General features: G+C 65.3%; 46 protein-coding genes and 1 pseudogene (1 of these 47 running past the window's edge). 29 read left to right on the plus strand and 18 right to left on the minus strand.

Features of this window, described 5'->3' with window-relative positions; translation table 11 throughout:
• Positions 1-63: 63 nt before the first annotated feature.
• The 9 genes and pseudogenes from P9A17_RS32490 to P9A17_RS32535 all read left to right on the plus strand — a co-directional run bounded on the left by P9A17_RS32490 (position 64) and on the right by P9A17_RS32535 (position 13,266).
• On the plus strand, positions 64-666 hold the full coding sequence (locus tag P9A17_RS32490) for a TetR/AcrR family transcriptional regulator (protein ID WP_278042929.1): 603 nt from the start codon (positions 64-66) through the stop codon (positions 664-666).
• Between the two features lie 585 nt (positions 667-1,251).
• Positions 1,252-2,181, plus strand: a pseudogene (locus tag P9A17_RS33275) (NAD(P)-dependent oxidoreductase); the annotation flags it as partial.
• A 41-nt stretch (positions 2,182-2,222) separates the two neighbouring features.
• Entirely contained in the window at positions 2,223-3,743 is a 1,521-nt protein-coding gene (locus P9A17_RS32505) for an aldehyde dehydrogenase family protein (protein ID WP_278042930.1), read from the plus strand.
• A 56-nt stretch (positions 3,744-3,799) separates the two neighbouring features.
• A complete protein-coding gene (locus P9A17_RS32510; protein WP_278042931.1) occupies positions 3,800-5,125 on the plus strand; it encodes an MFS transporter in 1,326 nt (441 codons plus the stop codon).
• Entirely contained in the window at positions 5,118-6,125 is a 1,008-nt protein-coding gene (locus P9A17_RS32515; protein ID WP_278042932.1) for a glutamate cyclase domain-containing protein, read from the plus strand. Before P9A17_RS32510 ends, P9A17_RS32515 begins: the two co-directional genes overlap by 8 nt.
• Positions 6,126-6,177: 52 nt before the next feature.
• The gene (locus tag P9A17_RS32520; RefSeq protein ID WP_278042933.1) at positions 6,178-7,464 is read left to right on the plus strand and encodes a hypothetical protein; all 1,287 of its coding nucleotides are present in this window, start codon (positions 6,178-6,180) and stop codon (positions 7,462-7,464) included.
• Positions 7,461-8,444 (plus strand): glutamate cyclase domain-containing protein, encoded by a 984-nt coding sequence (locus P9A17_RS32525; RefSeq protein WP_278042934.1) that lies wholly within the window; start codon positions 7,461-7,463, stop codon positions 8,442-8,444. The genes P9A17_RS32520 and P9A17_RS32525 overlap by 4 nt, the downstream gene beginning before the upstream one ends.
• Before the next feature lie 19 nt (positions 8,445-8,463).
• Positions 8,464-12,030, plus strand: a complete 3,567-nt coding sequence (locus P9A17_RS32530; protein WP_278042935.1) for an NAD-glutamate dehydrogenase domain-containing protein — start codon at positions 8,464-8,466, stop codon at positions 12,028-12,030.
• A 324-nt stretch (positions 12,031-12,354) separates the two neighbouring features.
• A complete protein-coding gene (locus P9A17_RS32535; protein ID WP_278042936.1) occupies positions 12,355-13,266 on the plus strand; it encodes a LysR family transcriptional regulator in 912 nt (303 codons plus the stop codon).
• 369 nt (positions 13,267-13,635) lie between these two features.
• On the opposite strand, the gene P9A17_RS32540 is transcribed toward P9A17_RS32535, so the two are convergent.
• A complete protein-coding gene (locus P9A17_RS32540; RefSeq protein ID WP_278042937.1) occupies positions 13,636-15,117 on the minus strand; it encodes a diguanylate cyclase in 1,482 nt (493 codons plus the stop codon).
• Between the two features lie 448 nt (positions 15,118-15,565).
• Here P9A17_RS32540 and P9A17_RS32545 point away from each other — a divergent pair, with 448 nt between their 5' ends.
• Positions 15,566-16,609 carry a hypothetical protein gene (locus P9A17_RS32545; RefSeq protein WP_278042938.1) on the plus strand — a complete coding sequence of 348 codons (1,044 nt, stop codon included), beginning with the start codon at positions 15,566-15,568 and terminating at the stop codon, positions 16,607-16,609.
• Between the two features lie 15 nt (positions 16,610-16,624).
• Here P9A17_RS32545 and P9A17_RS32550 read toward each other — a convergent pair whose 3' ends face one another.
• Positions 16,625-16,762, minus strand: a complete 138-nt coding sequence (locus P9A17_RS32550; protein WP_278042939.1) for a hypothetical protein — start codon at positions 16,760-16,762, stop codon at positions 16,625-16,627.
• A gap of 362 nt (positions 16,763-17,124) precedes the next feature.
• Positions 17,125-18,561: an MFS transporter gene (locus tag P9A17_RS32555; RefSeq protein WP_278042940.1), complete on the minus strand. Its 1,437-nt coding sequence runs from the start codon at positions 18,559-18,561 to the stop codon at positions 17,125-17,127.
• A 753-nt stretch (positions 18,562-19,314) separates the two neighbouring features.
• Between P9A17_RS32555 and P9A17_RS32560 the strand changes: the two genes are divergently transcribed.
• Entirely contained in the window at positions 19,315-19,881 is a 567-nt protein-coding gene (locus tag P9A17_RS32560) for a helix-turn-helix domain-containing protein (protein ID WP_278042941.1), read from the plus strand.
• A gap of 354 nt (positions 19,882-20,235) precedes the next feature.
• Here the strand turns inward: P9A17_RS32560 and P9A17_RS32565 are convergent, their stop codons facing one another.
• The gene (locus P9A17_RS32565) at positions 20,236-20,877 is read right to left on the minus strand and encodes an MBL fold metallo-hydrolase (protein ID WP_278042942.1); all 642 of its coding nucleotides are present in this window, start codon (positions 20,875-20,877) and stop codon (positions 20,236-20,238) included.
• A 307-nt stretch (positions 20,878-21,184) separates the two neighbouring features.
• Between P9A17_RS32565 and P9A17_RS32570 the strand changes: the two genes are divergently transcribed.
• A complete protein-coding gene (locus P9A17_RS32570) occupies positions 21,185-22,384 on the plus strand; it encodes an FAD-dependent monooxygenase (protein WP_278042943.1) in 1,200 nt (399 codons plus the stop codon).
• 2 nt (positions 22,385-22,386) lie between these two features.
• Positions 22,387-23,097, plus strand: a complete 711-nt coding sequence (locus P9A17_RS32575; protein WP_278042944.1) for a dienelactone hydrolase family protein — start codon at positions 22,387-22,389, stop codon at positions 23,095-23,097.
• Positions 23,098-23,319: 222 nt separating this feature from the next.
• Here the strand turns inward: P9A17_RS32575 and P9A17_RS32580 are convergent, their stop codons facing one another.
• On the minus strand, positions 23,320-23,655 hold the full coding sequence (locus P9A17_RS32580) for a hypothetical protein (protein WP_278042945.1): 336 nt from the start codon (positions 23,653-23,655) through the stop codon (positions 23,320-23,322).
• Between the two features lie 152 nt (positions 23,656-23,807).
• On the opposite strand from P9A17_RS32580, the gene P9A17_RS32585 reads away from it, so the two are divergent.
• Positions 23,808-26,096, plus strand: coding sequence for a hypothetical protein (locus tag P9A17_RS32585; protein WP_278042946.1), 2,289 nt, complete (start codon positions 23,808-23,810; stop codon positions 26,094-26,096).
• 132 nt (positions 26,097-26,228) lie between these two features.
• On the opposite strand, the gene P9A17_RS32590 is transcribed toward P9A17_RS32585, so the two are convergent.
• The gene (locus P9A17_RS32590) at positions 26,229-27,299 is read right to left on the minus strand and encodes an IS110 family transposase (RefSeq protein WP_278042947.1); all 1,071 of its coding nucleotides are present in this window, start codon (positions 27,297-27,299) and stop codon (positions 26,229-26,231) included.
• Between the two features lie 311 nt (positions 27,300-27,610).
• Here P9A17_RS32590 and P9A17_RS32595 point away from each other — a divergent pair, with 311 nt between their 5' ends.
• Both P9A17_RS32595 and P9A17_RS32600 read left to right on the plus strand, forming a co-directional pair.
• Positions 27,611-27,997 (plus strand): hypothetical protein, encoded by a 387-nt coding sequence (locus P9A17_RS32595; RefSeq protein ID WP_278042949.1) that lies wholly within the window; start codon positions 27,611-27,613, stop codon positions 27,995-27,997.
• Positions 27,998-28,034: 37 nt separating this feature from the next.
• A complete protein-coding gene (locus P9A17_RS32600) occupies positions 28,035-28,625 on the plus strand; it encodes a zeta toxin family protein (RefSeq protein ID WP_278042950.1) in 591 nt (196 codons plus the stop codon).
• A 10-nt stretch (positions 28,626-28,635) separates the two neighbouring features.
• On the opposite strand, the gene P9A17_RS32605 is transcribed toward P9A17_RS32600, so the two are convergent.
• Positions 28,636-29,568: a DUF4226 domain-containing protein gene (locus P9A17_RS32605; protein WP_278042951.1), complete on the minus strand. Its 933-nt coding sequence runs from the start codon at positions 29,566-29,568 to the stop codon at positions 28,636-28,638.
• A 211-nt stretch (positions 29,569-29,779) separates the two neighbouring features.
• Complete coding sequence (locus P9A17_RS32610) at positions 29,780-30,172, minus strand: hypothetical protein (protein ID WP_278042952.1); 393 nt, start codon at positions 30,170-30,172, stop codon at positions 29,780-29,782.
• A 597-nt stretch (positions 30,173-30,769) separates the two neighbouring features.
• On the opposite strand from P9A17_RS32610, the gene P9A17_RS32615 reads away from it, so the two are divergent.
• The 10 genes from P9A17_RS32615 to P9A17_RS32660 all read left to right on the plus strand — a co-directional run bounded on the left by P9A17_RS32615 (position 30,770) and on the right by P9A17_RS32660 (position 41,946).
• Entirely contained in the window at positions 30,770-31,750 is a 981-nt protein-coding gene (locus P9A17_RS32615; protein WP_278042953.1) for a hypothetical protein, read from the plus strand.
• A gap of 4 nt (positions 31,751-31,754) precedes the next feature.
• Positions 31,755-32,900 carry a hypothetical protein gene (locus P9A17_RS32620; protein ID WP_278042954.1) on the plus strand — a complete coding sequence of 382 codons (1,146 nt, stop codon included), beginning with the start codon at positions 31,755-31,757 and terminating at the stop codon, positions 32,898-32,900.
• A 7-nt stretch (positions 32,901-32,907) separates the two neighbouring features.
• Positions 32,908-34,161, plus strand: a complete 1,254-nt coding sequence (locus P9A17_RS32625; protein WP_278042955.1) for a hypothetical protein — start codon at positions 32,908-32,910, stop codon at positions 34,159-34,161.
• A 43-nt stretch (positions 34,162-34,204) separates the two neighbouring features.
• Complete coding sequence (locus P9A17_RS32630; protein WP_278042956.1) at positions 34,205-35,209, plus strand: AAA family ATPase; 1,005 nt, start codon at positions 34,205-34,207, stop codon at positions 35,207-35,209.
• A 10-nt stretch (positions 35,210-35,219) separates the two neighbouring features.
• The gene (locus P9A17_RS32635) at positions 35,220-36,095 is read left to right on the plus strand and encodes a DUF58 domain-containing protein (RefSeq protein ID WP_278042957.1); all 876 of its coding nucleotides are present in this window, start codon (positions 35,220-35,222) and stop codon (positions 36,093-36,095) included.
• The gene (locus P9A17_RS32640) at positions 36,082-36,558 is read left to right on the plus strand and encodes a hypothetical protein (RefSeq protein WP_278042958.1); all 477 of its coding nucleotides are present in this window, start codon (positions 36,082-36,084) and stop codon (positions 36,556-36,558) included. The genes P9A17_RS32635 and P9A17_RS32640 overlap by 14 nt, the downstream gene beginning before the upstream one ends.
• Entirely contained in the window at positions 36,549-37,631 is a 1,083-nt protein-coding gene (locus P9A17_RS32645; protein WP_278042959.1) for a hypothetical protein, read from the plus strand. The genes P9A17_RS32640 and P9A17_RS32645 overlap by 10 nt, the downstream gene beginning before the upstream one ends.
• Positions 37,628-38,692 (plus strand): VWA domain-containing protein, encoded by a 1,065-nt coding sequence (locus P9A17_RS32650; protein WP_278042960.1) that lies wholly within the window; start codon positions 37,628-37,630, stop codon positions 38,690-38,692. Before P9A17_RS32645 ends, P9A17_RS32650 begins: the two co-directional genes overlap by 4 nt.
• On the plus strand, positions 38,689-39,747 hold the full coding sequence (locus P9A17_RS32655) for a hypothetical protein (protein ID WP_278042961.1): 1,059 nt from the start codon (positions 38,689-38,691) through the stop codon (positions 39,745-39,747). The genes P9A17_RS32650 and P9A17_RS32655 overlap by 4 nt, the downstream gene beginning before the upstream one ends.
• 465 nt (positions 39,748-40,212) lie before the next feature.
• Positions 40,213-41,946 carry an SIR2 family protein gene (locus P9A17_RS32660; protein WP_278042962.1) on the plus strand — a complete coding sequence of 578 codons (1,734 nt, stop codon included), beginning with the start codon at positions 40,213-40,215 and terminating at the stop codon, positions 41,944-41,946.
• Between the two features lies 1 nt (position 41,947).
• Here the strand turns inward: P9A17_RS32660 and P9A17_RS32665 are convergent, their stop codons facing one another.
• The 4 genes from P9A17_RS32665 to P9A17_RS32680 form a co-directional block, all read right to left on the minus strand.
• Positions 41,948-42,103, minus strand: a complete 156-nt coding sequence (locus tag P9A17_RS32665) for a hypothetical protein (RefSeq protein ID WP_278042963.1) — start codon at positions 42,101-42,103, stop codon at positions 41,948-41,950.
• A 307-nt stretch (positions 42,104-42,410) separates the two neighbouring features.
• The gene (locus P9A17_RS32670) at positions 42,411-42,992 is read right to left on the minus strand and encodes a hypothetical protein (protein WP_278042964.1); all 582 of its coding nucleotides are present in this window, start codon (positions 42,990-42,992) and stop codon (positions 42,411-42,413) included.
• 333 nt (positions 42,993-43,325) lie between these two features.
• Positions 43,326-44,423 (minus strand): pyridoxal phosphate-dependent aminotransferase, encoded by a 1,098-nt coding sequence (locus P9A17_RS32675; protein ID WP_278042965.1) that lies wholly within the window; start codon positions 44,421-44,423, stop codon positions 43,326-43,328.
• 270 nt (positions 44,424-44,693) lie between these two features.
• A complete protein-coding gene (locus P9A17_RS32680) occupies positions 44,694-45,542 on the minus strand; it encodes a class I SAM-dependent methyltransferase (protein ID WP_347403872.1) in 849 nt (282 codons plus the stop codon).
• 216 nt (positions 45,543-45,758) lie between these two features.
• Between P9A17_RS32680 and P9A17_RS32685 the strand changes: the two genes are divergently transcribed.
• Positions 45,759-46,796, plus strand: coding sequence for a GntG family PLP-dependent aldolase (locus P9A17_RS32685; RefSeq protein ID WP_278042967.1), 1,038 nt, complete (start codon positions 45,759-45,761; stop codon positions 46,794-46,796).
• Between the two features lie 242 nt (positions 46,797-47,038).
• On the opposite strand, the gene P9A17_RS32690 is transcribed toward P9A17_RS32685, so the two are convergent.
• Genes P9A17_RS32690 through P9A17_RS32700 form a run of 3 tightly spaced genes read right to left on the minus strand, consistent with a single transcriptional unit; the run spans position 47,039 to position 51,941 of the window.
• Positions 47,039-47,815, minus strand: a complete 777-nt coding sequence (locus P9A17_RS32690) for a fumarylacetoacetate hydrolase family protein (RefSeq protein WP_278042968.1) — start codon at positions 47,813-47,815, stop codon at positions 47,039-47,041.
• Complete coding sequence (locus tag P9A17_RS32695) at positions 47,793-50,765, minus strand: FAD-binding and (Fe-S)-binding domain-containing protein (protein ID WP_278042969.1); 2,973 nt, start codon at positions 50,763-50,765, stop codon at positions 47,793-47,795. Before P9A17_RS32695 ends, P9A17_RS32690 begins: the two co-directional genes overlap by 23 nt.
• 24 nt (positions 50,766-50,789) lie before the next feature.
• Complete coding sequence (locus P9A17_RS32700) at positions 50,790-51,941, minus strand: aminotransferase class V-fold PLP-dependent enzyme (RefSeq protein ID WP_278042970.1); 1,152 nt, start codon at positions 51,939-51,941, stop codon at positions 50,790-50,792.
• Positions 51,942-52,207: 266 nt separating this feature from the next.
• On the opposite strand from P9A17_RS32700, the gene P9A17_RS32705 reads away from it, so the two are divergent.
• A complete protein-coding gene (locus tag P9A17_RS32705) occupies positions 52,208-53,626 on the plus strand; it encodes an SLC13 family permease (protein ID WP_278042971.1) in 1,419 nt (472 codons plus the stop codon).
• A 160-nt stretch (positions 53,627-53,786) separates the two neighbouring features.
• Positions 53,787-54,551: an IclR family transcriptional regulator gene (locus P9A17_RS32710; protein ID WP_278042972.1), complete on the plus strand. Its 765-nt coding sequence runs from the start codon at positions 53,787-53,789 to the stop codon at positions 54,549-54,551.
• 68 nt (positions 54,552-54,619) lie between these two features.
• On the opposite strand, the gene gcl is transcribed toward P9A17_RS32710, so the two are convergent.
• The 3 genes in view from gcl to P9A17_RS32725 are tightly spaced (at most 33 nt apart) and all read right to left on the minus strand, a layout consistent with a single transcriptional unit that may run on beyond the window.
• Positions 54,620-56,419: a glyoxylate carboligase gene (gene gcl / locus P9A17_RS32715; protein WP_278042974.1), complete on the minus strand. Its 1,800-nt coding sequence runs from the start codon at positions 56,417-56,419 to the stop codon at positions 54,620-54,622.
• 31 nt (positions 56,420-56,450) lie between these two features.
• On the minus strand, positions 56,451-57,335 hold the full coding sequence (locus P9A17_RS32720; RefSeq protein ID WP_278042975.1) for a 2-hydroxy-3-oxopropionate reductase: 885 nt from the start codon (positions 57,333-57,335) through the stop codon (positions 56,451-56,453).
• A gap of 33 nt (positions 57,336-57,368) precedes the next feature.
• Positions 57,369-57,671, minus strand: partial view of a TIM barrel protein gene (locus P9A17_RS32725; protein ID WP_278042976.1) — the 3' portion only. Its footprint extends 531 nt past the window's final position; only the last 303 of its 834 coding nucleotides appear in the window; its start codon lies beyond the right edge, outside the window; its stop codon occupies positions 57,369-57,371.

Consider the following 57,671-nt stretch of genomic DNA (forward strand, 5'->3'; position numbering starts at 1 on the left):
ACGTCGGGAACAGGCGTGCCCACCAGTGGACTCATCCTGGCGCCTCTCAGCTAGCCTCTCCGCATGACGCAAGCGACCGCCGCCGACACCCGAGAGGCGATCATCTCGGCGGCATTCGCCTGCATCCGCACACGCGGCCTCGCCAAGACCACCATCGTCGACATCGCCCGGACAGCTGACGTCTCCCGGAGCACGTTCTACGAATACTTCCGGGACAAGGAGACGATTGTCGAGGCATGCGCCGAAGCCGCTTCCCAGCGCTTCTACCGCAATATGGCGACTGCCATCGACAGGTATGGCGGCAGCACGCTGGAGGACCGGCTGGTGCGGGCTGCGGTATTCGTCGCCCAGGCCCGTCGCGTCGTCGAGCCCGAGGTGTACTTCGATCCCGAAGAAGTGAACCTGATGCTCACCAAGAACGCGGCCACACTTCTGCGGGAATGCGCCGAGTTCCTCGCCCCCTATGTGGCCGCGGCACGCGTCACGGGTGAGGTCCGCAATGACCTCGATGTTCCCACTGCGACAGAGTGGTTCGCCCGAATGTTGTTCTCGCTCTTCACCACTCCGTCGCCCTACTTCGATTCACAGGACGACGACTCGGTCGCCGAGTTCGTCAAGCGATACGTCGTAGCCGGCTACGGTGACCGCCGTTCGAAGCGTCGCTGACCGCTCGCGTATTACGACTAGGACTCGCACCCGGGCATCAGCGACATTGACTTTAGTCTCGGTGACGGTCGCGCGCGGTGTATAAAAATTGGCGGCACCGCGGCGGGCCGTCAAACCGGCGAGACTCTTCGGACCTGAAAGCGCCGTTCTTTAGGCGCGATCTCGCGGCCGACAGCGGTTCACCCGGGGAACAGAACAACGCGCCTCAGGCGCGCGAGTTCCTCAATCGCCAGCATGACCAGCATCGTAACGGTCTTCGGACCCCCGGGCGATACCCGCGGGGAAGATGAACCGAAATGCATTGTGCGGCAATGTAAGAGCAAAGTTGTCGACGCACCGTCTTTCTACCGGTGACGGTGGCGCCTGAATCCCGCACATCGCATGACAGCGGTCCACGCCGCCGATTGTTAAGCAGAACTATCGCCCGGGGATAGAGTTTGACGCATTTACGTACCAGTTGACCGCTGGAATCATTGCGTTCACGGAGGAAAGAGAAGCGCACCGCTTCACTTCAATGTAACACGCGAAACATGCCTGCAACCTGCTCGGTGACAGAGCTAACAGCCCTGTCGTCGCTTTGTCGCGTACCACGCGTGGGGACGTCGCAGGCACAACTTGAGGAGCGTAATGAATTCGCACACCATCGGTTTCATCGGCGTCGGCAATATGGGCTCGCGGATGGCATCGCGCCTGATCGGCGCCGGTCACCGCGTCACGGTGTATGACCCGAATGCTGACGCGGTCGCATCCCTGGTGGCGCAGGGGGCCTCCGCGGCAACAGATCCCGCCGGCGCGGCTCGTGGCGCCAACTATGTGCTTCTGAGCCTGCCCACTCCAATGATTCTGCGTGCCGCCATCTTTGGCCCGGGTGGCGTCGTCGCTGCGGCACCGTCGGGTGCCGTCGTCATCGACTTCAGCACCGTCGATCCCTCCACCGCCCGCGAGGTGGCTCAGCGACTCGCAGACAGCGCGATCAAGTTCATCGACGCGCCAGTCAGCGGAGGAGTTGGCGGCGCGGAAACGGGCAATCTCGTGGTGATGGCCGGCGGCGATGCGTCGGTCCTCGAGGAGGCCCGGCCGGTGCTGGAGGTCCTGGCTGCCCGGATCGTAGCGTGCGGCGCTGTGGGCACCGGCCAGCTCACCAAGCTCAGCCACAATCTCCTGACGGCGATCAACACCGTCGCCCTGGGTGAAGTGCTCACTGCCTCGGTGAAGGCCGGAGCCGACTTGGGGATCCTCACCGAAGTGTTGACCGCGGGTCTGGCCGGCAGCAAGATGCTCGACTACCTACCCAAGACCCTGTTCACCGACGAGCGGCCGGCCAACTTCGCAATTGACTTGATGAACAAGGACATCGGGCTTGCACTCGATGAATTCGCCTCTGCACCAATGCTTCTGGGGCAACTGACCCGCCAGGTGTACAACACCGCCGCCGCAGAGGGTCTCGGCCGCAAAGACTCCACCAGCGTGTCCGAAGTGTACGAACGCCTCCACTGCCTGCGCTTGACGCTCTGACCCGTCCACCACTTAGCCCCCTTCGACCATTGGACATCGCCATGACCTCCACCCTCACCACCTTGGACTACGAACTTCCCACCGACGGGTTGACCGGCCTCTTCATCGACGGCGCCTGGGCGCAGCCCGCCACGGGAGCCACCCTCGTCGTGGAAAATCCCTGCCGGCGTTCACCTGTGGCCACTATTGGCGCCAGCGGCAGCGCAGATGTCGACGCCGCCGTAGCGGCGGCGCGTCGCGCTTTCTCCACGTGGCGGCTCCTCCCCGCACGCACCCGCGGTAGTGCACTCACCGAGCTGGGCAACCGGGTAAGCGCCCACGCCGAGTCCATCGCGCGGCTGTTGGCCGCCGAGACTGGCAACGCCGTGCGCACCCAAAGCCGCGGTGAAGTCGCCGGCGCCGCTGAAGTGCTGCGCTACTACGGCGGCGTGGTCTCGGAGATCAAAGGTGAGACCTTGCCGCTGGGCCCCGCCATGTTCAGCTACACGACGCGCGAACCGCTCGGAGTGGTCGGAGCCATCATCCCGTGGAATTCGCCGCTGGTACTGGCGGCCGTCAAGATCGGCATGGCGTTGGGAACCGGAAACACCCTCGTGCTCAAGCCCGCTGAGGACGCGCCGTTGGCGGTGCTGCGGGTCGCCGAACTGGCCGCCGACGTCTTCCCGCCCGGAGTGCTCAACATCGTCACCGGTACTGGCACCGCCGCTGGTGCGCCGCTGGCCCAGCACTCCGATGTCGCCAAGGTGTCGTTTACCGGCAGCAGCGAGGTCGGACGCTCGATCGGCCACGCGGTCGCCGACCGTATCGGTCACGCCACACTGGAGCTGGGTGGCAAGAGCCCCTCCATCGTTTTCCCGGATGCTGTGACCGACGAAGCGATCGACGAACTGGTCACCAATCTCGTGGCTGCACTGCGCTTCGCGCGGCAGGGGCAGTCCTGCACGGCGGGGTCGCGGTTGTTCCTGCACACCGCGGTGTGGAAGACAGTGCTGCCCAGGCTCGTTGCCGCCGTGCAGGACTTGACTGTCGGTGACGCCCTCGACGAAGCCTCTGACGTCGGAGCGGTAATCAACGCGGAGCGCTACCAGGAGATTCGAGCCTTCTTGGTGGAAGCGCACCTCAACGGCGCCACGTTCGAAACCGGCACCGTCCCCTCTGAGGTCGCAACAGACGAAGGCCTGTACCCACAGCCCGTGGTGATCACCGGTGTCGACAACACGTGGCGAATCAGCCGGGAAGAAGTGTTCGGCCCAGTGCTGGTCGTCATCCCTTGGACCGACGAAGACGAGGTCATCGAGATGGCCAACGACACCCCTTACGGACTGGCTGCGTTCGTATTCACCCGCGACCTCGGCACTGCGCTGCGGGTCACGAGTCGACTCGATGCGGGCTGGATCCAGGTTAACCAGGCCGGCGGTCAGATCCCCGGAATGTCCTACGGCGGCATGAAGCAAAGCGGCATCGGCAGCGAGTATTCCATCGAAGGCGCCCTGGAGTCCTACACCACCCGAAAGTCGGTCACCGTCAACATACCGGCGGCCAGCCCCCCAAGCGAGCACTGAACCATGCGCCACCACAACGACTCTCGGCACTCTTCCCACACTCAACAGGATCAGACATGACAATGCCAACCATAGACTCCTCCGCCACCCCACCCGCGACACCGACGACGGACACGACAACCTCCGTCCGGGCAGCAGCGAGCAGCTTTCTCGGCACGACCGTGGAGTGGTACGACTACTTCATCTACGGCACCGCCGCGGCACTGGTGTTCCCGAAGGTGTTCTTCAACAACCTGCCCGACCACATGGCCACGCTCGTCTCACTGGCCACCTTCGCGGTCGCCTTCGTGCTACGCCCCATCGGCGGCGCGGTGTTCGGGCACTTCGGCGACAAACTGGGCCGCAAGAAGATGCTTGTCATCACCCTGCTGGGAATGGGCATCTTCACCGGGCTGATCGGCCTGCTGCCGACCAACGCTCAAATCGGCAGCTGGGCCGCAGTTCTGCTGATCCTCTGTCGCGTCGTGCAAGGCTTCGCGCTCGGCGGTGAATGGGGCGGTGCGGCCTTGATGAGCGTCGAACACGCCCCCGAAGGCAAACGCGGCTTCTACGGCAGCACGATGCAGGCCGGCGTGCCCGCTGGCCTCCTTGCCTCGGCTGGCGTGTTTGGACTGGTCTCGATGCTGCCCGACGAGGACTTCTATGCCTGGGGCTGGCGCATCCCGTTCCTCATCGCCTTTGTGCTGATGGCGATCGGGCTCTACATTCGGCTCGCCGTCGAAGAACCACCCGCGTTCCAGAAGGTCGAGCAGACCGGAACCAAAGTCGAAAAGCCCATCGTTGAGCTTTTCCGGCACGACACCAAAAAGGTTGTCCTGCTGTCCCTTCTGCAGAGCGCGGCCAACGTGGGTTACTTCCTGATCACCGTCTACAGCCTCACCTACGTCACCCAGACACTCGACATGCCGCGAACAGTGGCCACCACAGGTCTCATGATTGGTGCCGCCGTGGACCTGGTGATGCAGCTGGTCTTCGGCAAGCTCTCGGACAAGTTCGGCCGATTCAAGGTCTACGGCTTCGGCATCCTGTTCCTGGGTCTCTACGCCTTCCCCTTCTATCTGCTGCTCGATTCCCGCAACGAATGGCTGGTCATCCTGGCCTTCACCCTGGGCCTGGGCATCGGCCACGCGTCCACCGGATCCCTGCACGGCGTCATCTATGCCGAGCAGTTCCCCACCCGGTACCGCTACACGGGTTCCTCCATCGCCTACCAGACCGCCGGCATCATCTCCAGTGCACCGACCCCGATCGTCGCCGCCGCACTGGTATCGACATTCAACAATTCAGACCTGGTCGCCTGGTATGTCATCGGCGCAGCGGTCATCTCGATGATCGCCGTTCTGATGCTCAAGGAGACCTACAAGGACCCCATCGATGTCTAGCTGCGCTGCCGCGGCCACCACCGGGGCGACCACACTTGCCGCGGTGGTGGGAGAGCGCCTCGATCGGGCCATGACCCTCGAGCTCCGGCCCATGACCGGCGGCCTCCCCGCAGGCATCGTGGTCCCGATCTATGACATCTGCCGAACCCTCCAGCCGCTCCCGCTGTCCACGGCGGCAGCCACGCTGCTCATCGAACGGCTCACGCCGACCGACACGGTGTGGATCGTCACCGGCGCCGGCATCGGACCCGCCCTGCCCCACGGCGAAACCGACGGCCCTCCAGGGGCGGCCGCGCTCGGACGCGCGATCCGCCTCGCCCTGGGCGCCCGTGCGGTCCTGGTCACCGAACCGGCCCACGCGCCAGCGGTGCTGGCCTGCGCCGAGATCGCCGGCCACGACCTCGACCATCTGATCATCCCCAGCGGCGCGGACACCCCCGAGTCGCTCGACCAACTGTTGAGCGACGGCGCACCGGCGGTGCTGATCTTCGTCGAACGCGACGGCGCCAACCGGGAAGGCCGCTATCACGGAGTCCGCGGCAACACCCGCCCCGACGGCAGCGTGGTGGCACTGGATCGGCTGGCAGGCCTGGCCCAGGCTCGCGGTATCGCCACCATCGGCATCGGTGACGGCGGCAACGAGGTCGGCTTCGGCGCCGTGCGGGACCAGATCGCCGCGCTGCTCCCCCGCCTCGGCGCCTCCGATGGCGGGTGGCCCTCCGGACGAGTGACCGCGCACAGCACCGACGTCGTGGTCAGCGCCTCCGTGTCCAACTGGGGCGCCTACGCGGTGTGCGCCGCGCTGGCCGCCCTCACCGGATGCCGGGATGCCTGCTGGGCGCCGGACTTGGAGCGCCGCGCCGTCGAAGCCGCGGTCCACGCGGGTGCCTACGACGGAGCCACCGGCGCGGCCGCACCTGTCGTCGACGGGATCACCCTCGACACCCACGCCGCCGTGGTCGTACTTTTCGCCGCGATTGCCGACACCGCACTCGGCTAACGCGCCGCAACATACCAGCTTGCCTCACCCCACCATCGTCACGGAGATCCCCATGAGCAGCGACACTTTCGGCAACCCCATCGATCCAGTCGCCGGGTTCGCCCGCGGATCCATCATCACCTCCAGCACCGAGGAAGCGCTGCGGCTGCGCAACGCCCAGCACATCGCTGCCCACCGGGTACGCAGCCTGGGGGCCGAATCCATCGGCGTATTCACCGGCAACCAGCGCGACTATCCGATCGAGGCCACCGACATCGCCACCCTCTGCGAGGAATGGGTCGGCCCCGGCCTGTTCGCCGACGATCTGCGCACCGTGGTACTCGAGCACCTCGGCGGTGCCACCGATCATCAGGTCGCGATCTTCAACCGCACCAGTGCGGGCATCATCGCCGCGATCGTCGCGCTGGCCCCCGCCGGCACCGTCCTGTCGGTCGTCCCCCAGGGCGGCCGGTCCCACGCCTCGGTGGTCCACGGCAGCCGCCTGGCCGCGGCAACCCTGATCGAAGCGGCGATCGACACTGACTGGACCTCCCACATCGCCCGCACCACACCGCAACTGGTGGTGATCACCACCGTCACCAGCAGCCTGGAACGCATGGATGACGACGACATCGCCGATGTCGTTGACGCCGCCCGCACGGCCGGATCGATCACCCTCCTCGACGAAGCCTATGGCGCGCGCCTGCGGACCGCGCTACACGGCGGGGCGCTGTCATTGCACCTCGGCGCCCACCTGAGCATCACCAACTGCGACAAAGCCGGCCTGGCCGGACCCCGCGCCGGCGCACTCGCCGGCAGCGCCCACCTGGTCGCCAAAGTTGCCGCCACTGGTGCCAGTTTCGGAATGGAAGCTCGCGCCCCCATCGCCGCTGGCGCGTTGCGCTCCTTCCAGCGCTACACCCCCGAACTGCTGCGCGACGAGGCGCGCAGCGGCCACCAGCTCAGCGCCGCACTCACCGGCGCATATCCCGCCGGAGTCGTCAGGGAAAGCGACCTCGGACCGATGATCCACGAAGACGATGTGCTCCGAGAACTGTTGCGGATGAGCGGATCTGACGACGCGCCCGGCTGCACCCGCGCACCGGTCGTCGTACCGTGCGAAGCCACCTCAGCACTAGGGGCGCTGCTGCTGCGCGATCACGGCATCCTCACGACCAACACCCACGGCCAGCCCGGAGCCCGGGTGTCACTGCGGCTGAAACCGACCGTCGACGCCATCGACCGCATCGGCGGAATCGGCGCCGTCGTCGCCGCCGTCGCCGCCGCGACCAAAGAACTGGCCACCCTCATCGACGACCGCGACGCGATCGCCGCCCTGATTCTGGGAGACGCAGCATGACCGACACACTCACCACCCTCGACGACCGTCTGGACAACCTCGTCACCCTCGACCTCGGAGGCCGCGGAGTTGAACACCTTTTCACCGCCGCCCGCGCACGGCAAGGCACCTCGCTGGTGGGTGCCGCCGCGGATGCCCTGGCCGCGGTGCCCGACGGCGCCACCGTGGTGATCACCACCGGATCGGTGTCGCGGGCCTGGATCTCGCCCACCGTCGGCGAAAACGACGGCCCTGCAGGGGCTGCCGTCATCGCCCGCGCCCTCGCTCTCGCCAAGAACGTCACCCCCGTCATCGTCGCTGAAGAGACTCTGCTGGCCGGTCTGGCCGCCATGGCGACCAGTGCGGGTCTGTCGGTGCTGCCCTACGAGCAGGCGCGCATCGCCGCGGGCGACGGCTCCCTGGCGGCCGCCTCGGTCATGGGCTTCCCCACCACCGACGCAGAGGCCGACACCGCAGCAGCGGATCTGCTCGACTCGTTGGCTCCCGCGTTGCTGTTCTCCACCGAGCGGGTGGGGCGCGCCGTCGACGGCGTTTACTACAGCATGCGCGCCGTCGACTACGGCATGGGCCGCGCCCGAATCGACCGACTCTTCGACGAAGCTCGCCGCCGCGGCTTCCCAACCGTCGCCGTCGGCGACGGCGGAAACGAGATCGGGATGGGCGCCATCAGCGACGCCGTGCACGCCCACGTCACACACGGAGCCACCATTGCCGCAGTCACCAGTGCCGATGTCCTCGTCACCGCGGCCTGCTCCAACTGGGGATGCTACGGAATTGCCGCGGCGCTGGCCGCCCGCCTCGGGGACCCACGCCTGGTCCACACCGCCGCCGCCGAAGCCGCGCTGCTGCAACGTGGCACCGACCTCGGCATGATCAATTCGGTTGCCGGCGTAATCGATTCCCACGTCGACGGTATCCCCGCCCCCACTCACCTCGCGCTGGCCGAACTCGTTCACGCCGTCGTACGCAACCACCTCTGACCACCACCAACCACTATCGATGACACAGCACCTCAACACGCCCGCCCCCGACGCCGCTGAGCACCTCGTCTCGGTGATCGTCACCCTCCCCCGCGCTGACTACACCGTCGATACCCGCGAAGCTTTGGAGCTGGCGCTGGGCGAAACCACCGCCGCTATCGAAGAACTCCATCACACCCGGCACGATCCGGGCCCCGACGCGGCGGTCACCGGCTGGGACGACGCTGCTGCCGCGCTGTCTGCCGCCGCCGCCCTTCCCCGCGCCGCGGCCACCAGTTATCTCGCCGCGCTTCCGGCCGGCTACAAGGCCCAGACGACACCTGAGCGCGCCGTCGACGACATCGCCCACCTGCTGGCCCTCGCCCCCGGCGTGATCGACACGAGCCTGCGCCGCGACACAGGGACCGGCCTGCGATGCGCGCTTTACACCCGTGACCAACAGATCGAGCTGAGCGCGCTGATCCCGGTCCTGCAAAGCCTGGGCATGACCGTGATCGACGAATACCCCTACCTCGTGCAGCCCCCCGCTGCGCCGCCGGGCCGGATCTATGTCCTGAACGTGCAACTCCCCCGCGACGTGAACGTCGATGCCGAGGCGTTGCACCGGATGCAGGACGCCTTCGCCGCGATCTGGCGCGGCGACGCCGACACCGACGGCTTCAACGAACTGGTCTCCCGCGCCGGACTGCACTGGCGGCAAGCGGCGCTACTGCGCGCCTACACCGCCTACCTACGGCAGCTAGGGTTCACCTCCAGCGCCCACTACCTGCAGCGGGTGCTGCTGGCCCACCCGGTCCTGGTCTGCGACATCATCGAACTGTTCTGCGCACGTTTTGATCCCGTCCGCGACTCGGACACCCGCACGGCCCGCGCCGACGCGGCACGCGACCGCATCCACGCCGGCCTGGAGACCGTCAGCAGCCTCGACGCCGATCGGATCCTGCGAGCCCTGCTCGGCGCGGTCCAGGCCACCGTGCGCACCAACTACTTTCGACGCGACTCGGCGGGGCGGGTCCGCCCTTACCTGTCACTCAAACTTCGCCCCCGCGACATCACCGGCTTCACGGTGCCCGCACCGCACCCTCTGTTCGAAATTTTCGTGCACTCCCCCGATGTGGAAGGTGTGCATTTGCGATTCGGCCCGGTTTCACGAGGCGGACTGCGCTGGTCTGATCGCCTCGAGGACTACCGAACCGAGATTCTCGGCCTGGTCAAGGCCCAGACGGTGAAGAACGCCGTCATCGTGCCGGTAGGAGCCAAGGGCGGCTTCGTCGTCCGCCGACCCGCCCCGGCCACCGGCGGCCGCGCCCACCAGTGGGCCAAAGGCCAAGACTGCTACCGCGCCTTCATCGGCGGACTGCTGGATGTCACCGACAACATCGACAGCGCCACCGGCGCGGCAATGACTCCCGCGCAGGTGGTGCGCTACGACGAACCCGACCCGTACCTGGTCGTCGCAGCAGACAAGGGCACCGCCACCTTCTCCGACATCGCCAACGCCGTCGCCGCTGACCACAACTTCTGGCTGCAGGACGCGTTCGCCTCCGGCGGATCGATCGGCTACGACCACAAAGCCCTCGGAATCACCGCCAAAGGCGCCTGGGAAAGCGTCAAACGACACTTCCGGGAACTCGGCCGCGACATCCAGCGCGCCGACTTCACCGTCGCGGGCGTCGGCGACATGAGTGGCGACGTATTCGGCAACGCGATGCTGCTCAGCCCCCACATCCGTCTCATCGCCGCCTTCGACCACCGGCACATCTTCCTCGACCCCACCCCGGATGCGGCGAGCTCGTACGTGGAGCGGACGCGCGTGTTCAGCCTGGAGCGCTCTACCTGGCTTGACTACAACACCGCGGCGATCAGCCCCGGCGGCGGCGTCTTTGCCCGCACAGCCAAAGCGATTCCGCTCAACGACGATATCCGCGGCGCCCTCGACATCGACTCCGCCGTCTCAACCTGCACCCCGGCCGAACTGATCCGCGCCATCCTTACCGCACCGGTGGACCTGCTCTTCAACGGCGGCATCGGCACCTACGTCAAAGCCAACCACGAGTCCCACCTCGACGTGGGCGACAAAACCAACGACGATTTGCGCGTCGACGCTGACCAGCTCCGCGCGCGGGTCATCGGCGAAGGCGGCAACCTCGGACTGACCCAGCAGGCACGCATCCAGTTCGCCCACCACGGCGGACGCATCAACACCGACGCCTTCGACAACTCCGCGGGCGTTAACTGCTCCGATCATGAAGTCAACATCAAAATCGTCCTGCAGACCCTAGCCCGAGACAGCCAACTGGGCGAAGACGAGCGCCGCCAGCTGCTGTCGGAGATGGCCGGTGAGGTCAGTGCCCTGGTCCTGAAGGACAACATCAACCACAATGAGGTGCTGGGTATTTCGCGTGTCGACCCAGCGGGCATCCTCGCGGTGCACGCGCGCCTGATCGATCACCTCGAGCACAAATACGGACTCGACCGGACGTTAGAAACCCTGCCCGACCGTGATGAGATCCTGCAGCGCGAAAAGGCCGGCCTCGGGCTAGCTTCCCCTGAGCTCGCTACATTGCTCGCCCACGTCAAACTGGCGCTCAAGACAGACATGCTCAACTCGACACTGCCCGACGCGGACCTCTTCGCCGCGGAGCTACCGAAGTACTTCCCCGCACAGCTGGCCCAGCGGTACCCCGACGCCATCGCCACCCACGCGCTGCGGCGCGAAATCGTCACCACGATGGTGGTCAACGACATCGTGGAAACCGGCGGGATCTCCTATGCCTTCCGACTCCAAGAGGAAACCGGCGTCGCCGCCACCGACGCCATCCGCGCTCACGCCGCCGTCTCTCGCATCTACGGCCTCGTCAGCCTGCGCCGAAAGATCTTTGACCTCGAACCCCACGTCGACGTCGAAGTCACTGACACGTTGTCTTTAGCCATCCGCAGGCTGCTCGACCGGACCTCGCGCTGGATGCTGCTCTACCGCCCCCAGCCCCTGGCGACGGGCGCCGAGGTCACCCGCTTCCGCGACCCGGTGAGGACACTGATCCCCGACATCGCGACTTGGCTGCAGGGACAGGAAGGCCGCGACTTCGCTTCTGCCGTAGACGACCTCGTCACCCGCGGCGTGGCCCCCGAGGCGGCACACTGGTTCATCAGCCACCTGCACGGCCCCGGCCTCCTCGATGTCGCCGACATCGCGGACCTCACCGAACAGCAGCCCCGGCGCGTGGCCGCGCTGTACTACGCACTGTCTGACGAACTGGGCATCGGGCGACTCGCAGAGACCATCGCCGCGATGGCCACCCATGACAAATGGGACCACCTCGCCCGCCTCACGCTGCACGACGAAGCGTTAGCGGTCCTGCGCACCGTGACCACCGACATCCTGCTCACCGCCGAGACCGGCGAGCCCGTCGAGGCGATGATTGATGAGTGGCGCACGACCAACAGAGCCCGAATCGACCGTGCTGCAATATTGTTGGCGGAAGTCGGCGTCCTCGAACAACCGGGACTCGCCGCGCTGTCAGTGGCGGTGGGTCACGTGCGCGCGATGGTGCAAAGAACGCATCGGCACCCCGGGCCGCGATAGGCCGCCTCCGATTCGGTGGCGCCGCGCGCCGCACACCACCGGGGACAGGACTGGACGGGGGTGGTCCGGTCGCTATCACCGTGGCGCGGTCGTCGCGACCGCGCCTCCGGGTGGCCGGCGGCACGCGAACCCGAAGCGCTCCCGCACTGCAGCACCTCTGCCCCCTCCCGGGTTCTACCGGACCGTGTCCGCTCCCACGCGGGCTGGCACATTCGACGTCAGGGCCGGCCCAGACGCCCGCCGCCCACGCCCGCGTGCGCGGTCTGCGCCACGCGTCGACGACAGGTGAGACGATGGACACCCCGCTGGACGAGGACGGTCTTGATGCTCAACCTGTGGCGACTACGCCTGCTCCAAGAACTGGCAGCCCTGGGCACCATGACCGCGGTCGCCGATGCCATGTTGATCACCCGCGCGGCGGTTTCTCAACACCTGTCTCAATTGGAGACCGAGATCGGAGCCGTGCTCGTCGAACGCGACGGCCGACGAGTCAGGCTCACTGAAGCTGGACTGCGTTTGGTCGCCCACTCCAACGAACTGTTCCAGATGATCGAAGAGATCGAAGCCGACGTGGCCGCGGCGAAAAAGTCAGTGTCAGGCGACATCCGGCTGGCCGCGTTCGGCACCTTCAGCGCGTCGATCGCCCCTGTCGTGGTGTCGGCACTGCTGGCAGAACACCCCCAGCTCAGCCTCAGTTTCACCGAACTCGAACCCACCGAAGCATTGCGGGCAGTTCACGCCAAGCAGGTGGACATCGCCGTGGTCGACAACCTCGTGCCGTCGCAAGCGCAAACCTCAGCGCTCGAGTTCTTCCCTTTGGGAACCGACTATTTCTACGCTGCCGTCGCCGACACTCACCCCCACGCCGGCAAGGCGGCCATTCACCTCAACGACCTCGCCGAGAACCAGTGGGCTATCAACGAATCTGCGGTCGCGTACCACGGATACGTCCTGAACGCCTGCTGGGAGGCCGGTTTCAGCCCAAAGATCGTCGCAAGTTGCAAGAACACCCTCGCGACCCTCGAATTTGTGCGGCGCGGATGGGCCGTGGCCGTACTTCCGGGCCTGGCGACCACTCAGTGCCCGCCGGGGGTCGCCATGAGGAAAGTCGAACCGCCACTGCAGCGCTCGTTGTTTGCCGCCATCGTCGCCGGCTCTTCGCGCAGACCAGCTACCGCGGCCGCACTCACCGCCCTCACCGACCACACCGCGGCGTGGATCACGGCGCAGCGATGAGTTCGCGCACGGATCAACGCCGCCAGCGGCCTTTCGGTCAGCAGGGTGGCCTAAAACCGTAACGACGCGAGGCTTCGTACGTGTAGCGACTGACCCCACCGCCCGCTGTAACAGGCCCCCTGGAAGCATGTGGGGCGCCAACCCTTCTGCTGCTGATCCCCTTCAGAGGCAGCATATTTCGTTGCCTCTTTAGCTCCAGGCTAGCTGGTGGACAGGCCGCGCAAGGGACGCCGGAGGCGCGGGCCACTGCGCGGCGCTGGGCCCGCTATCGCATCGAAATAATGACTGACACACTACTTTTAGAGTTCCAATAACGTAGATTGTGTCAGGAAGACTGGGCAAAGAGCTCCTAAGCAGGGACGCCCGGTGTCATTGCATGACGACATGCACTCGGCATTCCGGATCGGATTTCGCGCGGTAGAGCGCGGCGTCGGCGGCTTCGAGGATGGCTGAAAAATCGGTTGGTGGCATGAATTCGGCAATGCCGACCGACATATCGAGCTGTGCCAATGCGGTACCGGCGGGAGCGGTGCCCGCTAACGCCTGCACTGCGCCGACGAATCGATGCCCGAGGCCGATGATCTCTGCCATGGTCGGTCGCTCAACGATAGCCACGAATTCGTCACCCCCCCAGCGACATACGACGTCTGACTCGGCAGCCGCGTTGAGTAGATGCCTTGCGACGGCGGCGAGCACCTCATCGCCGGCGCGGTGCCCGTCGGTGTCGTTGATGTGCTTGAAGTTGTCGAGGTCGCAGTACATCACAGCCCGTACCGCCTGCCCAGTGCGCTCATCCGCCACGGCAGGCGCCGAGGTCCGCAGTTTTAGCTCGCGGATACCGGCTGCTCGGACATGCAAGCTGGTCAGGTCGTCATAATCGGCGCGCTGTTGTAACGCCTGCATCGATCGGCGGAGCGCGGTTCTGTCCGTCAGGATGCAGACATAGCTCAAGCCGCTAACCGCACCATCGACACGGCGCATCTGCACATGGACCCACCGCTCCCAGATAATGCCCCGGGGGTGCAGCAACTCGCATTCCCCGGTCATCTCCATTGCTTCCGTGGATCCGAGAGCGCCCATTGTTGACGCGAGGCCCGTAGCGTCGGACAGCATCACGAGATCGGTGATCTTGCGACCCAACACTTCGTCGACGATGGCGTCGGCCATGTCGAGAAAGGCGTCGTTAACGTCCGTCACGGTGAGGTCGACGTCGAGGACGAGCGTCGGGGCCGGCGACGCGGCGAAGGCGGCGCGGTAGAGCCCGGCTCTGTCGGTGGCGCGATCGAACGCTTGGACGCGCGACACCGCGGCAGCAGCCTGGCCGGCAAAGAGTTCCAGAAGGGCACGTTGCTGGCGTCCTGGCGTGTAACCCGACCGGGGCAGGTCGACACTGATGACGCCGAGCAAATCGCGTTGAGCCCGCCACATCGGAGCCAGCAAGGCGAACTCAGGCTGCCACGGCTCGATCTCAGGGCTCGCTGTGTCGGGTTGCATGTGAATTCGTTCCGGCCACGGATCAACGTGCGGGATCGATACGTCCAAGTCGGGGGTGCGCAAGAAGCGCAGCTCTCCCCAGTGCTCGCAGCTGTCGAGCAACTCCAGCCAGTCGCTGTGTGTCAATGTGCCGCCGCGCAACTCGTCAAGTTCGGGGGGGCCGACGACCGTACGCACTTCCAGGTCGCCGGTGCTCATCACTACATTGACTGCCACCGCGTCGAAGCCGATGACGTCCACCACTGCGCGGGCTATCTGTTCGAGGATGTCGTCCAGGTCGGCACCTGCACCGAGTGCCTGAACAATCACCATCAACTGTGCCAGCACCGCGCGGTCGAGTGTCACCTCAGAGCCCATGCGTCAATAGTCGCAGCGGCGTGCCCGATGTCGCAGATAAAGGCGCTGGTGAATCTGCGAGAACGAAAGACTGCAGGCTCCAAACCCTTAACTGGGAGAGCAGTGGGACTCGGCCAGAGTTAACTAGCCGCAAGCACGTCGAAACTAGTTACGCGAGGATCTGCCGATTCCTGTCTGCGTGCAGACGCGTGCTTCGAATGTCGCATTAGGCCCTTACCCTCGGGCGCCCGGGCGTGGCGACGACATCTTCGAACCGGCCCAGACAGCGGGTGTGTCCCACCTCCCGCAGCGAAATGGCAGCGAGACGGTCGCGACGAGGCGGCAACCAAACTCGATCCACAGTGACGACCGACAGTGGCGTGCGATTGCCGTTTCGTCCTGGCTACGTTGGCGTCATCCTGAGCGGTCCTGTGAACGCGCACGCCACCCCTAGGTACCGTCTATATCAATGACTTCGCCATCTTTCGGGCCTCGGCTGCCGCCCAGCGACCGAAACGACAGGATCGTCGGCGGAAGTCTGCTGGCTCTCGTCATTCTGATCACGCTGACGTCCGTGTGGTTCAGTCGCGGTGACCAGGAACAGGCCCAATCCGCCCCGGCGCCCCCACCGTCACCGACTACTCAGGGCTTCGACACCTCCGAGGTGGCCAGCGTCCACGACGAGGACCCCGTCACCATCGTCACCGACGAGCCCACGTGCCCCGACTGGGAGCCGATCAACACCGCCCTCAACAATCAGTTGGGCAACGGCTGGAATCAGCGGGACCCGTTGCTCCCCTCCAGCGAATGGACCGACGAGCAGACCAGCCAACACCGCGCCGTGGCCGACGCGATGCGCGCCGCCGCCGACAAGACCATCCCACTGGCCAAGGCCACTCCGCATCGGGTCATGCGCGAGCTGTACTGGCAGGCCATCGCCTACTGGCGGGCCTATGCCGACAGGATCGACGCCTACCGCCCAGCCGCCGACCACCAAGCGCGCGCAGCCATCAACGCCGCCGAAGCTATCAATGCCATTTGTGCCGCAATCGATTTCGGTGCCGCCGGATCGCGAAGCCCGCTGGTCCTTCCGGGGCCGCCACCAGTCCCCGACGTCCCGCTCGGCGACCCGAGCAATCCCGCGAAATACATCGCTGGGCCGTCAGCCTTCTGTGACGAATGGGTGGCGATGGTCGCCGAATACGCCACCGCGACCGGGGAATGGCGACAGAGAAACGACCCGCACATTCCCGCTTCCTACTGGTCGCCCGAACAGCGTGCGCTGGGCGACACCGTCGCGGCGACCATGCAGCAGAACGCCGATCGCACGCAGCTGCTCGGACTCATGAGCGGAAACCTCGTTGCGGCCGACTTCGCCGCTCTCGCTTCGCATTATCGGCGGGCCTACGCACTGTCGATGCCCGACCTTGCCCTGCCCGACGCCCACCTCGACAACGCAGCATTACGGCTGCAGGCGCTGACCAACCAAGCCTGCCGAGCGGTTCAGGAATAGAGCGCCCGAAACCCCTCACCACGCCCGCAGCGTCTCCATGTCGCGAAACACGGGCATGGCCTCGGCGCGGTCGGCGTCGTCTTGAGCGAGTTGTTCTGCCTCGGTATGCAACGCCGCGCCGGCCTTCTGACGTGCCGCCTCGGAAGACACCACGCGGCAGATCATGCGTTTGAGGCAGCGGCGCGCCCTCGGCTCGGTCCAGACGATTCTGGCTGAGGGGCGACGCCGCCCTTACCGCATGACCCGCTTCACAATGGAAGCGGGTCACGTTCGTGAAGGCTTACCGGTCAACGCGGTCCCCGCGGTAGTGAGACGCAGCACCATTTGCGCTTAAAGATCACTGCCGTGAACGCGAGATGTGCTCGCGCAGCGGCCGTCTGAGTCCGCGTGCCCTTCGCGTTGGGCTTCGAGGTTGCATACTGCCAAGTGACGGTCGGTAGGTGAGGCGGAGAACACGCAGGGAGCCGTGTAGTGCATCTTCTCTTCTTTAGCGCGCAAGGTATGCCGCCGGTTTGCTACTGCGGCGCCTCGAAATGCGTCTCGGCGGGCTCGTGCTGCTCGGTTCGGCGGACGAAAAAAGCGAGCGCTACCAGCACGAGGCTGCAGGCGGCGGCTGCGGCAAAGGCGGGTCGGTAGTCGTCGGCATTAAGGCCCTCGAGGTCCCCCGAACCAGATGTGGCTACTGCCAGCAGGATTGATGTGGCGACGGCTTGGCCGACCTGTTGCAGTGCTGGTAGTGCCGTGGCCCCGTAGGAGGTTTGACGAGTGGAAATCGCGTTGAGGGCGTTGATAATCAAGGGAGTGGAAGACAGAGTAGTACCGGTAGCGAAGATGACATCGAAAGCAACCACCAGTACCGGCGGGGAGTCGGCGTCCAGGGTCGCGTAAAGGGCGATGGCCAGCGTGATGAGCGACGTGCCAGTGACTACGAGCCATCGAGGTCCGAACCGGTCGTAAAGATCACCGGCGGGGCGGGCCAACAGGGCTGCCACGACGGCTCCCGGGATCAGTGCGATGCCAGCGAACGACTCAGATTGCTGGAGGACATTTTGAATGTAGAACTGCAGAAGCGTGGCTGAGACGGCAATGTTGAGTGATACCTGAACGGTGAGAATGATTGCAGCTAAGCGGTATTGGGGCACGGCGAAAATTGACAGATCGAAAAGAGCAGCGTCGCGTCGCTGCGTTGCTCGTTGCCGCCAGATGAACGCGGAAAGGGCTGCAACGGCGACCGTCAGGACGATTGGCGCCGGGAGAAGGGCGGGTATCTCGTCGCTGCCGATGGTGGTGAATCCATAGACCAGTCCGCCGATACCGACGCCCGCCAGGGCCAGGGATAAGGCGTCAAGGCCTGCGGCGGTCGTCGGGGCGTCGACGTGAAATGTGCGCCAACCGACAATCAACACGGTGGCCGCCAGCGGTATGGCCACCAACGAGCACCAGCGCCATCCGAGCTGGTCGTTGAGCACGCCACCGATGCCTGGGCCCACGATAAAGGCCACGCCGGTGACGACGCCGATAGTGCCGTATGTCCGTCCGCGGCGGTCTGCGCTGACCAGCAACCTTACAGTTGTCGACACGAGCGGAGCAGACGCGGTAAACCCGACCTCGAAGACGAGTTTGCCTGTGATGAGCACCGCGACCGACGGCGCAAAGGCAACAATCGTGCTGCCCAGCAGTAACATTGCGGTGGCTGCTAGGAGCAGAGTCCGTGGTCCGTAGCGGGCCAGCAGCCAGCTCGTCGGAGGCAGGATTAATGCGCCTACGATGAGGGTGCTTGTCGCTAACCACGGTTGAACGACTGGTGAAACGTCGAGGTCTGCGACTTGTGTGGGCAGCGTGGTCGTGGTCAATGCCAGCGCGAGGGAGACGGTGGCCGCTTGACCGGTCAGCGCCCATAGCGGACGTGGGATGCGGGCGAGTCGGGCGGCGACGCCTACGGCCCGAGTCATGCGGAACCTGGCGGCGTCGCAACCTGATCATCCTCCGACGGTGCGGCGCTTAGATAGTGCGGTAGTTCGACATCGCCTGACGGATGCACCCGCTGAGAGGTTGCCTGCCGCAGGGCGGCGACCACCCTACCCACGGGGCTGGCATTAAATCGGGTCCGGGTGTGGGCGATGCGAATGTCCAGACGACTTGGCGGTTGCGCTTTGCGCATGGCCTCAGCGGACACGAGGGGACTTGTAGCCACGACCTCGCGCATCAATGCTCGGTAGCGGCTTCGCGCGTTGGTCGCTGAAGCTGGTTGCAGCCAGCTCTCCGGCTAGCGCGCATACGCGCCAACGAGGCGGGGCTAACGTTTCAAATCCCGCGGGGGCCAAGCGGTCGACGGTTCGACGAACATCAGCGCTCTGGCTGCCGACGTTGTAGATCACGAGGACCCCGGGCCATGGCCCCTTCCCGCGGTGGGACTTCAGGTACCCACGTAGCGGGCGTCGATCACCGGAAACTATGACTTCAGGCATGAGCGGCCTCGTGTGTCCAGGACGGCAGGATCGCCGCCTGGTGGGTGTCCCAAACGGCGCTCGATATCTACGATCACCGAAAGTCATCCCATCGCCTGTAGCAGCCGTGCCCGTGCCTGCCGCAGGATCTTCGGCGGCGCCGATACGTAGTAACTCAGATGAAGTTACTTAATCACAAAGGTACATAGCTGATACGCTGGTGTCGACCGGTTCGTCGAAGCTTCCAAGAGGGGATTCATGCATACTGACGCCCAGTCGGCTCCGGTCCACACTGACATCAGCGCAGCGCGGCGTGAGCGGCACATCCGGGTGCTGGAACTACTGCGCGCCTACTCCGCCGACTACACCTACCTCAACCGCCACCTCGCAGCCTGGCTGGGCGTCCACACTGCCGACGCTGCCGCCTACGCGGAGATCTTGTACGCCCAGGACCGAGGCGCGCCACTGACCCCGGCGCTGTTGGCTCGGCGCCTCGCCATGACCTCTGGCGCGACTACCTCGCTGCTCAATCGGCTGGAGGCCGCGGGATTGATTGTCCGCAGCCGTGAGAGTCAGGATCGACGCGTTGTGACGCTACGCAGCGACCCCGCTATCAAGCGTGAAGCCCCACGGTTCTTTGGGCCACTGGGCCATCTCCTCGATGCCGTCCTCGCGGACTATTCCGAGGATTTTCTCGACGAGGTGGCAGGCGTGATCGATCGCTTGCACCACGGAATGGACCATTTCATCACCCGTGCCGAGCATGAGATACCACCGAGGGAGACCTCCGAGGCCAGGGCCGCACGCTTCGCCCAGCCCGACTAAGGGCATTCACTACCTGATGGCCTCAACTACCCGCGCCACCATCCCGGGATCGCCGCTCGCCGGTGGTTGCTGCGCACTAGCGTTAGCAATGCCGACCTATCGCGACAGCGGGGGCCGTACTCGCCTCGTCAATCCTGGGATGACCGGCGAGCATCACCTCGATCCACCTCACCCATCGGTATCGCGACCACAGCGGCGCAGGCCCGGTCCTGGACGGACGGCGCTGGTCACTCTCGCCACCGCTCTATGCGGCTCTCACAGACGAGTCGGAAGCCTGCGGGCGGTGGTGTTCGCACCGTCTTCGCGGCCGGCGCGAAACGGGCAAGGCAGACGCCTACGGCGCAGAATCGAGTCTCAACCAAGACCCGGGTGAACGGGTATGCCATGGCCAACGGCGATCGTCGTGCTACCAAGTTTCCGCACTCGGGTGAATTGTGCTGCGGCGCGCTTGTTATCGACGTTGAAGGGACCCGGCCGAAGTCCGCTTTGGGGGTCGTTTATCACGACGTCGCCGGTGACGACTACGTTCAGGTGGGTCAGATGGATCGCGATGCTCCCGGCGGTGTGCCCTGCCACGTCGACCACAATTGCGCGTCCGCGGGAATCCACTGAGTCACCGTCCCCATAGGATCGCGCGTCGGGCAAACAGGGTGCTCGGATGGAATCGGGCTTGGCTGAGACGAGACCTTCGAATGCAGGTCTCTCGTCGTCGGTCAGGTCGGGGTACTGCGGCTCCTTTCGGCCTGAAAGCACTACGGCGTCAGCGCTTCCCGCCCAGACCGTCGCCCCCGTTGCGGCGGCCAGGTCTGCAGCGGCGCCGCTGTGATCACGATGCCAATGGGTGAGGACGATCGAGCTCGTGTGGTCTATCCGCAGGCCGGCGAGCGCGGCCATGGACAGAACCTTGTGGTGATCTCCGGGCATGCCGGGGTCCACCACATGCACTCGACCGTCGTCATCTCGCCAGAGGTAGGCGTTGCTGATGGTGGTCGGCACCCACCACAGACTCTGAGCGATCTCCCGCGGCGGGATTCCGGAGAATGCAGCGGAGCCCAGTGAATTGTTGGGGCACATCCCTGCTCGCCTTTCGTGGAACGGGTGGTCGAAGGACGGTTGGCGATTCAGCGTCGCACCCGAGGACGAGGCTCGACAGAATCTTACCAAGACGGTAACTTAATCAAAAAGTAATTTCATATAAGAGCTTGTTCTGGAGCCGGCATGGCGGGTCGAGGGATGCAGTCAGGCGGCCAAATCCGGCTAACTGCAGAGGTTTTGACGCCAACGCCCCCGTCCTGGAGGAACGATGACAACGAAACTCAATATCCTCGTCTCGGGCGCCAGTATCGCCGGTCCCGCTGCCGCGTACTGGTTGCAGCGCACCGGCCACTCGGTCACGCTCATCGAACGCAGCCACGAACTCCGCCAGGCCGGACAGAACGTCGACGTGCGCGGCACTGGCCGCGAAGTGCTGCGTCGGATGAACGTCGAGAAGGAGGTGCTGTCGCGCAACACCGGCGAAACAGGTACCCGCTTCATCGACGATCACGGTCGCACGCTGTGGGAGATTCCTGCTGGCACGTCCGACAGTGACGGCCCAACCGGCCAAGCGGAGATTCTGCGCGGCGAACTCTCGAAGATTCTCGTGGACGCCCTTCCGGACACAGTCACGCTGCGGTTCGGGCAGCGCATCACTGGTCTCGAGCAAGACGACACGGGGGTCGATGTCACCATCAATGACGACGTCCACGAACGATACGACCTTGTCGTCGTTGCCGAAGGCACCCGCTCCTTCACCCGCACAATGATTTTCGGCGACGTCCCCACCAAGCCTCTCGGGTTGTACACCGCTTTCGGGACCATTCCGCTTGCTGAGGACGACAACCGATACTGGAACTGGTACAACGCGATCGGCGGACGATCCATCACTATTCGACCAGACAACAAGGGCACCACCCGTGTTGCGCTGTCATTCCTGTCGCCGTCCAAGGGTTACGAAGATCTCCCCAAGGATGAACAGAAGCGGCTGCTGATCGACACGTACTCAGACGTCGGGTGGAAGGCGCCGCGAATTCTGCGCGAGCTCGCAGACACCGATGAACTCTACGTCGACAACCTGACTCAAGTCTTCGCGCCCACCTACGGCAAGGGCGCAGCGGTACTCCTCGGCGACGCGGCCTGGTGCGCCACACCGCTCAGTGGCCTGGGAACCACCCTTGCCCTCACCGGGGCCTACGTCCTGGCCGGCGAACTGGCCCGGAACAGCACGATAGGGGCAGCGCTACACCGATACCAGGAGCAGATGTCGGTATTCGTCGAGAAGGCCCGCAAGCTTCCTCCCGGCGGACCCCGGCTGGCACACCCGATGACCCGCTGGGGGCTCACCGCCTTCAGGACTGCGTTACGCATCGCGGGATCGCGACCCGCTCGCGCTCTCAGTGGCAAGCTCCCGTCTCCCCCGTCCAAATCCGAAGACCTTCCGAGCTATCCCGAATTGCGGGTCTGAACATGCCCGACCTCACCATCTCCAATGACCGCCACCCCCTCAGGGGCTACCTGAAGTACCCGCGCGGCGATGGCCCCTGGCCCGGCGTTCTCGTCATTCACGACGTCGGCGGACTCAGTGCCGACATCCGCCGGACGGTGGACCGTCTCGCGGCGGCCGGTTTCGTCGCTCTCGCCCCCAACCTCTATCGCCCCGGTGCGCGGTTGAGGTGCGTCGTGTCGATGTCGCGAGCGATGAGAACCGGTGCAGGCCCTACCATCGACGACCTGCTGGCTGCGCGCGACTACCTCGCCGCCGATCCACTCTGCACTGGAAAGGTGGCGTCGGTCGGCTTCTGCCTCGGCGGCGGCTTTTGTCTACTGCTTGCTCCCAGTGGCCACTTCGACGCGGCCGCGCCGAACTATGGCAACTGGCCACCTAACGCCGACGCGCTCGCGCACAGTTGCCCGGTCGTCGCCAGTTACGGCTCCCTCGACAAGGCGCTTCAGGGTGACGCAGGTCGGCTCGCGGAAAAACTGGAGCAGGGCAACGTGCCCCACGACATCAAGGAGTACCCGAACGTCGGCCACTCGTTCATGAACGATTGGCGCGAGGCTCCCCTGCGGCTGCGTGTCTTCGAGTGGACAGACACCTTCAAGTACGCCGAAACCGAGGCCGAAGATGCCTGGGAACGAATCATCACCTTCTTTGACGAACATCTCAGCGACACGTGATGACGACGATCAGAAGGCAATCTCCCCGCGCCGGCCCCAGGCGCGGAGGCCTTCGGTGTCCGGCAATCCGCCGACATCGCAACGGCGAAAAAGACGCAGCCGACACCTTGATATGGGCCTGTCATCTCCAGCCTTACCTCAGCCACGTTCCTCATGCTGCTTAACGAGACGATGCTGTCCGTAGGGCTTGACAACGTCATCCGCGAACTGGACCTCACCGCGTCATCGGCTCAATGGGCTCACTCTGGTCAAGATCGCAAGAGACTTTGTGTCGTCGTCCATCCGGGTCGGCAGCGATTGCCACGCTGGTGCCGACGGGGCCATTCGACTCCCCCGGACCGCGACGACGCCTGTGAGCCGCATGGCTCGCAATTCGTCTTCCCAGCCCGGATCCGCTCCGGTGCCATAGATAAGCGCTGCTCGTTCCCCCGCCACCCAAGGATCATTCTCCGACGGCGCGCTTTTCGCGGTCGCGGGGTCACCGACGAGCGCCGTCACCTCGCCGTCGTCCCCGACGGCTGCGAGGTTCTGTCGCCGTTCGCGACCTACGTCGGCCATCGCGCCATTCTCCTACCGATGTCGACCGGGATCCACCCCGGTCGCGTCGCGCGTCGAACCAGCTCGGCAAACTGCTGCGATGACCCCACTCTCAGGTCGGGTATTTTGACCTCGGACGTCAGGCAAACCAACCGTGGGGGTGACTGTTGTCGTTGACGCTGGCTGACCTGGACCGCTGGGATCCTGGCGCGATCCACAGTGTCTTTCAGGCGGCGATCGATCGGGCCAACGGGGCTCGCAGCGCAGCGACCGGGATCGGCGATGTCCTGGCCACGACGCCCTGGGAGGGCAAGGCACGCGAGGCCGCCGACGCTGCGGCCGGCCGGATACGGACCGACCTGCTTGACCACGCTGAGGAGTGCGACGGGGTGGCCCGCGCCGCCCAGACCGCCGAGCGGCAGGTCTCCGAGATCAAGGCGGATTGGACGAAGATCCAGCGGATGGCCGACCGGTGGGGCATCACCATCAACGTCGAATCGGGCGAGATTTCCTACCTGCCGCCGGCCACCGAGGAGGACCGGGCGGAGATGGAACGCCGGGTCGACATCCTCGAGGCGGAGATCACCGATCTGATGGTCCGCGCCAACGATGCCGATGAGAATCTTGCCGCCGGCATCCGGCTGGCCACGGGTACCGGCACCCTGGAGGAGCTCAACGCCGAGCTCGCCGATGACCCCTCGCCGCTGGATGAGGAGCAGGGCAACGCCGACGCTCAGGACCTGCTGGAGGACGGTCAGCTCTCCCCCGAAGCCCAGGCCCGACTCGACCAGGCGACCACGCTGGCGCCCGACCAGCAGGCCGCCTTGGAGCGCGGCGATCTGGTGCTACCACCCGATCAGATGGCGTACTTGACGTCCATGTCGCGCGGACTGGATCCCAAGACCACCGAGGAGATCCGCGCCTACACCCGCGCCCAGGGCGGCGGTGCTCTCACCGATGCGATGCGCCTGGCCACCAATCCGCACGTGTCGGCGCCCAACGGACAGCGCGGCGGCCTCGGGAACGCTCCGAAAGCGTTGCGTGACATCGTCAACGACCCGACATTGCGGGTGCCGCAGAGCACCTGGGAGCAGTTGGTGCAGAGCGGCGGCCACGGCTTCGACCCGCGAAACCTGTTCTCGCACTGGGACGGGATGAAGGACATGGCCGCGATCCTGGGCCACGGAGACCAAGCCCTGATGCGCGGCAGCGCACTCGATGTCGGCATGCTGGACAAGTCCGAGGAGGCGCTGCAGCTGATGCGCACCGGCGTCTGGTCGGACGCCACGCCATTTCACGATCCGATGACCACCGACATCCAGTCGATGATCACCGCCTCCGGGCGGGACCCGGTCGCCGTGCACGACGCCGTCGTGTCTTCCTATGACGATCAGGGCCGCCCGGTGTTCGACAACCAGTTCGTGGAAAACCTGATGACACAACGCTGGACCGACGGCGGCACCGCCCTGTCGAATATGCTCACCGGCGTCCCAGATGTGGCGAACATGACCGACCCGTCTGACCCCACCCAGCGTGCCGCCGCCACCCGTGCCGGGGAGACCGTCAACGCGTTCGCGCAGTTCGCCGGCAACAATCCCGACAAGCTGCTCAACATCCCTGGCACCGACAATCTTTCGATGGGACAGGTCAGCCCAGACTTCACGCGCGCGATGGCCCAGGCGACGGTGCCCTACCTCGACGACATGATGGACAACAAGCTTGATTACACCGCCGGGTTTCGTCCGCTCGCCGAGTTCAGTACCGACCCCGCTATCCAGTCCTATATCGACGACCCGGCGATGAAAGCCACCCGCAACCTCTTCGGCGTCCTAGGAACTGACGACTTCGCGGCGAACACCCTCAACAGCAACGCCTACTCCCTGATCAACGACTACCAGGACTCCTATGTGCGCTCCATCGCTGACGCTGCGCGCATCCCGAACACCGATGACTTGCAAGCGTCCGGCGCATTGCGGGGGGTGATCGACACCGGTGCCAACATCGCCGCCAACGATGTCATCTCCGACAAGAACGACGCCGCTCAGCAGGCATTCGAGAATAAGAAGTTCTGGTACGACGCCGCTCAGAAGCTGCCGGTGTGGGGTGACATCGTCGACAAGGTCGGCCAAGTCCCGGGCGCCGACGATGTGCTGCAGGACATCATTATCGGGAAGTCGCCGGTACCCGTCGACGCCACGTCGGTGGCGAAGCTCAGCGAGGATATCCCCCGGCACGTCCTGGCGAATAAGTTCTTGCAATTGGGTGTCGGTGATACCAGCCTTCTCGATGGCGTGCGCGCCGACAACGGTCAGATCTTCCCGCTCGGGGGGACCGATGTGCCGTCGAGCAGTATCACCAGTGCCGTTGACGCCTACCTCGACAGCATGGGATTAAAGACCAACACCGGCTTCGACAAGTACGAGGGCGCCTACGACAGAGTCATTGAAGGCCAAAACCGGTAGCGCGGTAGCGATGTTCTCGGCACCCGCACGACGGGTAAGGGGTTCTGTCGCAGTTCGCGCCTTCCCACGTCGGCCATCGCGTCATTCTCCTACTGCGCTCGATCATGGCAAGCGGGTAGTAATCGAATTTTGTTATCGCGACGGCGGATTCGCCTCAGGCGAGGACCCGGATACGGCCGCCCGCCGACTATCGGCCAGCAGCCGCGTGAACACCACGCGGCAGATCTTGCGTTTGAGGCAGCGGCGCGCCCCGGCTTTGGTATCCCCCTCCTCGATGCGCCGCAAGTAGTACCTGCGGCCGGGTCCGTCGAGACGGATCTGAACGATGGCGATGGTGTGCAACGCCGAGTTGAGCTGACGATTGCCGCCACGGCTGAGCTGCATGCGTCCTCGGCTCAACCCCGACGATTCCGGCTGAGGGGCGACGCCCACATACCGGGCGAACGCGGCTTCGCTGTGAAAGCGGGTCACGTTGGCCACCGCGGAGATGAATCGCGCCGCGGTGATCTCGGCGCAGCCTGGGATGTCTGGCAACGTCGAGCCACAGTCGTGCACGCGGCCGCCAATGGATTTCGTCAACGCATCGATGTTCCGACTGAAGCGATCGATGTCGGCGAGTTCCTCGACCGCCAGCTCGGCGTTGAGCCCTGACTGTGCGGCCAGGTAGTCGCCCAGCGGCTGACGGTTGCTGGCCCGGGTGAGGTCTTTGGGACGCGGTCGAGCCGGGTCGATGAGATGCAAGCGCTGGATGAGCCTATTCGTGAACGCCACTCGCTGTTCGACGAGATCGTCACGACGATCCATCAAAAGCTTGAGTTGCCAGGTCGTTTCGTCATGGAAAGCAACGGGCAGGTCGCGTTCCCGCTGTGCCGCCCGGGCTACCGCCGTGGCGTCGATGGCATCGGATTTCCCGGGACTACGCGCCGACTTTCGCGCGTGCGCCATCAGTACCAAGGGCACTCGGATGACCCGTTGGTTGGCGGCCAACAGATCTTGCTCCAGCAGCCGGGTGTACCCCCGGCAATCTTCGACCGCCCACTCCAGATCGTCGCCGAACTTCGACGCCCACCGCAGCGCCTCGGCGTGGCCGTCCGACACCGCCTTCACGGTCCGCTCGCCGTGGACCACGCCCGCGGCGTCGACGGCGACCAGGGTGTGCGTGGCCTTGTGGGCATCGATCCCGATGGTGTATTTCGGCGTCACACCTCGACACTGCGGGGCCGTGAGCTGGCCCGCAACCGCTGATGATCACCCGCGCCCGGCACGCTACAAGTCAGCCAGCGGAGGCGGCAAGTGAACATTGAGCCCGGCGGCGGGTGATCATCGATTGCGCGGTTCGCACAATCTCGTCCGGAACGCGCGACCAGCGGTGCTCATTCGGAGCCAGCCTCGGGAGGCGGCAACAGGCCGCAAAGCTAAGTCGCGCACCAGACCTCATCAGGATAGTCGCGCAGCCGTCCCCCATCTGTAGCAGAGTGCTACAGTGGTAGCAGACTGCTACAGAGGAGGTTGCCGTGACCGACACTGCCGACCGGGTGACCCGCATCGCCGCGGACCTGATGGATAGTGCCGCGGCCGAGGGATCGCGCCAGAGCCGCTCGGCCAAGCAGCAGCTCGACCACTGGGCCCGCGTGGGCCGTGCGGTGTCGAGCCAGCACAGCGCCGCCCGCCGAAGGGTGGAAGCCGCGCTGGCCGGCGAAACGCCGCTGCGCGCGCTGTCAGCCGAGGAAGGCGTGGTGTTCAACGCCGAGATCGCGGTCGCCATCGAAGAAAGTCTCGCCACCGCCGACTATGGCGCCACGCTGGCCGCACGTGGGATCACCACCGTCGCCCTCGACGACAACGGCGACATCGTGCAGTACCGTCCCGACGGCTCCACGGCCGCCCTGGATCGCCGGTGACTGGTAGCTCAACGGAACCCGGTCACCTGTCGCCGCGGTGAAACGTCTCGATCTGGTCGTCGGATCTAACGGCGCCGGGAAGTCCACCTTCATCGAGCAGACGCTGGCTCCTCTGCTGCCCGGCAGTGCTTTCGTCAACGCCGACGAGATCGCCAAACGCCGGTGGCCCGAGGCGCCTGCGCAATATTCGTATGAGGCCGCGCGCATCGCCGCGCAGACCCGGTCCCAGCTCATCGAGCTCGGCGAGTCCTTCATCGCCGAGACGGTGTTCTCCCACCCGTCGAAACTCGATTTGATCGACACCGCACAGGACTCCGGCTACTCGGTGTTCCTGCATGCTGTGCTCATCCCCGAGGACCTCGCGGTGCAGCGCGTGCGCCACCGTGTCGCCGCCGGCGGGCACGATGTCCCCGAGGCGAAGATCCGCGAACGCTATCAACGGCTGTGGGATCTCGTAGCCACAGCGGCGCAGCGTGCCGATGCCGCAACGTTTTACGACAACAGCACCGTGCGTGGGCCGCGCATCGTCGCCCAGGTCAGCGGCGGGTTCATCGTGGGCTCCTCGACGTGGCCGTCGTGGACGCCGAGCGCGCTGACGTCACGGTGGCCCTGCGACGCCCCCGGATAGCACCCCGGCACTACGACCGGTCCGGCACCCACCATCCCGGCAGGTACTCCACGTATCCCGACGGAGCCAGCGCTCCGGCCGGAACCTCGATGATGTCGCGGACATCAACGGGCTGCTGCGGTGACGGCCACGGCGCCGGTACTGAGGTGCTCGGATACGGAACACCGATCCCGGGGGCGATCTCCCGATAGCGCGGCGGGAACAGCTCGTCGGAGTTCGGATCGATGACCCGAACGTCGCCCAGATCGAGTGGGTACTTCGCCGGCGGCGGGGCGGGGGTGGCGAATCCCGGGTGCTCCGGCGCCGGGTACCAGAGGTTGGGCCCGATCTGGACGGTGTTGGTCGGCGCGAGCTCACCGTCGGGGACGTGCACGATGTTGGTGACATCGAGCCAGTACCGCGGGTCCTTGCCGTGCGGCGGGTCCTGTCCGGGCGTATCAGGCGGCGACTGAGGCATATCGCCGGACCCATAGGTCAGCGCCTGGATCTGCCCGGCGGATTCGCCGGCCTGCTGTGTGGTCACGGCGGTCACGGTCTGGGCGTGAGCGACTTGGGCCCGCAGCGCGGTGAGGACCATCAATTGCGCGGCCGGGGTGCGCGCCGTCGCAGCCGCCTCGGCGATCGAGTTCGTCTGCGCCACAATGCCGTCGAGCCGTCGTGCGCCATCCTGAGTGATTTGTGCGGCGGTGCGCAGGCGGGACTCCAGGGTATCGTCGGTGCCGCTGGCCATGCCCAGTGTGCGGCTCTGCATCTCGGCAACCGTGGCATAAGCGCCGACCGCTCGACCGGACAGCTCTGACGATCGTTGGCGCGCAACGGTGGTGGAGTCGGCCGCAGTCTGCAAGGGCGGTCCCCCAGCGCTCACCGCTTCCGGCGCGCCGAACAGCGAGCGGGCCCGCCGGACTGCTGCCAACGCCTGCATCACTTCGACGTCAATGGACACCTACCCATTATCTGGGCCCAGGCGCCAGGGACGTCGCACGAGTTTCTCGCGGCACCAACTGCATCGAAAGCCACCGACGACCCCCGCCAAAGCGCACAAGCCAACCGTACAAAATTGGCGTGAAGTGCAATATCCGGGTAAACGACGGACCTTCCCCGTATTAGCGGCGGATCATGTCCGGACAACGGCACGACCTTAGTGCGACCGCGGCTTATCTGCCCGCGGTGAACTCCCGAAACCACACGTGATGCTTGTTGTTCCAGATCGCGGCCTCGGTTGGGTCCTGCACCCGGGTCATTCCGGGGCCAAACGTCTCGTAGACCTCGTGCGCCAGCTTCATGCTCGCCGCGATCATCGGCAATGTCTCGCCGTACCAATCCTTTTCGTAGGTCGCCAGCGCGGCGAGATACTCGGCGGCCTCGCGCGGTGCGGCGCTGCCGGTCTGCCGCACCGTCTCCGCCATTTGCCGGAATGACGCCAGATCGCGTTGACCCCGCACGAGCATGTCCGCCAGCTCCCAGATCACGGCCTGCGGATCCATCGCGAACTCCGATTCGCCACCCGGGACGTCGTGGGGGCCGTGCGTCGGCTCGTCAGAAGTCATTACCCCAGTCTGCAGGCATGTCCCGGCACCCACACGCACGAGTGCGCGGTTGGGCGGTTGACCCTGCCCGGCGTACGCCTCATCGCTACCCAGCAAAGCTTATCGCGACATGCGAGCGCCTGCCATTGCACAGGATTGGTGGCCGCAGAACGGCCTTGCCGACCCGGGTGGTTGAACCATCCGGCCATTCCAAGAACTTGCGCACGCCCCCCGAAAATTGGTGTCATGAGCCCAGCGCAGCTGCCTTTAGGGTTTGTTGACAGACCTGAGGCAGCGACACGACATGGGGGTGCAGTGGGGGATTCTTCGCGCGGATTCGGCGGTCCGAACCCGATCGGCGGCCCGTCGGGGGCCGGTGAACAGGGACAACAGCCCTGCCCGCCGCCAGCGCCTCCGTCGTCGCACGGATCTGGCCCTGCACCGTCGTGGCCCGGATCGCCCCCGCAAGCCCAGCCCTGGTCTCCGAGCGGTCCCCCGCCCCCGCCGCCGCCACCGAGTCAGCCGTACCCACCCGCACCCGACGGCGGATACCCCGGTGCGCAGCAGCCCTACCCCGGCCAGCCCTGGAGTCCACGCGGCTATGGGCTACCTCCTGTCATGCCCCGCCGGAAGAACCGCACCCCGCTGCTTCTCGGTCTCGGTGCCGCGGCCGTCGTGGTCGCCCTCGTCGTCGGTGCCGTCGTGATCGTCAGCGGCGGCTCCGGCGGCGGCGCAGACACACCCAGCGAGGCCGTGCAGGAGTATTTCGAGGCCTTAGCCCGGGGGGATGCGCAGGCGGCGCTGGCCCTCGGCGAATCGAAGCCGCCGGATACGACGTTCCTGACCGACGACCTCCTCAAGAAGCAGAGTGAGCAGATGCCCGTCACCGACATCAAGACGTTGGGTGAAACGCCGGGCGCCAACGGTGCGGTGATGGTCGAGGTGTCGGTCAGGTTCGGCGACTCCACCACCAGCGACAAGATCCCTGTACGTGAAGTGGATGGCGGTTGGAAGCTTCCGCACGCCGCGCTGAAACTGGATCTGGGCCGCAACAGCAACATCTACAAGCCTGAGCTGTTCGACTTCGTGACCATTTTCGGTCAGCCCGCTCCCAAGAGCGGTGTCGCGTACGTGTTTCCTGGTCCGGTGGAACTCGGATCGTCGAACCCTAACATCGCGATCACAGCCAACAACATCGGGACGCCGGGAATGATGAACATCTTCCTCGGCTTCTCATCGCAGAACGTCCAGTTCGACATCTCGGAGGAAGGCCAATCCGCCATCCTCGAGGCGATCATGGCCAAGGTCACCGAATGCGCGAAATCCAAGCAGCCGGCACCTCCGAATTGCCCGATAGGGATCGAAGTTTCGGGCCTTGTGCCCGGGACTGCCCAGTGGTCCGTCCCGAACAACTTCGACACCTTCAGCGCTGACTTCCTGAATCCCCAGACAGGTGTCGTTCAGTTCTACGGCTCTCTCAACCTCGGTCTGCGCGTACAGATGGACCGCGGCCAACTGTGGGACACGCCGATCTCCGAGTACCTCACCGGGGAGGCCGACATCACGAAAACTCCCCCGACCATCACCTACGGACCGTGACGCCGTGACCACACCGCCGAACTGGCCGGGTCCGACCTCCGGAGCGAACCCATGGCCGCCGCACACCGGGCCGCACGGCGACTACCCGCCGCCCCCGGTCGGCGCACCCCAATCGGGCTGGAACCAACCGGGATACGGGTACGGCCCGGCACCCGCGTTCCCGCCGCCACCGCCAATTGCGCCGCGCCGCAACCGCACACCACTGATCATCACCGCAGCGGCCGCCGCCGTGCTGGTGATTATCGGCGTCATCGTCGCTGTGGTGGTCACCACCGGCGACAACGGCCCCGGCAGCGGTGGGAACGCCACCGAGGTCGCCAAGACCTACCTCGACGCCCTGACCCGCGGCGACGCGTCGGCCGCGCTGGCACTGAGCGCCACACAGCCACCGAACTCCGACCTGCTCACGGACGACGTGCTGCGCCAACAACTCGACGCCCTACCGATGTCCGGCATCGAGATCCTCGGTGAGACCACCGAACCGGGCGCCGGCCCGGACCGAACCTCGGTCAAGATCGCACTGATGTTGGGAGACAAGCGCACCGAATCCAGCATTCGCATGGTCCGCTCCGACGGCGAGTGGAAGCTCGATAGCTCCTTCGTCAAGGTCAGCACCACCGCCAGCGTCGAGACCAGCACCGCCACCACCCTCGTCGCGTTCGGCGCGCCGGTGGGCGGCAGCAGCGAGTTCTACGCGTTTCCCGGCCACCTCGACCTGACCTCATCGAGCCCGTTCATCGACGTCAATCCCGTTGCGCCGCTGAGCTTCGACGACTTGGGCAGCATGGAGTTGCTCGAGGCCAAGTACTCGATGAACGAGGCCGGCCGACTGGCACTCGAGGACGCGGTTATTGACCGCTACCAGCCCTGCTACGGGGACATTGGCCCCAAGCCGGCCCAATGCGCGATGAACACGTTCGACCCCACCCTGGATGACTCCACTGCCAAATTCACCTCACCGCTGGATGTCGCCGGCCTGACCTACACCTTCGAAGGCACCCTGACCTCGGCGATGGTCAGCGGCAGCATCAAGAACGTGCAAATCACCATGCGCCGCACCGACGGCCAGACTGTGCCGATGACCGCCGATCTCGCCATCTTCATGATGGTCGACATTGGCACCGACCCACCGAAGGTACTGACGAAATGAGCTGGGCGTGACCAACTTCGGAGGACCCAATCCCATCGGCGGCGGCCACCAACCGCCGCAGCCGCCGCACGGCGCCCCGCCGCCCCCGAACCAGCCGCCGCCGGGATGGCAACCGCCCCCGAACCAGCCGCCGCCGGGATGGCAACCGCCCCCACCGACCCCGGCCGCCCCATACCCCGGTCCGCCCCCGGCGGTCCCCTACCCCGGCCATCCGCCCACCACTGACCGCCAGGATTTCTCGTATCCCCCGCCCAACTACGCGCTGCCCCCACAACTTCCGCCGCAGCGGCCGCCGGGCCGCCGCCGGCTGATCCTCACCCTCGCAGGCGCCGCCATCGCCGTAATTCTGGTCGTCACCGGCATCGTCATCGTCACCTCCAGCAGCGAATCCGGACCTGCCACCGCCGGCGACACCGTCCAGGCCTACCTGGAGGCGCTCGCCCGTGGCGACGCCCAAGCCGCGCTGTCCTACGGGCTCATCGCGCCCCCGGATAATACGTTCCTCACCGATGAGGTCCTGAAAAAGCAGATCGAAAAAGCCCCGATCACCGACATCCAGATCGTCGAATCCAGCGACACCGGCAAGGTTCACGTCATCGCCAACTTCGGCGACTATGCCGTCGACGAGGACCTTTACCTCAAACGCGACGGCGACGGCCCGTGGAAACTCGAAACTGCTGCCCTGCCCCTGAACTTCCGCAACGAGAACGCGCCCGCTGGTGTCGGGCTCATCGACGCCGTCACCATCTACGGCGAGAACATTCCGAAATCCGGTCGCCCCTATGTCTTTCCGGGACCGATCGAGTACGGCAGCTCGAACCCCAACTACACCGTGACCATCGATAATCCGGTCTACCTGCTCAACCACATCCCGTGGGGTGCCAACCTCAACTACCGGTTCGACATCACCGATGCAGGCAAAGAGGCCGTGAAGAAGGCCATGATGCCCGTCGTCGTCGAGTGCGCGAAATCCACCGAGCTGTCCGTCCCGGACTGCCCGCAGCGGGCGCGAATCCCGGGCATGGTTGAGGGCACCGCGACCTGGGAGCCGCCGACGACCCTCGACGATGTCGAGTTCGTCAGCTTCATCCACAACTGGGACGGCATGCAGTCCGTCTCCGGCTCCATCACTTTCCCGGGGATCATTCACCGCGATAACCCGCCCCGAGACGAGCCAACGAACCGGCCCTTCTCCTTTGCGGGAAATGCCGACATGGCCAAACAGCCACCGGTTTTCACCTTCTACATGCCGCTGAGATAGCTGCCGCATCCCCAGACCTGTTGCCCCACATGATGAGAGAGCCATGACGACTTCGACCCGCGTCCAGCCCAACAGAGACGAGATGGACGGCGCGCACCGCATCGCCACCGCGATTGCACAGTCGTTCGCCGCCAAGATCGTCGGCCAGGACGAGCTGCGCGAAACCATGCTCATCGGTCTGCTCACCAGCGGCCACATCCTGCTCGAAGGCGTCCCGGGCCTGGCGAAGACCACCGCCGCCCGCGCGCTGGCCGACTCCATCTCCGGCGGGTTCGCCCGCATCCAGTGCACCCCGGACCTGCTGCCAGGCGACATCCTCGGCACCCAGATCTACGACTCGTCAGCGAACGCCTTCGTCACGCGACTGGGCCCCGTGCACACCAATATCGTGCTGCTCGACGAGATCAACCGCTCCAGCGCCAAGACGCAGAGCGCCATGCTCGAAGCGATGGAGGAACGCCAGACGACGATTGCCGGGACGGCGCACCCGATCCCGGAGCCATTCCTGGTCATCGCGACCCAGAACCCGGTCGACCAGGAAGGCACCTACCCTCTCTCGGAAGCCCAGACCGACCGCTTCCTGCTCAAAGAGGTACTGCGCTACCCAACCCCCGAGGAGGAAGCCGAGGTCATCTTCCGCATGGACGCAGGCGTTTTCGACCGCTCCACGCCAGCCCGGCCGGTGATCAGCCTCGACGATATGCGCCACCTGCAGCGGCTGACCGCCAACATCCACCTCGACCCGGTGCTCGTGCACTACATGACCCAACTCGTCCACGTCACCCGCCAGCCCGACCAGTTCCTCCCGCCGCAGCTGGCCCGCCTCGTCGAGTACGGCGCCAGCCCGCGGGCCACCGTCGCTTTCGCTCGTGCTTCCCGGGCTGCGGCACTGCTCGCGGGACGCAATCACGTGCTGCCCGACGATATCCGGCGCATCGCGACCCGTGTGCTGCGGCACCGGCTCATCCTTCGCTTCGAAGCGCTCTCCGCCGGCGTGACCGCCGAAACCATCATCGACGCGGTCCTGCAGTCGGTGCGGGTGCCCTGAGGGCGCGCCCATGGGAATCCGCCTCAACCGTGCGCTGGCCGCGTTCGGTCCCGACACTCGCGGCATGCTCGATGGCGGCCGCTACGCCCTGTTGCACACCCGCAGCATGGAATTCGACGATCTGCGCCCCTACGTTGCCGGCGACGAGATCCGCGACATCGACTGGCGCGCCACCGCCCGCTCGGGCGAAGTGCTCGTCAAACGCTTCGTCACCGAGAAGCATCACAAGATCCTGATGGTGTGCGACGCGGGTGCCAACATGTCGGCGCTGGCACCCAGCGGCGAGGTCAAACGCGACATCGCCGCTACGGTGCTCGGCGCGATCAGCCTGATCGGGATGCGCCGCACCGACGAAATCGGATTGGTGTTCGGCGATTCCGGCGGCACCGGCGATGTGCGGCCGCGCCGCGGCGAAGCGCACCTGGAGAGCATGCTCGACCAGTTCTACACTCGCACCCTCGGCGACGTCGGGCCCAGCGACATCGTCACCCAGCTCGACTACGTCGCCGCCAGCCACCGCCGCCGGCTGCTGCTCGTCGTGGTCAGCGACGAACCCGACATCACCGATCGCCTCGACGAAGCCGTCCGCACGTTGGCCGACCGTCACGAACTGCTGTGGATCGCCATCGGCGACATGCCCGCCGTCGGCGGCGAGCACGGCGAACAGGAGGCCTACGACGTCGCCAGCGGACGGTTCGTCCACGACGGCACCCACCTGGGCGCGGCGGTGCTAGCGGCCTACCGCGCCGCCGAGCAGCGCCGCACCCGCGACCTCGACGACTTCTTCCTCACCCGCGGCGTGCCGTTCGTGCGGGTCAACGCCAGCAACGAAATCCGGTCCGCGATCGTGGATTTGACGGAGGCCTACGGCCATGCCCGGCGATGATCTGCTGCGCTTCCTCGGCGGCCCCCTGCCCCTGTCGGCATGGTGGCCGGCCATCGCGGTGCTCCTGGTGATCCTCGTCGCCGCGTGGTGCGCCGGGGTCTGGGTCTGGACGCTGCCGCCAGAGCGGCTGCGCACCATCCCGCTGCTGCGCAGCGTGCACACCACCCTGCTGCGGCGCCGCTTTCTCCACTCGATCCACGACACCACCCAGCGCTTCCACGAGCGCGCCCTGACTCCCGCGCAGGCCAGCGCAGCCTATGACCGCGCCGTGCGCAGCTTCCTGTCGGTGCACACCGGTGTCCGCGCGCAATACCTGCATCTGGACGACCTCGCCCAGACCGGCGCCGCGAAGGCCGCTCCGCTGCTGGCGGCCTTTGACGACGCCCAGTTCAACAACCAAACCCGCAGCGACGTCACCGCATTGGGGCGATCCGCCGAAGAACTGGTCCGCACATGGATCTGAGATGGTGGCCGATCCTCGTCGCGGGACTGCTGTGCCTGATCGTCGGGGCAGTCGCCGCGTGGCAGCTTCCGGTGGAACGCATACAGCGCAACCTGCGCCCGCTGGCCCACGTCGACCGACTGACCCGGTTGCCCGAATTCGCTCGCGTGCAAAGGATTTACGTGCTGTCGATCGCCGCGACCACGGCGCTGCTGGCGACCGCGTTCCTGGCCGCCATCGTCGCCGCCGCCCGGCCGGTCGAGCTCGCTGCTGACGACAACCGCTACGACACCACGCACCCCCGCGACATCATGCTCTGCGTCGGCCAACCGGTCACCGACCCCACCACCGCCGACCTGCTCAACTTCTACGCCGACCAGGCGAAGGCCTTCACCAACCAGTCCCTCGGCATCACCTCGCCCAACCAGCGCGTCATGCCCCTGACCCGCGACCGCGGCTACGCCGAGCAGCGGCTGCGCTACTTCGCCGACATGGCGCGCATCCAGCAGGACCTCGACACCCGCAAGGACGTCCCGATCGAGCAGCGCCTCGAACTGGCCGCCGGCATCGACTCGTTTGCCCGCGCCGTCACCTACGTCGACTACGCACCGAGCATCGAAGATGCCCTCGCGCTATGCATGTCGGGGTTCCCCGACTTTGCAACACGCTCCGAGCATCGCCGCCAGGTCGTTTATGTCGGCTACAGCCAGTGGCGTACCGACGACGAAACCCGGCCCCCGCTGTATGACTCCGGCCAGATCCAAGCCATGGCCCAGGAAGGCGGCATCCAGATCAACGCGATCTCGCGCGCCGACGTCGCCGAAACCTCCACCGAGGACAACGATCTGCTGCGCGAGTTCACCGAGGCCACCGGCGGCACCTTCGAGTTGTACAACCCGGCCGGAACCGCCGGCGGCGACGCGGCGGTCCTGACCGACAAGCTCACCCGGATCAACGACAACCCGTCGGGCGCATCGCGCGCGGGCACCGTCGAAGCCTCGCCCCGGAACCTCGACGCCCCGCAGACCGCGCTCGCCGTTGCCGTGATTGCCGCAGCGCTGCTGTCCATCTCGTTGGTGGTGCTGCGGCGATGACCTTCCTCCCCGTGCTGCCGGCCTATCTGCTCGCTTCTCTCGCCGTCGTCGTGGTGATCCTGCGACTGGTCACCCTCTACCGGCTGCTGACACGGGCAGCGCCGGGACGCTACCGCCGCGTCGTCCTCCGCTGGTCCGGATTGACGGCAGCGGTGCTTCTGCTGGTGCTGTCCGCCTACCGGCCCGGGATCCCCGACGGCCAGGAACGCGCCGAGTCGGGCGCGGCCTACGTCCCCAGCATCAACGTGTTCTTCGTCGTCGACCGCTCGCTGACCTCCCGCGTCGCCGACTACGGCGACGGGCAGGCGCGCATGGTCGGCATGCGCGACGACATCGCCGTGCTTATCGAGGTCTACCGCGGAGCACGGTTCAACCTGATCGGCTTCGCCACCGAAGCGGACGTCGAATGGCCACTGTCACAGGACGAATGGAGCTTCCGCGCTTACGTCAAGACGCTGGCTGCCTACTCGCTCGTCCCGTACGACGCACTGGATTTCATCGACCCGACCACCGCCGACGACGTGCTGACCAGCCAGCTGCGCGAAGCCGAGCGACAGTACCCCGACGGGACCAACGTGGTCTACTACCTCGGCGACGGCGCCGTCGGATCGCAGGCCCAACCATCGCCGTTCGACGTGCCGTCCGAGCTGATCGCCGGCGGTGCCGTGCTGGGCTATGGGACCACTGCCGGCGGCGCGGTGCCCGCCAGCATCGCCGACGGCCGCAGGCTCTACTATGCCGAACCGGGAACCTCCACCCTGCTCACCGCCAAACTCAACGAACCGCAGCTCACCGACATCGCCGAGAGCCTCGACATGGAGTACCACCATCGCGAGGCCGGACAACCCATCCGATCGGTGCTGCCGGCGATCGACTCCGGCTACATCCCGGACACCCCCGCCGGCCCCGAACCCGCGCCCATGCGCACCGAGCTGTACTGGATCTTCGCCCTGCTCGCGGCCGCTTTGTTGCTCGTTGAGGGCATCCTGACAGTGCGCGAGCTGCGCCGAAACCGGCTCTCCCGCAGCGACATCAGCCCGGGCCGGGTGATGAACCGATGATGCTGCGCGAAGCGCCTCGCCACTTCGCCCGCGTTGCCGCCGGGCGCATGCGGGCATGGTGGAACCCGAGGCGATCGCATCAGCGCCTGCGGCGCCGTCTGCTCGTCTTCTCCGCGCCCGTACTGGTGCTGCTGCTCGCCGCGGCCGGCGCCGCCGCGCACATCGCCCGGGTCGGTGACGCCACGCAGGAGGCGTTCGCCCGCCAGGACGTCGACGCGCTGCGCGCCAACGTCGAACAGCTCCGCGGCTACGGGGTGATCGACGACGCCGTCGTGACTTTTGCTGAAGGAGACGTCCTCGTCCTGGACGGTCTACTGGCCGACGCCGACGCCCGGTTCACCGACGCACTGGCGCAGATCGAGGACGCCGAGGCGTGTCCGGTGCGGGTCAATCTCGAGCTCGTCCGCGAAACCCTCGGTGACATCGCCGTCACCTCCGGACGCCTCGATGACGCAAACACGCTGTACCGCAACGCCATCACCGTCATCACCGACGCCGCCGCCGGCTGCTTCGACGGCAACGCCGATCCCAACGAGGAGCGCCGCGCCCTGCGCGCGGACGCCAAGGCACGCCTGGAACGCAAACTCGCCGTGATCAACGCCCCGCCCCCGCCCCCGCCGACGGCCGCTCCCCCGGTCGCCGACCAACCCCCGCCACCACCGGGCGCGCAAGGCGGCGAGCCGCAGGGGCCGCCGCCAGGGCTGCCGCCGATCGCGCAACGCGAACCGGGGCAGGGCCCCGGAACCGCACCGCTACCGCCGCTGCTGGGCGAAAACCTGCCCAGCCCACCACAACTGATGCCAGTTCCCGGACCCGCTCCCGGCCCGGGCGAACCGCCCCCGACACCCCCGCCGCTCGGATCCGGGGTCGCCGACCCCAACGCCCCACAGGCGATCCGCATCATGGGTGAGGTCGGGCCCGACGGCATCCCGATCGGCGACCCCAACACCGCCGGTCCCCCGCTGACCCTCGGACCCGTCGACGGCGAAGGTCAACTCGGGCTCCTCGAAAGACTCCTGGAAGACGCCAACTCCTACAGCGGCGACCGTGAATGACCACCAGGCCGGCCAGAGCTCCAAGGGTGCCTACAAGATCGGACGGCAGGACCTCAGCGGCCGCGGTGGCGAATGGCTCCGAAAGGATATCTGAGCCACAGACGGTGACAGGCAATAAGACTCGATCACTTCTTCGCGATGGCAAGGCTTACTCGCGCGGACGCGAAGGGTGCTTCCCGGGCATTGCTGCGCGAAACCTGCTGATTGCGCCAACGATCGGTTGATAGTAGGGCCTGTCGGCACCTCGTATGTCGCAGCGGCCGCTCGACCCTCGACGGGAGGCAGCCGACCGGTTCGGACCCGGCGACGCCGAATCCGTTGGCCGCGTTGACGACACACAGCCTCGGAGGACAGCTACTATATCGTGACGTTTGCGGTCCAACAGCCGCGACGAAGGCGCAAGACCGGATCGACATCCGGGCCGGGCTCGGCGCGAAGTGTGAACGCTGTGGGGAGGAAGCGCGAATGTCCGCCGGTCGTGCCGATTACGCGCTGATCTCTGCCAATGACTTGGTTAATGACCACGCACTGTCATTCTCACGGCAACCTTACTTGCGGCAGATGTTCGACAGCATTCAGAAGGCCTCGATGCCGCTGACTCTGCTTATCGGAGCTGGATTATCTATGAATAGCGGACTGCCTAGTTGGGGTGAGCTAGTTAATCGCCTGGCAGCGTCGATTCAGGACAAAGAGATGGCCAGGCTCGTGGCGTCCAACGAGGGCGACCAGATCCGTAGGGCGGAGATCGCGCTGACCCTCGCGCACAGTCTGAACAAGAATGCTCATACTCACGAACTGATCCGAGACGCCCTCTTTCCTCCGAGCGCACTTGTTGTGCCAGGACCGTTGGCCAAGTCTCTGGCCCGGCTGGTTGCCGTTCGCGCGGGAACGGTTCGGATTATCACTACAAACTTCGATCGAATCGTCGAACAGGCGCTCGAGGAAGTGCTGGGCACAGCTGTCGAAGCGTTCGGCCTTTCCGAGAAAGACCAATGGCGTCAGCACTGCGAGGCTGGAGTGATTTCCGTCCTGCACGTTCACGGGATGGTGACGCAAGCGGTCGGCAAACCCGAAGACACCGTCCGACACCCGTTGGTGCTTACTCAATCGCAATTCCTGACGCATGGCGCCGCTGTCCGCGATGTCATTGCCGACGCCCTTGATGGGGCGGTCGGCCTCTTCGTCGGAGTTAGCCTCACCGACCCCAATGTCATCGCGCCGCTCTACCAGTCCGCTGGGTCGGATCCGGCATACACCGTGCCGGATTCGTCGAAGGGGCGTAAAGATTTGCACCGCTACTCGATATCGGTGATGACGCCGGTCACCGGGGCTGCCGACGACCTACAGCAGGCGGCCTATGTGACGGCTTCGGCGCATTTCATCGACCGGAAATTGAACGTTAAGCCGATTTTGCTGAAGTCGTTCTCCCAGGTCAATCAGGTGGTAGCCGACATGTCGCTGGCGTTGCGTTATCCCGATCTGTATAAGAGCAGACCCAGCGGTGGGCGGCCATCACTACGTTATGGGAACCGTTACAAATCGGCGATCTCAACAGCCTACGGATGGCTCGGACTTGACCGGCCGCCCTACGTTCCTGTTGGTGACGCGTCGGCCGAAATCACCGAGCGGCTGCGGGCGGGGCTGTCGCCGATCCGGACATATTTGCGCCGCGTTGCACGAGGGCACGGACTGTCCTATCCACGTGGGGCTGAGGAGAACTTCCAACTGTGTTTATGGCTGCGGCGACTCGATGCGGTCAGCCACGGGCCGACCTACTCGCTGGAACTCATTGGATCCTCGACCTTCCAGAATCGTGAGCCGTGGGCCATGAGACGGGAGGTACCCATATCGTCCGACTCTCCGTACGCCGCCGCGCAGGCAGTCTTCGACGGGTTGCCCATCACAACGAATCTGGACGGAAGCAGAAACTCAGGGCTCTGGCGTGGCGTTATCGCTGTTCCGATCACCGTTGGCGGGTTCGCTGTCGATGGCGAAGAGTCTGGGCAAATGCTCGATCAGCTCACCATCGGGGCTCTCACCCTGGATTCGACCCACTACGCCGATGGCACCGATGCCGAGGCAAACGAGGAAATGAGCCGACGGTTGGGGGTCTTGAGCTACCTTGATGAGAACGAGACCGATGCGCTGCTTACGAAGATCTATCAGGCAGGCGCAGCAGTGTTGCTCAACGGCGCCTAAGCTACTTCGGTCCGGCTGCCCTAAGCTTGCTGGCCTGCGGCACTCGGGTGACGTCGACCTTCCCTGACAGGATCACATACTTCTTGCCGCCGGCACGCTTTGACGGCGATGCAGCAATCGTGCCGGTCTTCGCCGCCACTTTCGCGATCTTCGCCATGTGTTGTCCCTCTTCCGCCGTACCTCGGCAATCACTTGGATGCTACACGATGCGACTTTGCCGAAACTCTGAGACGCACTCTAGCGGGCCCTTGACACGGGTGAGTCGGCGACACGGCTTTGCCCCTGCAAGAGCCTCCGATCGAAACTTCACTTCGGCAGCGCCGCCCTCTCCGGACACGGGCCGATCCCGCCACTGCCGCTCTTTGCTCACCGCCCAGACGTAGGAAAGCCGCCGTGCACCGTCAGTCGCGTCGCGGAGGCGACGCCGCCACTGTGGCGGTGCTACGGGGCCGGGACCCGACTGTTCAGGAATGTCGATTAGCCCAACCGTCGTCGTTGTGAGCGAACAGCAGCAATTCGCGCTCCCAAGCGCGCATCCGGCAGATGTTGAGGAGTCGGCGACCAAGAACGATCAGCAGCGCCACGAAAGCCATCGAAACCAGCCAAACCACAAACGCGGTGCCCGCGGCGAAGAGCTTCGCATCTTGCGCCGTCCGTGGTCGGTCCACGACAGACCCCGCATCGTCGAGCCATACGGTCATCGCTGCGCCGCGTGTAACGGTGCCCGGACTCATGACCTCGGCAAAGCGCTGCTGTGCGCCGTCGAGCCATTCCACACGAACTTTCTGCGGCGCATCGGAATCAGCCGCCACGCCATGGCTGCCGTCCACCACCTGCGCCTGCACGGCGTGTCGGTCGTAGGCGTCGGCTCTGACAATCTGCAGCTGAGTCGCATAACTGGACTGTCCCACGCCCAAAGCGAACACCGTCGCCACAAGCGCGGCCGCAACTCCTACGGCGGTCAGCAGCACTTCGAGCCGGTCAGTGCCACGTACCAACGGGTTGGACGCGATGTGACGCCACCATCGACCCGCACGCACCGACACTGCTCACTCGCTTCACGTTGGATTACCGGCAACGGGTCACGTTCACCCTAGTGTTCAGGGTGTCACCGAGCGTTGCTCGGACGCCAGTTGTGGACGGCCATCGCGACCGAAATCACACGACCGCCGCCCACGTCGAATGCGTGCGGACCAACCGTGCGTTGCCAGCCGGTTGACTGAGGACCGCTACGGACGGGAACGATGGCGTGCGAGACGCCCGATGGTACGCAAACACCGACCGGCATGGTGTTTGCGCCCACGCCGCCTGCGGAGACCTCCCCAGGGCAGGGTGTGCCTTCGCAGCGTTGGGTGTCGGCAGGGTCTGGACTCGCCATTTCACGGCGCGAAAAGTCGCTGGAGACGACCGATGCCTTCGCTGATGTCTCGGTCCGAGGCTGCGAATGAGAACCGCAGATAGCCAGTCGGCCCGAAGGCCTCGCCGGGTACCGCGGCCACTTCGGCGCGGTCGAGAATCAACTCGGCCAGATCCAGCGAAGTGGAAACACGGCGGCCTCCCCAGGGGCGGCCAAGCAAACCCCGGACGTCTGGGTAGATGTAGAACGCGCCGTCGGGGCTCGGCACCGTCAAGCCTTCGATCTTCGAGAGCCCGTCGAGCATGAGCTGGCGTCGCCGGCCGAATGTGTTGATGAATTCGGCGACTGGCTGCTGCGGCCCCGTCAAGGCCGCGAGCGCAGCGCGCTGAGCGATGTTGTTGACGTTGCTGGTGAGGTGCGACTGCAGGTTGGTCGCCACTTTGATGACGTCGGCAGGTCCGATCATCCATCCGACGCGCCATCCGGTCATGGCGTACGTCTTCGCGACACCGTTGATCACGATCGTCTGTCGCGCGAGGTCGGGAACTTCTTCCACGACCGATGCTGCCCGCAGGTCGCCGTAGACCAGGCGTCGGTAGATGTCGTCGGAAATTACCCAGATGCCGTGCTGCAGTGCCCATTCGCCGATTGCCCGCATTTCCCCGGTGTCGTAGACCATCCCCGTCGGATTCGACGGCGAGACCAGCACCAACGCCGTCGTCCGTGCAGATCGGGCGGCTTCGAGTTGGCTGACTGTGACCTTGTAATCCTGGTCGGCCCCGGCGAACACTTCGACCGGAACGCCCTCGGCGAGCCGGATCGCCTCGGGATAAGTGGTCCAGTATGGCGTCGGGAGCAAGACTTCGTCGCCGCGATTGAGCACGGTCTGAAAGGCCTGGAAAACGGCCTGTTTGCCGCCATTGGTGACGAGCACCTGCGAAGGATCAACTCGCCAGGAGCAATCACGCGACGTCGCGTCGGCGATCGCCCCGCGGAGTTCGGCAAGCCCGGCCACGGGTGTGTAGCGATGGTTGGCGACGTCGTGCAGCGCCCGCGCCGCGGCGTGAACGACGTGGTCCGGGGTGGGAAAGTTCGGCTCACCGGCTGCGAAGCTGATCACGGGTCGGCCAGCAGCTTGGAGAGCCTTGGCTTGAGCATCAACCCTGAGCGTCGCTGACTCCGACAGTGCGATCAGCTTCGTTGAGATTCCGCTCGGCGCGGCGTGTGCAGAGCCCATGTGAGGTTCCTTGGGGGTAAGGGGCTAGATGTCGGAGATGAGGCCGTCCCAACGATCTTTTGCCGTAGTGAATTTCGCGCGAGTCGAGGCGTTGTCGTGACCGGAGTCGCTGCGTCGAGTCGCGACTTCGTGCGTGCATCGACCCACAGCACTTCAACGTTCGGCGATTACTGTCACCCAGGGATGGGTGAATTCGAATGCACCGTCTGCCCGGCGTCTGGGGTGCATGCCGGTACTGCGGCCACCCTTGATGTCTTCTTCTAATCGGGACACGATGGCGGCGCGCGCATCCGGCGGGGTCTGAGTGCGTTGCAGCCAATCGCTGAGATCAACAGCGATCTCGGCGGTTTCGCATCGCCGAACCGTGGCGCCGGCAGCGATCAGCATGGCTTCGATCTCTCGCTGATCGAGGGTGCGGTGGTGGCTGGGGTCACGTAAGCGTTCGAGTCGGTTGGTCGCCTCGGCGGTGTCAGGCGACGCGACGACCATGTCGGCCACGACGACGGTGCCTCCGGTGCGTGCTACTCGGACCATTTCGTGGATCATCAACTCAGGGTCTCGGACTTGATGCGCGGCCAGGCGGCACACAACGAGGTCGAATTGGCGGTCTATCCAGGGCAACGCGCCAGCGTCGCCCTGTTGAAAGGTGATGTTTCGCAGCCGTTCTCCGTCTGCGAGCCGCTGGCCTTGGTGCAGCATTTCAGGGGTCAGGTCAAGGCACACGACGTGGGCCACGTGTGGTGCGAGTGCTCGTCCGAGGTGACCGGCACCGGCGGCCACGTCCAGCGCGACATCGTGGGTTTGCGGTGCGATGTGGCCGGTGATCCAGTCGAGCCCGTCAATCGCGAATCCAGTCGCATCGAACGTTGTTGCTTGGCGCCGGAATTGGTCGCGAATCCGATCATTGTGGTCGCGTGTCATCCCACTCATTCTGCCCAAAAGTATCCTTTCGGAGGCGCCCTTTGGGGCAGATCCCGATAAGTCTTGGCACCGACACCGCATCCTCGGTGGACTGCCCGTGCGCAGGAGCGGCTAGGCGTATCAGACATCAGCTTTTCGGTACCCAGAATACAGTTAAAGCCCTTGCGTAGGGCCATCTTCGGGCGAAGGGCGTTCTGGGCCCTAGATGCGCCGCCGGTGCTTCCCGCTCGGCTATGCTGAGCGGGTCTATCAGTCGGCGGGTGCAGCACTGCCCTTGCTGTTCATCGGAGTGGCGTTGTGATCGATTTGCGCACGGATACGGTAACTCGACCAACCGACGGTATGCGCCAGGCGGTCGCCCACGCCGAGGTCGGCGATGAGCAGAAAGGTGAGGATCCGACGACGCGGGCGCTCGAAGAGCGGGTCGCGGCATTGGTCGGTTCGGCGTCGGCGGTGTTTGTTCCTTCGGCGACGATGGCGAATCAGATTGCGTTACAACTGTGGTCTCGTCCCGGTGATGCGGTGGTGGTGCCCGCCCAGAGTCATCTTGTTCATAGTGAGGCTGGTGGGCCAGCCGCGTTGGCGGGGCTGATGGTGCAGGCGGTGGACAGCGTTGACGGCACTTTTGACTCTGCAGTGTTGGCGCGTGTAGTCACCGCGGGCGCAGTTGAGACGCCTCGCACGGCACTGGTCTGTGTGGAGAACACCCACAGCAACTTTGGTGGGCGCGTCTGGCCGCTCGCTCGCCTCGACGAGGTTCTCGCGGCGTCTCAATCACTGGGTGTGCGAATGCATTTGGACGGAGCACGGTTGCTCAATGCCGCTGTGGCCACGCGCGCCTCCCCAGCCCGTGTCGCTGAGGGCTTCGATTCGGTAACAGTGTGCCTATCGAAGGGTTTGGGGTGCCCACTGGGGGCCCTGCTTGCCGTGCCGCGCGACGTTGAGGTCGAGGCGCGGCGGATCAAACAGCGGTTGGGTGGAGCGATGCGTCAGTCCGGCATGCTGGCAGCGGCGGGAATCTATGCGTTGGACCATCATGTGGAGCGTCTCGCCGATGACCATGCTCGGGCTCGGCGGCTGGCCGGCCTACTCGCCGACTCCGACCTGGCGGTCGATGTGGCCGCCGTCGAGTCCAATGTGGTCGTGGTGGACGTCGCTGCGACGCGCTGGGACCGGAAATCGTTCCTCGACAGGCTTCGCGCTGAAGGCGTGCTGCTGTCGGCACTCCCGTCACCATCGAAGTTGCGTGCGGTGACACATCTCGATATCGAGGACGCCGACATCGAGGATGCTGCCCGCGTCATCCGCCACGTCGCGCAAGAGGTGCCCCAATGACCAAGAACCTCAATGACTCTGTCGCAGGCACGCCCTAGCGCGCTCCGACCATTTCGTCGCCATCGATCTCGGCAGTGTCACCGAGTCGCCACAATTCTGCCGGGTCCTGCTGCGTTGCCAGGGATTTCGCCGGCGCGCTTCGGCTGTGCGACAGTCGCGATGACTCCGCGGTTCGCTTTGAGGTGCCGCCCGAAGGGTCAGATGGGCTAGCGGCGTTCCCTCATGGGGGAACAATGCGGCGCCTATGCAACAGCGACGTCGGTGCTGTCCACGATGTTGGTCAGTGTCCCGATGCCGGATATGGCCACCTCGACGCGGTCGCCCACCTGCATCGGGCCGACGCCGGCCGGGCTGGCGGTCAGGATCACATCTCCGGGGTTCAGGGTGATCCACCGGGTTATCCATTCGATGAGTTCAGCGACACCGAACACCATGTCGTCGGTACCGCACTGTTGAACCGTGTGTCCATTGAGCTGAGTGGTGATGCCTAACGCCTGCGGATCGGCGATGTCGGTTTCTATCCACGGCCCCATCGGGCAGAAGGTGTCTGCGCTTTTGGCGCGCGTCCATTGGCCATCACCGCGGAAGTCGCTGGCGGTCACATCGTTGGCGCAGGTGTATCCGAGTACGTATGCCAGCGCGTCACACGCCTTGACATGACTGGCGGTTCGGCCGATGACGACGGCGAGTTCCCCTTCGTACTCCAACCTGTTCAGTCCTACCGGATAGCGGATGACATCGTGCGGCCCGGCAATGGTGTTGAGCCCTTTGAGGAACAGCACCGGTTGACTGGGCGCGGCCAGGCCGAGCTCGGTCAACTGGCTCCGGTAATTCGCGCCCGCACAGACGATCATCTGGGGCTGGCACGGGCTGCGCAGTTCGACGTCGTCGACGGCGGCGACAGCAGATCCAATCTGGGGATCCGACCAGTGGCCGTCGAGTTGGTGAACGGTGTCACCGACCAGGACGCCCCACCGCGGCGCGGCGGCCGGATTCTCAGTGAATCGGATTATCTGCACTTCGAAGGGTCCTGTCCTCTGATGCCGAAACGAGTGCTTCGGCGATGAGTTCCACGGGGTGCCACGCCGATCGGGCGGTGCCGTGGAAGATCTGCTCCCGGCACGAGGTTCCGGTGGCCGCGATGACGGCGTCGCCTCCGGCGGCCTCGATCGCCGGGAAGAGACGATCCTTGCCGACCTGCAGCGAAATTTCATAGTGCTCGGCTTCGTAGCCGAATGACCCGGCCATGCCGCAACATCCGGCGTCGATCTCTTCCACCTGACACCCGGGAATTCTGCGTAGCAGTGCCAGCGTCGCGGCGGTACCGACCTCGGCCTTCTGATGGCAATGCCCGTGGTAGGCGATCGTTCGCCCGCTGAGCCACGAATCGGGTGCCAGAACCAACCGGCCGTCGTCGATCGCTTCGGTCAGTAGCTCCTCGACTTGACGGACGCGACTGGCGACGTCCCGCACCTTCGGATCGTCGGGAATCATCGCGACATGCTCGTCGCGCAGCGTGAACAGGCAAGACGGTTCGCATCCCACGATCGGCGACCCGTGGGCGGTGTTATCGGCCAGATCGGCGATCATTGCGGCGGCTTTGGCTTTGGCCTGATCCACGAGTCCTTTGGACAGCGCCGATCGTCCGCAGCAGCCGCTGCTCACCAGGTTCACCGACCACCCCGACCGTTGCAGCAACTCGATTGCGGCGCGGCCGATGTGCGGCTCGGTGAACGAAGTGAAGGAGTCGGCCAGGAAATTGACCGAGCCCACGCTCGCAGCCGGTTGTGCCGCCTTACCGGTACGTGCGTACCAGCGCAACAAGTTCACGAACTTGTACTGCGGCATCGGGCGTTGCGCGGCAATGCCGATCGTTTTCTGCATCGCCCGGCGAACCCACCGGCTTCGCCCCGGGACGTTGGTCAGCGGCGCCAGGGCCGAGCCCATCCGGTTGAGGGTCCGAATAGATCCGAAGACCCTCGATCGCAGCGGCACTCCGTGCAGATCGTGGTAGTGCGAGAGGGTTTCGCTCTTGAGCTTGGCCATGTCAACACCCAGCGGGCATTCGGCCTTACACGCCTTGCACATCAGGCAGAGGTCGAGGATGTCGTGCAGACGCTCGTCGCCCAGCGCGGCCTTGGGGTCGGGTTCGGAGAGCGCCTTGACCAATGCGTTGGCCCGCCCGCGGGTGGCGTGTTCCTCTTCGCGGGTCGCGATGTAGGACGGGCACATGGCCCCGGTAGTGCTCTTGCGGCACAACCCGATGTTCATACAACGGTCGGCGGCCCCCCTCATCCCGCCGAGCACGGTGAAGTCCAGCCGCGTGTTGAGCAGACCCGCAGGAGGAAGGTTGGCATCGCGCAGATTCTCCGTCATCGGCGGCGCATCGACGATCTTGCCCGGGTTCATCCGTTGCTGGGGGTCGAAGAGCTGTTTGACGTCACGCATGGCTTCATAGAGTTCGTCGCCGAAAATTTCGCGGTTGAACTCACTTCGGGCCAGCCCGTCGCCGTGCTCGCTGGAGTTGACTCCACCGAACTCGGTGACCAGATCCTTGATCCGCTCAGCCACCGCCCGCATCCGCACGATCTCGTCGGGTTTGGTCAGGTCGACGAAGGGCCGGATGTGCAAGCAACCCACCGAACAGTGCCCGTAGAAGCCGGCATTCATGTCGTACTCGTCGAGGATCTCGGCGAAGCGGGCGGTGTACTCGGCCAGCACTTCGGGGGGCACGGCGGTGTCCTCCACAAAGGCCAGCGGGCGGTTGGCGCCCTCACTGGCCGCCATCAACAATCCCAGACTGGACTTGCGCACCTTCAGCAGATCCTTCTGCTGCGCAGCGGTTACCAGCCTGAGTGTGTGATAGCCGTGGCCGTGACGCTCCCACAGATCGATCAACCCATCGAGGGCCTGGAGCAACGCTGCCTCGTCGTCACCGGCGAAGGACACGAACAGCAGAGCAGCCGGATCGCCGACGAGAACGTTGCCGAGGCCCGCGTACTCGATCTTCTGCCGCGACAGGTCCAAGATGGTCTTGTCCATCAGCTCGACCTGCGCGGGCTCGCACGACAAGGCATCGGTGGTCGCCTCGATCGCTTTCTGGGTGGTCTCGAAATGTCCGACGGCGTACACGGTGAACGCAGGTTTGGGAACCAGGTCGACTTCAACCTCGGTCGCGATGCATAGGGTGCCTTCACTTCCGACGACGAACTTGGCCAGGTCGAACGGGGTGGCCTGATCGGCGATGCGGTCCAGGCGGTATCCGCAGGCTCGGCGCCAGAACGGAGGAAAGCCCGTCGCGATCGCCTCCGCGTTCTTCTCCACGATGATGGGAAGCTCGCGGTACAACGCGCCTTCCAGGGTTGGCCGGCTGGCGCGGCGGTGCCGTTCAAGGTCGTCGACGGGGGCGAATGTGGCCGTGGAGCCATCGGAGAGCACAACCTCCATCGAGCGGATGTGATCGATGGTCATGCCGAAGCGCAGGGAGCCGCTGCCGGCCGAGTTATTGCCGAGCATGCCGCCGATGGTGGCGCGGTTACTGGTCGAGGTGTCGGGCCCGAACATCAAGCCGTGTGGTGCCGCTGCCTTGTTGAGGTCGTCCTGCACGACCCCGACCTGCACCCGTGCGATGCGACGGTCGGGATCGATGTGCAGGATCTTTCGCATATGCCGGGAGCAGTCCACGATGATGCCCGCTCCAATGGTCTGACCGGCGAGGCTCGTGGCCGCACCGCGAGGGGTCACCGTGAGCCCTCGCGTTGCCGCGATGCGTACGGTGGCTGCGACATCGGCGGCGTGTCGGGGGAACACCACGCAGACCGGTGCGATGGAGTACATGCTGGCGTCGCGGGAGAAGAGGTGGCGTGAGTAGTCGTCGGCGGCCACCTCCCCTTCCAAGGCTGCGCCGAGCTCCTCGATGAGCCCGTCAGGGATCGCTGTCACGTCGGACCGCGCCTCGTTGATGGTCATGGTGTGTTCTCGTTCCCGTGAGTGCTATCGCTCGAGGAGTTCCAGGGCGGCCAGGATTCCGTCCTGCTTGATCGGCACGCCGGCCAGATTGAGACCCATCTGGACGCCGCCAAGCGTGCCGACGAGGGTGAGGTCGTTGAAGTAGCCGAGGTGGCCGATACGGAAAACCCGCCCCGCCAGCTTGGTCAACCCCGTGCCCAAGGACATGTCGTAGCGGTCCAGGATGATCGACCGGATGGTGTCGGCGTTGACCCCTTCGGGCACCAGCACGGCAGTGAGCGAGCCCGAGTATTCACGTTCATCGAGGCAGAGCACCTCCAGCCCCCAGGCGCGCACCGCCGCCCGCGTCGCTGCGGCGTGGCGCTGATGCCGTGCGAAGACGTTGTCCAGCCCCTCTTGGTAAAGCATGTCCAGTGCCACGTCGAGGCCGTAGAGCAGGTTGGTAGCCGGCGTGTAGGGCCAAAAGCCGTTCTCGTTCGCGGCCAGGATGGGGGTCCAGTCCCAGTAGGACTTCGTCAGTGTGGAGGTCTTATGCGCCTCCAATGCCTTGTCCGAGACGGCGTTGAAGCTCAATCCGGGCGGCAACATCAGTCCCTTCTGCGAGCCCGACACCGTGACGTCGACCTTCCATTCGTCGTGGCGATAGTCGATAGAACCCAGCGAGGAGATGGTGTCGACAAGCAGCAGGGCAGGGTGGTCGGCCTCGTCGATCGCGGCGCGCACCTCTCCGATGCGGCTGGTCACGCCGGTGGAGGTTTCGTTGTGCACGCAACAGACGGCCTTGATCTGATGGCCTTGATCGGCGGATAGCTTCTCGGCCACCGTTTCTGGATTCACACCGTGGCGCCAGTCCCCGGGAACGAAGTCGACGACGAGGCCGAGAGCCTCGGCCATCTCGCGCCACAGGGTCGCGAAGTGTCCCGTTTCGAAGCACAGCACCTTATCGCCGGGACTTAAAGTGTTCACCAGTGCGGCTTCCCAGGCGCCGGTGCCTGATGCCCCGTAGATGACGACGGGATTGGTCGTGCCGAAGACCGGCTTGATGGCTTCCAGGAGCCGCTTGCCGAGGACCGCGAATTCGGGTCCGCGGTGGTCGATCGTGGCGGCCGACATGGCGCGCAGAACCTCATCAGGGCAATTCGTCGGCCCGGGAATTTGCAGGAAGTGGCGACCCATGGTGGTCCTTTCGGTGGTTGACTGGCGACGATCTACGCCATTTTTTCACATTGCGGAAGAAAACTGTCGCAATCCGAATAATAGACACCGTCACCCCGCTCGTCTAGGTCTCAGCGCGGGTCGGTTGTGGCCAAGGGATGCCCGCCCCTGCCAATGTGCGGCAGATCACGTCAAACTCTTGACGAGATGCAGCGCACTGTGCGACCTTCTAAACACGGAACAATACTTCCGCTATACGGAATCGACTCGATCGACAGGACGGGCTCGTGTCACATGAACTGATATCCATCCTTGTGCTGGCGGCGGTCTTCTTCATCGCCACCGTCTTGCCCATCCATATGGGCGCGCTCGCCCTCGTCGCGGCATACGCGTTGGGAACGCTGGTCCTCGGCGAAGACGTCGACACGATCTTGGGGGGCTTCCCCGCGGATCTGTTCATGATCCTGGTGGGGATTACGTACCTCTTCGCGCTGGCCTCAGATAACGGCACGGTCGATTGCATCGTGGCCCGAGCTGTGAAATCAGTCGGCGGTCGCGTGGCGCTCATTCCGTGGGTCATGTTCGGCGTCACAGGCGTGCTGACCGCCGTCGGCGCCGTCGTGCCCGCCTCGGTGGCGATCATCGCGCCGATCGCCATGGGCTTCGCCAAGCGCTACGAGATCCGGCCGCTGCTGATGGGGTTGATGGTCATCAACGGTGCCAGCGCAGGCGGGTTCTCCCCGCTGAGCATTTTCGGCAGCATTGTCAACGGTGTCGTGGAACGCAACAACCTTCCCAGCAATCCGGGAATGCTGTTCCTGTGCACCGCCCTGTTCAACATCCTGCTCAGTGTTTTCGTCTACGTGATGTTCGGTGGGCGCGAGCTCATCGGCAAGATCGACACCGGCGACGGCCTCATCGTGCACAAGGGGCGCAACCGGCGCGGCGAGGGTGAGGCGTCCTCGGGGTCGACCCGCCCGCAGCCCGGCGGAACCGGGGCAGCCGGTGTTGCCGAGGGTCCGAGCGGTGGTCGCCTTGCTCGGGCGTCCACCACCGCGGTACAGACGACCCCTGTCCTGGGTGGCGCCACCACTGCGACCGACACTGCGTTGGACCGCGCACGTGTGATCACCCTCGTAGGCATTGCCGCACTGGCGACCTCAGTCCTGTTCTTCGGGATGGACGTCGGGTTCACCGCGCTGCTGGTGGCGGTGGTGGTGTCGCTGTTCTCGCCGAACATCAACAAGGGCGCCATCGGTAAGATCGCCTGGCCCACCGTCCTGCTGATCTGCGGGATCGTCACCTACGTCTCCATGATGGAACGGATCGGCACCATCGACTGGCTCGGCGGTGGGGTCGCCGGCATCGGCGTGCCACTCCTGTCGGCGATCGTGATCTGCCTGATCGGGGCTGTGGTGTCGGCGTTCGCCTCGACGACCGGAATCCTGGGCGCCCTCATCCCGCTGGCCGTGCCCTTCCTGCTCTCCGGCCAGATCGGCGCGGTCGCCATGATCATCGCCCTGTGTATCTCCTCGTCCACCGTCGACTCGAGCCCTTTCTCCACCTCGGGTGCGCTGGTGGTGGCTAATTCGCCCGAGGAGCAACGCGACAAGGTCTTCCGGCAGCTGACGATCTGGGGCTTCTCCATGGTGGCCATCGCGCCCATCCTGACCTTCTTGATCTTCATTTTGCCGGGCTGGGGCTGATCCGCTCGCATGCTCAGAAGCCCCGCGTCAGCGATGCTGCGCGGGGCTTCGGCGTCAGGCTAGGCCGCGCCGACGTTCCCAGCGTTATGGAGTACCTTTTCCGTTTGGTGGAATACCCTGGATGAACAGGCACGTGTGATCGGCGAGACGAGGGAGACCCATGGCGAAGGCGCCAAGCGCAGGCGGGGTCCAGTCGATCGAACGTAGCTTCGAGATCCTGGAGATCATGGGTTCGGTGAGCGGACCCATCGGGGTCAGTGAACTCGCCGAACGTACCGGTTTGCCGATGCCGACCATCCATCGGCTGATCCGGACCCTGTTGAACCTCGGCTACGTGCGCCAGCTCCCCAGCAGGCGATACGCCCTCGGTCCCCGGCTGATCCGACTGGGTGAGAGCGCAACCCAACAATTCGGCACTTCATCCCGCACGCACTTGGCCGAGCTCGTCGAGGAGATCGGCGAGACCGCCAACATGGCCGTTTTGGACGCGACCATGGCGGTGTATGTCGCCCAGGTCCCGTCAGCGCACTCGATGCGCATGTTCACCGAAGTCGGCCGGCGCGTGCATCTGCACTGCACCGGTGTCGGGAAAGCCCTTCTCATGCAGATGCCCGACGCCACGGTGCGAAATGTGTTGGCCCGCGCCGGAATGCCACGATCCACCGACCACACCATCACCGATGCCGACGCGATGATCGATGAGCTCCATCGCAGCCGAGAACGCGGCTACGCGATCGACGAAGCCGAACAAGAGATCGGGGTGCGGTGTTACGCAGTGCCGGTACCTAATGCTCCCAGCGTCACAGCGGTCTCTATCTCAGGTCCTGCCGGCCGGGTGACGCTAGAGGCCGCCGAGCGCTTCGTGCCGATCCTGCAGCGCGTGGCCAAGGAACTCAGCAGCGACTTTCAGCGCGAGCCGCACTAGCGCAACCGAGCAGAGCCATCAGCGCAGGGGCAGTCGCTGACTCTGCAGCGACTGCCCCCGGGGCCATGTCAGTCAAACAGCGCGTACGCCGACGGTGACTCGTCGAGTGTTTCGGCGAGCGACTCGAACTCGGTCACGTTGTCGATTTCGGTACCCATCGCGATGTTCGTCACCCGCTCCAAGATGATTTCGACGACCACAGGCACCTTGTGTTCACTGGCCAACTCCTGTGCGCGCTTAAGGCCGGGCCCGATCAGGCCGGGCTCAGTGACCCGCACCGCCTTGCAGCCCATGCCTTCGGCCACGCGCACATGGTCGACGCCGTAACCCTTCGGCACGCCGGGTGAATCACCCTCACGCTCTTGGGCATTGATGTTGTCGAACGCCAGCGACACGTGGTAGTCCATCTCGAACTGCCGCTGCGCCTGCCGAATCAAACCCAGGTAGGAATTGTTGACGACCACATGAATGTAGGGCAGGTTGAATTGCGCGCCCACCGCCAACTCTTCGATCAGGAACTGGAAGTCATAGTCCCCCGATAGGCCCACCACCGTCGCTGTCGGATCGGCGGCGACTACACCGAGCGCGGCTGGCAACGTCCATCCCAGCGGACCGGCCTGGCCGCAGTTGATCCATCCTCTGCGACGGTTCACCTGGAGGAACTGACCGCCGGCAATCTGCGAAAGACCGATGGCGCTGACGTAGCGCACGTTGCGGTCGAACGCGGCGTTCATCTCCTGATAGACCCGTTGGGGCTTGATCGGCACATCGTCGTAGTCGGTCTTGCGGTGCATGCTGCGCTTGCGCTGCAGACATTCCTTGACCCACTGACTGCGATCTGCGACTCGTCCGGCGGCCCGGCGCTCGTGTGCCACCGCGAGCATTTGCTCAAGGGCCGCCTGGGCGTCGGAGACGATCGAGTAATCCGGCGCGAACACCCGACCGATCTGCGTCGGCTCGATGTCGACGTGGACAAAGGTTCGGCCTCGCCGGTAGGTGTCGAGTCCACCGGTGTGCCGGTTGGCCCAACGGTTTCCGATGCCCAACACGAAGTCTGATGCCAGCATCGTGGCGTTGCCGTAGCGGTGCGCCGTCTGCAGTCCAGCCATTCCCGCAGCGAGCCGATGGTCGTCGGGGATGGTTCCCCAGCCCATCAGGGTGGAGATGACGGGCACTTGCAGGGTCTCGGCCAGTTCGACCAACAGGTCTTCGGCATCGGCGTTGACGATGCCGCCGCCGGCCACCAGCACAGGTCGTTGGGAGGCGGCGAGCAGGTCGAGCGCTTTGGCGGCTTGGGCGCGAGTCGCTCGCGGCTTGTACACCGGTAGCGGCGCATAGGTTTCCGGATCGAAGTCGATCTCTGCCAGCTGCACGTCGATCGGAAGGTCGAGCAGGACGGGGCCTGGCCGACCGGACCGCATCAGGTGAAATGCCTGGGCGAACGCCCCCGGCACCTGTGCGGGTTCGAGGACGGTCATGGCCATCTTGGTTACCGGAGCCGCGATGGCGGCGATGTCGACGGCCTGAAAGTCTTCCTTATGGAGGCGCGAGGTGGGCGCCTGCCCGGTGATGGCCAGGATCGGTATCGAATCGGCGCTGGCCGAGTACAGTCCGGTGATCATGTCGGTTCCCGCGGGGCCCGATGTGCCGATGCACACACCGATGTTGCCCGCCCGCGCGCGGGTGTAGCCTTCCGCCATGTGGCTGGCGCCCTCGACGTGACGGGCCAGCACGTGACGGATGCCGCCGTGTGCACGCATGGCCGAGTAGAACGGGTTGATCGCCGCTCCTGGCAGGCCGAAAGCCTGTGTGGCACCTTCGAGTTCGAGAATTTTGACCGCCGCGTCGACGGCACGCATCTTAGGCATCATCTAGTCCTTGGTTTGTGCTGGGCGGAGGTCAGTCATCGAGGGCGCCGGACAGGCGCGCGATGGTGCGGAACAGTCCCGAATGGTCCAGTGCCCCATCGCCGTTGGCAATCGCTGAGGCCATCAGTTCGGCCACCGCGGAGCCCAGAGGGATGACCACCCCGGCCTCGCGGGCGGCGCTGGTGACAATGCCCATGTCTTTGTGGTGCAGCGCGATGCGAAACCCCGGATCGAAGGTCCGCGCCAGCATCTTCTCGGCTTTTTGGTTGAGGACTGCCGAGCCGGCCAGGCCACCCCCTAGCACTGTTACTGCCGCTGCTGTGTCGACGCCGTAGGCCTGGAGGAAGATCAGGGCCTCGGCGAGCAGTCCGATGTTTCCGGCCACGATGAGTTGATTGGCGGCTTTCACGGTTTGCCCGGCGCCGTTGGGCCCGACGTGGACGATGGTCTTGCCGACCGCCTCCAGGATGGGCATCGCGTCGGCCACATCGTGGCTCGCGCCACCCACCATGATCGACAGTGCGGCGTTTTTCGCCCCCGCCTCTCCTCCGGAGACCGGGGCGTCGATCAGCCGCATGCCGCGGGCGGCGGCCTGCTCGGCCAGGTCCCGGCTGACGTCGGGACGAATGCTGGAGAAGTCGATGATGAGCGTGCCGGGCGCCGCGCTGTCGAAAACGCCGTCGTGGCCGGTGAGTACGTCGTGGACGTCCGGTGAGTCCGGAACCATGACCGCGACGATGTCGGCGCCGGCGACGGCCTTGGCGATAGAGTCCGCGGCTGTGCCTCCCGCCGCCACCAGATCAGCGCTGCGGTGGGGCGAACGGTTAAATCCTGTGACCGAGTGGCCGGCGTTGACCAGATGCACAGCCATGGGGCTGCCCATGATGCCGAGGCCGATGAATGCGATGGTGCTCATGATGTTTGGTGGTCCTTCGACAGTCGTAGCTGGTCAGTGGTTGGCGCGAGAGGTGGCTGCCCGCTCGGGGCGGGGCAGCCAGGCGAACGTGTCGGGTTGACTTGCCTTGTATTCGAGTCCGACGTAGCCGCGGTAGCCATTACCCGACAACTGATTCAGGAATTGCTCCAGCGGTAGGGAGCCGGTGCCGGGTTCTCCACGACCTGGCGCGTCGGCGATTTGTACGTGGCCGATGCGCTCGGCGTAGCGGTCTAAGGCGGCGGCGACGTCGTCACCGTTGACGCTGAGGTGGTAGAGGTCCGCGAGTAGGCGCAAATTGGTTGCGTTCTGGTCCGT

Source organism: Mycobacterium sp. 236(2023) (genome assembly GCF_029623955.1).
GTDB lineage: Bacteria > Actinomycetota > Actinomycetes > Mycobacteriales > Mycobacteriaceae > Mycobacterium.

Coding starts and splice junctions, on each gene's coding strand:
- P9A17_RS32515 (WP_278042932.1), top strand. CDS start 5,118: ATGTCTAGCTGCGCTGCCGCGGCCACCACCGGGGCGACCACACTTGCC.
- P9A17_RS32510 (WP_278042931.1), top strand. CDS start 3,800: ATGACAATGCCAACCATAGACTCCTCCGCCACCCCACCCGCGACACCG.
- P9A17_RS32505 (WP_278042930.1), top strand. CDS start 2,223: ATGACCTCCACCCTCACCACCTTGGACTACGAACTTCCCACCGACGGG.
- P9A17_RS32645 (WP_278042959.1), top strand. CDS start 36,549: ATGGATCTGAGATGGTGGCCGATCCTCGTCGCGGGACTGCTGTGCCTG.
- P9A17_RS32660 (WP_278042962.1), top strand. CDS start 40,213: ATGTCCGCCGGTCGTGCCGATTACGCGCTGATCTCTGCCAATGACTTG.
- P9A17_RS32630 (WP_278042956.1), top strand. CDS start 34,205: ATGACGACTTCGACCCGCGTCCAGCCCAACAGAGACGAGATGGACGGC.
- P9A17_RS32650 (WP_278042960.1), top strand. CDS start 37,628: ATGACCTTCCTCCCCGTGCTGCCGGCCTATCTGCTCGCTTCTCTCGCC.
- P9A17_RS32530 (WP_278042935.1), top strand. CDS start 8,464: ATGACACAGCACCTCAACACGCCCGCCCCCGACGCCGCTGAGCACCTC.
- P9A17_RS32555 (WP_278042940.1), bottom strand. CDS start 18,561: ATGACTCGGGCCGTAGGCGTCGCCGCCCGACTCGCCCGCATCCCACGT.
- P9A17_RS32570 (WP_278042943.1), top strand. CDS start 21,185: ATGACAACGAAACTCAATATCCTCGTCTCGGGCGCCAGTATCGCCGGT.
- P9A17_RS32640 (WP_278042958.1), top strand. CDS start 36,082: ATGCCCGGCGATGATCTGCTGCGCTTCCTCGGCGGCCCCCTGCCCCTG.
- P9A17_RS32560 (WP_278042941.1), top strand. CDS start 19,315: ATGCATACTGACGCCCAGTCGGCTCCGGTCCACACTGACATCAGCGCA.
- P9A17_RS32710 (WP_278042972.1), top strand. CDS start 53,787: ATGGCGAAGGCGCCAAGCGCAGGCGGGGTCCAGTCGATCGAACGTAGC.
- P9A17_RS32655 (WP_278042961.1), top strand. CDS start 38,689: ATGATGCTGCGCGAAGCGCCTCGCCACTTCGCCCGCGTTGCCGCCGGG.
- gcl (WP_278042974.1), bottom strand. CDS start 56,419: ATGCCTAAGATGCGTGCCGTCGACGCGGCGGTCAAAATTCTCGAACTC.
- P9A17_RS32540 (WP_278042937.1), bottom strand. CDS start 15,117: ATGGGCTCTGAGGTGACACTCGACCGCGCGGTGCTGGCACAGTTGATG.
- P9A17_RS32535 (WP_278042936.1), top strand. CDS start 12,355: ATGCTCAACCTGTGGCGACTACGCCTGCTCCAAGAACTGGCAGCCCTG.
- P9A17_RS32610 (WP_278042952.1), bottom strand. CDS start 30,172: ATGACTTCTGACGAGCCGACGCACGGCCCCCACGACGTCCCGGGTGGC.
- P9A17_RS32580 (WP_278042945.1), bottom strand. CDS start 23,655: ATGGCCGACGTAGGTCGCGAACGGCGACAGAACCTCGCAGCCGTCGGG.
- P9A17_RS32545 (WP_278042938.1), top strand. CDS start 15,566: ATGACTTCGCCATCTTTCGGGCCTCGGCTGCCGCCCAGCGACCGAAAC.
- P9A17_RS32525 (WP_278042934.1), top strand. CDS start 7,461: ATGACCGACACACTCACCACCCTCGACGACCGTCTGGACAACCTCGTC.
- P9A17_RS32520 (WP_278042933.1), top strand. CDS start 6,178: ATGAGCAGCGACACTTTCGGCAACCCCATCGATCCAGTCGCCGGGTTC.
- P9A17_RS32665 (WP_278042963.1), bottom strand. CDS start 42,103: ATGGCGAAGATCGCGAAAGTGGCGGCGAAGACCGGCACGATTGCTGCA.
- P9A17_RS32700 (WP_278042970.1), bottom strand. CDS start 51,941: ATGGGTCGCCACTTCCTGCAAATTCCCGGGCCGACGAATTGCCCTGAT.
- P9A17_RS32680 (WP_347403872.1), bottom strand. CDS start 45,542: ATGCGGTGTCGGTGCCAAGACTTATCGGGATCTGCCCCAAAGGGCGCC.
- P9A17_RS32695 (WP_278042969.1), bottom strand. CDS start 50,765: ATGACCATCAACGAGGCGCGGTCCGACGTGACAGCGATCCCTGACGGG.
- P9A17_RS32720 (WP_278042975.1), bottom strand. CDS start 57,335: ATGAGCACCATCGCATTCATCGGCCTCGGCATCATGGGCAGCCCCATG.
- P9A17_RS32490 (WP_278042929.1), top strand. CDS start 64: ATGACGCAAGCGACCGCCGCCGACACCCGAGAGGCGATCATCTCGGCG.
- P9A17_RS32615 (WP_278042953.1), top strand. CDS start 30,770: ATGCCCCGCCGGAAGAACCGCACCCCGCTGCTTCTCGGTCTCGGTGCC.
- P9A17_RS32635 (WP_278042957.1), top strand. CDS start 35,220: ATGGGAATCCGCCTCAACCGTGCGCTGGCCGCGTTCGGTCCCGACACT.
- P9A17_RS32575 (WP_278042944.1), top strand. CDS start 22,387: ATGCCCGACCTCACCATCTCCAATGACCGCCACCCCCTCAGGGGCTAC.